43 protein-coding genes, 1 tRNA gene and 3 pseudogenes (1 of these 47 running past the window's edge) are annotated in these 57,671 nt (G+C 43.7%); 13 read left to right on the plus strand and 34 right to left on the minus strand.

Annotated elements, in window-relative coordinates; genetic code table 11:
• Nucleotides 1-417: 417 nt before the first annotated feature.
• Both AB5706_RS17805 and AB5706_RS17810 read left to right on the plus strand, forming a co-directional pair.
• Nucleotides 418-2,517: a glutamine synthetase III family protein gene (locus AB5706_RS17805; protein ID WP_148462874.1), complete on the plus strand. Its 2,100-nt coding sequence runs from the start codon at nt 418-420 to the stop codon at nt 2,515-2,517.
• A gap of 330 nt (nt 2,518-2,847) precedes the next feature.
• Nucleotides 2,848-4,575, plus strand: coding sequence for an ammonium transporter (locus AB5706_RS17810; protein WP_148462808.1), 1,728 nt, complete (start codon nt 2,848-2,850; stop codon nt 4,573-4,575).
• Between the two features lie 136 nt (nt 4,576-4,711).
• Here the strand turns inward: AB5706_RS17810 and AB5706_RS17815 are convergent, their stop codons facing one another.
• From AB5706_RS17815 to AB5706_RS23225, 3 genes and pseudogenes are all read right to left on the minus strand, one after another.
• Nucleotides 4,712-6,544: an ABC-F family ATP-binding cassette domain-containing protein gene (locus AB5706_RS17815; RefSeq protein ID WP_148462809.1), complete on the minus strand. Its 1,833-nt coding sequence runs from the start codon at nt 6,542-6,544 to the stop codon at nt 4,712-4,714.
• A 24-nt stretch (nt 6,545-6,568) separates the two neighbouring features.
• Nucleotides 6,569-7,207, minus strand: coding sequence for a trimeric intracellular cation channel family protein (locus tag AB5706_RS17820; RefSeq protein ID WP_148462810.1), 639 nt, complete (start codon nt 7,205-7,207; stop codon nt 6,569-6,571).
• Nucleotides 7,168-7,326, minus strand: a pseudogene (locus tag AB5706_RS23225) (DUF6783 domain-containing protein); the annotation flags it as partial. The gene AB5706_RS17820 and the pseudogene AB5706_RS23225, both read right to left, overlap by 40 nt.
• On the opposite strand from AB5706_RS23225, the pseudogene AB5706_RS23230 reads away from it, so the two are divergent.
• A pseudogene (locus AB5706_RS23230) lies at nt 7,258-7,440 on the plus strand (DUF6783 domain-containing protein); the annotation flags it as partial. The pseudogenes AB5706_RS23225 and AB5706_RS23230 overlap by 69 nt on opposite strands.
• A gap of 188 nt (nt 7,441-7,628) precedes the next feature.
• On the opposite strand, the gene AB5706_RS17830 reads toward AB5706_RS23230, so the two are convergent.
• The 4 genes from AB5706_RS17830 to AB5706_RS17845 form a co-directional block, all read right to left on the minus strand.
• Nucleotides 7,629-8,501 (minus strand): carbohydrate ABC transporter permease, encoded by an 873-nt coding sequence (locus AB5706_RS17830; RefSeq protein WP_226814790.1) that lies wholly within the window; start codon nt 8,499-8,501, stop codon nt 7,629-7,631.
• The gene (locus AB5706_RS17835; protein ID WP_148462811.1) at nt 8,498-9,478 is read right to left on the minus strand and encodes a carbohydrate ABC transporter permease; all 981 of its coding nucleotides are present in this window, start codon (nt 9,476-9,478) and stop codon (nt 8,498-8,500) included. The genes AB5706_RS17830 and AB5706_RS17835 overlap by 4 nt, the downstream gene beginning before the upstream one ends.
• 233 nt (nt 9,479-9,711) lie before the next feature.
• Nucleotides 9,712-11,064, minus strand: coding sequence for a hypothetical protein (locus tag AB5706_RS17840; protein ID WP_148462812.1), 1,353 nt, complete (start codon nt 11,062-11,064; stop codon nt 9,712-9,714).
• 42 nt (nt 11,065-11,106) lie between these two features.
• Complete coding sequence (locus AB5706_RS17845) at nt 11,107-12,135, minus strand: LacI family DNA-binding transcriptional regulator (RefSeq protein WP_118580086.1); 1,029 nt, start codon at nt 12,133-12,135, stop codon at nt 11,107-11,109.
• Between the two features lie 570 nt (nt 12,136-12,705).
• Here AB5706_RS17845 and AB5706_RS17850 point away from each other — a divergent pair.
• The gene (locus AB5706_RS17850; protein WP_368366235.1) at nt 12,706-15,141 is read left to right on the plus strand and encodes a GH36-type glycosyl hydrolase domain-containing protein; all 2,436 of its coding nucleotides are present in this window, start codon (nt 12,706-12,708) and stop codon (nt 15,139-15,141) included.
• Nucleotides 15,142-15,213: 72 nt separating this feature from the next.
• Here AB5706_RS17850 and AB5706_RS17855 read toward each other — a convergent pair whose 3' ends face one another.
• Both AB5706_RS17855 and AB5706_RS23235 read right to left on the minus strand, forming a co-directional pair.
• The gene (locus AB5706_RS17855; protein ID WP_173715596.1) at nt 15,214-16,551 is read right to left on the minus strand and encodes an MATE family efflux transporter; all 1,338 of its coding nucleotides are present in this window, start codon (nt 16,549-16,551) and stop codon (nt 15,214-15,216) included.
• Between the two features lie 126 nt (nt 16,552-16,677).
• Nucleotides 16,678-16,779, minus strand: a pseudogene (locus AB5706_RS23235) (DUF6783 domain-containing protein); the annotation flags it as partial.
• Between AB5706_RS23235 and AB5706_RS23240 the strand changes: the two are divergent.
• Together AB5706_RS23240 and AB5706_RS17875 are read left to right on the plus strand one after the other, a co-directional pair.
• A complete protein-coding gene (locus AB5706_RS23240) occupies nt 16,731-16,883 on the plus strand; it encodes a DUF6783 domain-containing protein (RefSeq protein ID WP_472515491.1) in 153 nt (50 codons plus the stop codon). The pseudogene AB5706_RS23235 and the gene AB5706_RS23240 sit on opposite strands and share 49 nt — an antisense overlap.
• Before the next feature lie 167 nt (nt 16,884-17,050).
• Nucleotides 17,051-17,704 carry an L-rhamnose mutarotase gene (locus AB5706_RS17875; RefSeq protein WP_118580077.1) on the plus strand — a complete coding sequence of 218 codons (654 nt, stop codon included), beginning with the start codon at nt 17,051-17,053 and terminating at the stop codon, nt 17,702-17,704.
• Nucleotides 17,705-17,742: 38 nt separating this feature from the next.
• Here the strand turns inward: AB5706_RS17875 and selA are convergent, their stop codons facing one another.
• From selA to AB5706_RS17890, 3 genes are all read right to left on the minus strand, one after another.
• Nucleotides 17,743-19,245, minus strand: coding sequence for an L-seryl-tRNA(Sec) selenium transferase (gene selA, locus AB5706_RS17880; protein ID WP_368366236.1), 1,503 nt, complete (start codon nt 19,243-19,245; stop codon nt 17,743-17,745).
• Nucleotides 19,246-19,321: 76 nt separating this feature from the next.
• A complete protein-coding gene (locus AB5706_RS17885) occupies nt 19,322-21,187 on the minus strand; it encodes an ABC-F family ATP-binding cassette domain-containing protein (RefSeq protein ID WP_368366237.1) in 1,866 nt (621 codons plus the stop codon).
• Between the two features lie 60 nt (nt 21,188-21,247).
• Entirely contained in the window at nt 21,248-22,609 is a 1,362-nt protein-coding gene (locus AB5706_RS17890; protein ID WP_173718941.1) for an MATE family efflux transporter, read from the minus strand.
• Nucleotides 22,610-22,964: 355 nt separating this feature from the next.
• Between AB5706_RS17890 and AB5706_RS17895 the strand changes: the two genes are divergently transcribed.
• Nucleotides 22,965-24,902, plus strand: a complete 1,938-nt coding sequence (locus AB5706_RS17895) for a glycoside hydrolase family 2 protein (RefSeq protein ID WP_295260285.1) — start codon at nt 22,965-22,967, stop codon at nt 24,900-24,902.
• Between the two features lie 175 nt (nt 24,903-25,077).
• Here the strand turns inward: AB5706_RS17895 and AB5706_RS17900 are convergent, their stop codons facing one another.
• A complete protein-coding gene (locus AB5706_RS17900) occupies nt 25,078-25,701 on the minus strand; it encodes a hypothetical protein (RefSeq protein ID WP_226814787.1) in 624 nt (207 codons plus the stop codon).
• A gap of 197 nt (nt 25,702-25,898) precedes the next feature.
• On the opposite strand from AB5706_RS17900, the gene AB5706_RS17905 reads away from it, so the two are divergent.
• On the plus strand, nt 25,899-26,603 hold the full coding sequence (locus AB5706_RS17905; protein WP_368366238.1) for a LytR/AlgR family response regulator transcription factor: 705 nt from the start codon (nt 25,899-25,901) through the stop codon (nt 26,601-26,603).
• Nucleotides 26,604-26,675: 72 nt separating this feature from the next.
• Here AB5706_RS17905 and AB5706_RS17910 read toward each other — a convergent pair whose 3' ends face one another.
• From AB5706_RS17910 to pta, 7 genes are all read right to left on the minus strand, one after another.
• A complete protein-coding gene (locus AB5706_RS17910; RefSeq protein ID WP_368366239.1) occupies nt 26,676-28,625 on the minus strand; it encodes a GHKL domain-containing protein in 1,950 nt (649 codons plus the stop codon).
• Nucleotides 28,603-30,684, minus strand: a complete 2,082-nt coding sequence (locus tag AB5706_RS17915) for a hypothetical protein (protein WP_368366240.1) — start codon at nt 30,682-30,684, stop codon at nt 28,603-28,605. Before AB5706_RS17915 ends, AB5706_RS17910 begins: the two co-directional genes overlap by 23 nt.
• 184 nt (nt 30,685-30,868) lie before the next feature.
• On the minus strand, nt 30,869-31,756 hold the full coding sequence (locus AB5706_RS17920; protein ID WP_195391949.1) for an alpha/beta hydrolase: 888 nt from the start codon (nt 31,754-31,756) through the stop codon (nt 30,869-30,871).
• A gap of 136 nt (nt 31,757-31,892) precedes the next feature.
• Nucleotides 31,893-32,075: a 50S ribosomal protein L32 gene (gene rpmF, locus AB5706_RS17925; protein WP_077610953.1), complete on the minus strand. Its 183-nt coding sequence runs from the start codon at nt 32,073-32,075 to the stop codon at nt 31,893-31,895.
• Nucleotides 32,076-32,080: 5 nt separating this feature from the next.
• Nucleotides 32,081-32,608, minus strand: a complete 528-nt coding sequence (locus tag AB5706_RS17930) for a YceD family protein (RefSeq protein WP_118580053.1) — start codon at nt 32,606-32,608, stop codon at nt 32,081-32,083.
• A 282-nt stretch (nt 32,609-32,890) separates the two neighbouring features.
• Nucleotides 32,891-34,081 carry an acetate/propionate family kinase gene (locus AB5706_RS17935; protein ID WP_368366241.1) on the minus strand — a complete coding sequence of 397 codons (1,191 nt, stop codon included), beginning with the start codon at nt 34,079-34,081 and terminating at the stop codon, nt 32,891-32,893.
• 127 nt (nt 34,082-34,208) lie between these two features.
• Nucleotides 34,209-35,213 carry a phosphate acetyltransferase gene (pta, locus tag AB5706_RS17940; RefSeq protein ID WP_117853900.1) on the minus strand — a complete coding sequence of 335 codons (1,005 nt, stop codon included), beginning with the start codon at nt 35,211-35,213 and terminating at the stop codon, nt 34,209-34,211.
• Nucleotides 35,214-35,378: 165 nt separating this feature from the next.
• Here pta and AB5706_RS17945 point away from each other — a divergent pair, with 165 nt between their 5' ends.
• Nucleotides 35,379-36,692, plus strand: coding sequence for a nucleotidyltransferase family protein (locus tag AB5706_RS17945; RefSeq protein ID WP_368366242.1), 1,314 nt, complete (start codon nt 35,379-35,381; stop codon nt 36,690-36,692).
• A gap of 86 nt (nt 36,693-36,778) precedes the next feature.
• Here the strand turns inward: AB5706_RS17945 and AB5706_RS17950 are convergent, their stop codons facing one another.
• From AB5706_RS17950 to ftsH, 10 genes are all read right to left on the minus strand, one after another.
• Nucleotides 36,779-37,570, minus strand: a complete 792-nt coding sequence (locus tag AB5706_RS17950; RefSeq protein ID WP_173715484.1) for an ABC transporter ATP-binding protein — start codon at nt 37,568-37,570, stop codon at nt 36,779-36,781.
• A 3-nt stretch (nt 37,571-37,573) separates the two neighbouring features.
• Nucleotides 37,574-38,506 carry an ABC transporter permease gene (locus tag AB5706_RS17955; RefSeq protein ID WP_173772400.1) on the minus strand — a complete coding sequence of 311 codons (933 nt, stop codon included), beginning with the start codon at nt 38,504-38,506 and terminating at the stop codon, nt 37,574-37,576.
• Nucleotides 38,507-38,522: 16 nt separating this feature from the next.
• Entirely contained in the window at nt 38,523-39,548 is a 1,026-nt protein-coding gene (locus AB5706_RS17960) for an ABC transporter substrate-binding protein (protein ID WP_270431495.1), read from the minus strand.
• 544 nt (nt 39,549-40,092) lie between these two features.
• Nucleotides 40,093-41,457, minus strand: coding sequence for a PFL family protein (locus tag AB5706_RS17965; protein WP_368366243.1), 1,365 nt, complete (start codon nt 41,455-41,457; stop codon nt 40,093-40,095).
• An 89-nt stretch (nt 41,458-41,546) separates the two neighbouring features.
• Nucleotides 41,547-41,819 (minus strand): ACT domain-containing protein, encoded by a 273-nt coding sequence (locus AB5706_RS17970; RefSeq protein ID WP_021925040.1) that lies wholly within the window; start codon nt 41,817-41,819, stop codon nt 41,547-41,549.
• Between the two features lie 141 nt (nt 41,820-41,960).
• Nucleotides 41,961-42,758: an MBL fold metallo-hydrolase gene (locus AB5706_RS17975; protein WP_118580030.1), complete on the minus strand. Its 798-nt coding sequence runs from the start codon at nt 42,756-42,758 to the stop codon at nt 41,961-41,963.
• Nucleotides 42,745-43,344 carry a dephospho-CoA kinase gene (gene coaE, locus AB5706_RS17980; RefSeq protein ID WP_148462829.1) on the minus strand — a complete coding sequence of 200 codons (600 nt, stop codon included), beginning with the start codon at nt 43,342-43,344 and terminating at the stop codon, nt 42,745-42,747. The genes AB5706_RS17975 and coaE overlap by 14 nt, the downstream gene beginning before the upstream one ends.
• Nucleotides 43,345-43,436: 92 nt before the next feature.
• Nucleotides 43,437-46,076, minus strand: a complete 2,640-nt coding sequence (gene polA, locus AB5706_RS17985; protein WP_173718132.1) for a DNA polymerase I — start codon at nt 46,074-46,076, stop codon at nt 43,437-43,439.
• Between the two features lie 23 nt (nt 46,077-46,099).
• A complete protein-coding gene (locus AB5706_RS17990; protein WP_118580021.1) occupies nt 46,100-46,438 on the minus strand; it encodes an anti-sigma factor family protein in 339 nt (112 codons plus the stop codon).
• Nucleotides 46,439-46,669: 231 nt separating this feature from the next.
• Nucleotides 46,670-48,529, minus strand: a complete 1,860-nt coding sequence (gene ftsH, locus AB5706_RS17995) for an ATP-dependent zinc metalloprotease FtsH (protein ID WP_173718130.1) — start codon at nt 48,527-48,529, stop codon at nt 46,670-46,672.
• Between the two features lie 148 nt (nt 48,530-48,677).
• On the opposite strand from ftsH, the gene AB5706_RS18000 reads away from it, so the two are divergent.
• Nucleotides 48,678-48,760 (plus strand) — tRNA-Leu (locus AB5706_RS18000).
• 276 nt (nt 48,761-49,036) lie between these two features.
• On the opposite strand, the gene AB5706_RS18005 is transcribed toward AB5706_RS18000, so the two are convergent.
• The 4 genes from AB5706_RS18005 to AB5706_RS18020 form a co-directional block, all read right to left on the minus strand.
• Nucleotides 49,037-50,323 carry a diaminopimelate decarboxylase gene (locus AB5706_RS18005; RefSeq protein WP_173718129.1) on the minus strand — a complete coding sequence of 429 codons (1,287 nt, stop codon included), beginning with the start codon at nt 50,321-50,323 and terminating at the stop codon, nt 49,037-49,039.
• A gap of 88 nt (nt 50,324-50,411) precedes the next feature.
• Nucleotides 50,412-51,845, minus strand: coding sequence for a pyruvate kinase (pyk, locus tag AB5706_RS18010; RefSeq protein ID WP_148462834.1), 1,434 nt, complete (start codon nt 51,843-51,845; stop codon nt 50,412-50,414).
• Between the two features lie 98 nt (nt 51,846-51,943).
• Nucleotides 51,944-52,801, minus strand: coding sequence for a rhomboid family intramembrane serine protease (locus AB5706_RS18015; RefSeq protein WP_148462835.1), 858 nt, complete (start codon nt 52,799-52,801; stop codon nt 51,944-51,946).
• Nucleotides 52,802-52,814: 13 nt separating this feature from the next.
• On the minus strand, nt 52,815-53,756 hold the full coding sequence (locus tag AB5706_RS18020; protein ID WP_148462836.1) for a magnesium transporter CorA family protein: 942 nt from the start codon (nt 53,754-53,756) through the stop codon (nt 52,815-52,817).
• 263 nt (nt 53,757-54,019) lie between these two features.
• Between AB5706_RS18020 and aroC the strand changes: the two genes are divergently transcribed.
• The 3 genes from aroC to AB5706_RS18035 form a co-directional block, all read left to right on the plus strand.
• Nucleotides 54,020-55,111: a chorismate synthase gene (gene aroC / locus AB5706_RS18025; RefSeq protein ID WP_173772441.1), complete on the plus strand. Its 1,092-nt coding sequence runs from the start codon at nt 54,020-54,022 to the stop codon at nt 55,109-55,111.
• A gap of 101 nt (nt 55,112-55,212) precedes the next feature.
• On the plus strand, nt 55,213-57,402 hold the full coding sequence (locus AB5706_RS18030; RefSeq protein WP_173772432.1) for a nitrogenase component 1: 2,190 nt from the start codon (nt 55,213-55,215) through the stop codon (nt 57,400-57,402).
• Nucleotides 57,368-57,671 carry the 5' portion of a nitrogenase component 1 gene (locus tag AB5706_RS18035; RefSeq protein WP_173772430.1) on the plus strand. It continues 1,058 nt past the right edge of the window, so only the first 304 of its 1,362 coding nucleotides appear in the window; its start codon is at nt 57,368-57,370; its stop codon lies beyond the right edge, outside the window. Before AB5706_RS18030 ends, AB5706_RS18035 begins: the two co-directional genes overlap by 35 nt.

Genomic DNA, 57,671 nt, shown 5'->3' on the forward strand with positions numbered 1-57,671 from the left:
TGCTATATTGACGCAGGATGATTTCTTCATATGCAAGGCGGAGGAAGGAGGCGTAGCGGTGGCTACGGCGACCGACGTAGGCGCAGCAGATGAAAAATCAGACAAGTCAATATGGCAGTTACTTAATATTCGATGTACTAGCTGTAAATTTGCTTAGCTCTGAACAAAAATTATAATGGAAGAAACCTATTTGTCAAGTATGCCTATCCTAATTTGAACAAGAACTTTTTTCAGCCAACCGCAAAATCTTTTTAGAATTTTTTTCAAAAAAACTATTGACATCTGGTTTTTTTTGAGTATACTACAGAACATAAAGCAAAGGCGCTTTGGAATACAGAAATGTATCCAAGGCGCCTTTTTCTTTTATCAAAAATAAGGATGAAGAAAGACATGAAAAGTGAAAGGAGCGTATCCGTTATGACACAGAATATTCCCGAAATCTATGGAAGTCTTGTTTTCAACGACAGGATTATGCGCAGTAAATTACCTAAGGACATGTACAAAGCACTGAAAAAGACCATCGAAAATGGTACTCATCTGGAGCTTGATGTTGCGAACTCCGTTGCAGTAGCCATGAAAGAATGGGCAATCGAAAATGGTGCTACTCATTATACACACTGGTTCCAGCCTATGACAAATGTAACAGCTGAGAAACACGACAGCTTCATTTCCCCAACAGGCGATGGACAGGTAATCATGGATTTCTCCGGAAAAGAACTTGTAAAGGGTGAACCGGATGCTTCCAGTTTTCCATCCGGCGGTCTTCGTGCTACTTTTGAAGCACGAGGATACACAGCATGGGATCCAACATCACCAGCCTTCATTAAAGACGGAACTCTTTACATTCCCACAGCATTCTGTTCCTACAGTGGTGAGGCACTTGACAAAAAGACTCCTCTCCTTCGCTCTATGGATACCTTAAATAAAGCAGCCGTAAACATGCTTCACGTTCTTGGAAACAAGGGAATTAAACATATTTCCACAACAGTAGGACCTGAGCAGGAATACTTCCTGGTTCCAAAGGAACTTTATAAAGAAAGAAAAGACCTTGTATTCTGCGGACGTACCTTACTTGGTGCTCCTGCTCCTAAGGGACAGGAAATGGAAGATCACTACTTTGGAACTCTGAAGCCAAAGGTTGCAGCTTACATGCATGATCTTGATGTAGAACTCTGGAAGCTTGGCATTCCTGCAAAAACAAAACATAACGAGGTTGCTCCTGCACAGCATGAGCTGGCTCCTGTATTTGATACCACAAATGTAGCCGTTGACCACAACCAGCTGACAATGGAAATCATGAAAAAGGTTGCTGACAAACATGATCTGGTTTGCCTGCTTCACGAAAAACCATTTGAGGGAATCAATGGAAGTGGTAAGCACAACAACTGGTCCATGATTACAGATGATGGCGTAAATCTTCTGGATCCTGGAAAAACACCATCCGAAAACATTCAGTTCCTGGTATTCTTAATGGCAGTTATTAAAGCAGTTGATGAATATGCTGATCTTCTTCGTATCTCCGTTGCAAGTGCCGGAAACGATCACAGACTTGGTGCCAACGAGGCTCCGCCAGCAGTTGTATCTATTTTCCTTGGTGATGAGCTTACCGAAGTTCTGAAATCTATCGAAAATGATACTTACTTTACTTCTCACGGCGCTGTACAGATGGATATCGGAGCAACTGTTCTGCCACACTTTGTAAAAGACAATACTGACAGAAACCGTACTTCACCATTTGCATTTACCGGAAACAAATTCGAGTTCCGTATGCTTGGTTCTGCTGCTTCTGTTGCAAACCCGAATATTGTATTGAATACAGCTGTTGCGGAAGCTCTTGACCAGTTTGCAAAAGAGCTTGATGGTGTAGCTCCGGAAGATATGGAACATGCAGTTCATGAACTGATTAAGAGAGCTATTAAGAAACACAAACGTGTGATCTTCAATGGCAACGGTTATACAGACGAGTGGATTGAAGAGGCTAAAAAACGTGGTCTTTACAACCTGAAATCTACCCCGGATGCTCTCCCAATGTGGATTGCCCAGAAGAATATCGACCTGTTTACAAAACACAGCATTTTTACCAGCGAAGAGCTGCACTCCCGTTATGAAATCTGGCTTGAAAACTATTCCAAGACCATCAACATCGAATCTAACACAATGGTTGAAATGGTTCAGAAAGACCTTCTTCCATCTGTTATGTCTTATATTGAAGAAATTGCAAGCACAGCAAGCCTGAAAGCATCTGTTGTTCCTGGAATCACCTGTGAGAGTGAAACTGCTCTTATCACTAAGCTTTCTGAACTTCAGGATGCTATGACAAAAGGTCTTGAGAAGCTGAAATCTGATACAGCAAAAGCAAGAGCAACTGAAGATGTTCTGGAAAATGCAAAACTGTATCAGGCCGAAGTACTTGAGGACATGGAAGAACTGAGAAAATCTGCTGATGCAGCTGAAACTCTCATTCCGGATGATCTGCTTCCATATCCTACATATGGAAAACTTCTCTTCTATATCTGATCAGATTTACAGAGGAGAATTCTAAATGACAGAAACTGTTCCTGTTTTTGGAATTTGTTTCTCACACAGGTAAATACAGGGGATATCTATTATGAAACTCTACTTCATAATTCATTATCGATTTCCTCATCCATTAATCACACGATACGGATATCCCCTGTTTTACATATTTATTTTACAACTGAATATTTCTGCAGACGCAGACAATATACCATGATCGTAAAGGCGCGAAAGGAAAAACAAGTTTGTTTTCTCTTTCGCGCTTTTTGATATTTAAAAACGTGTTTTTCGAAATATTTCGAAAAGTGCGAAAAGAGGGAGGAAATTATTATGGATTATTCAGCAGTAAACACGATCTGGGTACTTGTTGGTGCCGCGCTGGTCTTCTTTATGCAGGCCGGATTTGCTATGGTGGAGACAGGTTTCACCAGAGCAAAAAATGCAGGTAACATTATTATGAAAAACCTGATGGATTTCTGTATCGGTACTCCGGCTTTCTGGCTGGTTGGCTTTGGAATCATGTTCGGTGCAGGAAACGGCTTCTTCGGAAGAATCGGCGGTATCGCTTCAGAAGCAAATTATGGCAGTGCAATGCTTCCTGACGGAGTTCCGTTCTGGGCATTCTTGATTTTCCAGACAGTCTTCTGTGCTACTTCCGCTACAATTGTTTCCGGTGCTATGGCTGAGAGAACCAAATTCTCATCCTACTGTGTATACAGTCTTATGATCAGCCTTGTAGTATATCCGATTTCCGGTCACTGGATCTGGGGCGGCGGCTTCATCAGCCAGATGGGCTTCCATGATTTCGCAGGTTCCTGTGCAGTACATATGGTAGGTGGTGTGGCCGCCTTTATCGGTGCCATCATTCTTGGACCACGTATCGGAAAATATTCCAAAAGCGGAAAATCAAAAGCAATTCCAGGTCATAACCTGACAGTCGGTGCACTTGGTGTATTTATCCTCTGGTTCTGTTGGTTTGGTTTCAACGGTGCTTCCACTGTATCCATGGAAGGTGATGCAATTGTAAGTGCAGGAAAAATCTTCGTTACCACAAACCTTGCAGCTGCAGTTGCAACTGTAACTGTTATGATGATCACATGGATCCGTTATAAAAAACCAGATGTGTCCATGTCCCTAAACGGATCTCTTGCAGGTCTTGTTGCAATTACTGCAGGATGTGATACCGTATCTCCTGCATCCGCTGCTATTATCGGTATTGCAGCTGGTTTTGTCGTAGTATTTGGTATTGAATTTATTGATAAAGTATTAAAAGTGGATGACCCGGTTGGTGCTGTTGGTGTTCATGGTTTAAACGGTGCATTTGGTACTCTCGCAGTTGGTCTTTTCTCCGATGGAGCTGGTACAGGCTGGAAAGGTCTTCTTGTTGGCGGCGGTTTCCACGGATTTGGTGTACAGCTTGCCGGAATGCTTATCACAATTGCATGGGTTGCAGTTACAATGACAATTATTTTCCAGATTATCAAACATACTATGGGACTTCGAGTATCTGCTGAAGAGGAGATCCAGGGTCTTGATATAAAAGAACATGGTCTTGCAAGTGCTTATGACGGATTTGCTATTCGCGATGCTGTTGCTTCTGTTCCTGTTCCTATGGGAACTTCCAGAGAATTTACCGTTACTCCCAGACCTTCTGCTCCAGCTGAATTCATTCCGGAAATCCCAGCAGACGGCGTTCATAAGCTTACAAAGGTTGTTATCATTACCCGTCAGAACAAGCTGGAAGAGTTTATGCAGGCTATGAATGAAATCGGTGTAACCGGAATCACCATTACAAATGTTCTTGGCTGTGGTGTCCAGAAAGGGGCTCCGGCTTACTATCGTGGCGTTGAAATGGATATGAATCTGCTTCCGAAAGTCAAGATTGAAATTGTTGTCAGCCTTGTTCCTGTTCAGAAGGTTATCGAAACCGCCAAGAAAGTTCTTCATACCGGTCAGATCGGTGATGGAAAAGTTTTCGTATACGACATCGAAAACGTTGTCAAGATCAGAACCGGCGAGGAAGGTTACCTGGCATTGCAGGATACTCACGAAGAGTAATAAATTATTTTGACAGCTTACTATATTTTTGTTTCCCTTATTTAAAAACAGCTCCTGGAATTTTTCCGGGGGCTGTTTTTCTTATACGTTTCCGGCACATATGTCCGTCACTGCTGCTTCTTATACAAATATTTTGTTATCCATTATATTTCTGCAAAAGTTTTTCCAGTTCTTCTGAAATTTTTTTCGCATCCTCATACTTGCCTGCCTGAAGTGCAAAAGCTATTCGATTCTCCAGTTCTTTTTTCTTCTGCTCATATTCCAGGTAATCCTTATCAAAGTGATCGGCGTAAATCATCTTTCGGAATTTTCGCATACTTACCCTGCGAAGACCCTTGTCCTCTGTGAGAAGCACATAATCCATGCAGTTGGCTACGGTATAAAAATCATGGGAAACCATTAGCACTGTTCCATTGTATTTCTCTATTGCCTGCTCCAATGCCAGCTGGGAATATGTGTCCAGATGACTGGTTGGCTCATCCAGAAGCAGCAGACCTGCACCTGTTCTGGATATCTTCGCAAGCTGGAGAAGATTCTTTTCTCCACCGGACAGATCACACACCGGACTGTAGATCAGTTCTTCCTCAAAACCATAGGTTTTCAGGTAAGCTGTCACCTGATCATCGGTATCAAAGCCTGCATCCTCAAAATTCTTAAGGACAGTGGCCTTCTCATCAAATACCTCCCCATGCATCTGGGAAAGGTATGCCATCTTAACATTTTCGCCAAGACGGATTGCCGGGTTTTCTCCTTTGATAATATCACGAAGAAGGGTCGTCTTTCCAGTACCGTTTGGTCCCACAATTGCAACCTTATCCCCTGCATGAAGAGTAAAGGTAACATGTTCCATAATCTCCCGGTCAAAGGTCACATTATAGTCTTCTACACTTAACACTATCTTCTCAGCTGCATTTTCCGCATTCGTATCTCCCTGCCCGGACCTTCTTTCACTTTCCAAAGATTCTTCCGGATTTTCACCAGAAAATTCCGCATCCAATACCTCATCTGCATGAAATACAATCTCCGGCTGCTTAATATCCACAAATGGAGACTTTGTTTTTCTCGCTTCCAGACGTTCCAAAAGGGAAACTCTCGCATGCAGACTTCTACCCCTTGTAGCACTGTCAATGGCAGTAGCACTGTTTCGAAGACGCTCCACAATCTTGCGGTTACGCTCGATTTCCTCCATATCCGCCGCAGCCAGCTCCTGCTGCTCAATTTTCATCTGCAAAAGTGCAAAATTATAATCCACATAATTGCCATCAAATTCCTGCATCTCCGTATTCTCCAGATGGAGGATCTTGTTGAAGCAATGATTCAGAAGATAGCGGTTGTGGGTGATCACAAGCAATGTTCCCTTATGGGAATTGATCAGATTCCGAAGTGCATTTAAGTGCTGAAAATCCAGGAACACATCTGGCTCATCCATAATAATAAATTTCGGGCTGATCATCATCTCACGGATAGCCTGCACCAGCTTGAACTCTCCACCGCTTAAATTTGTAAGAATCTGGTCTTCATACCCAGCCAGCCCCGCTGTTTTCAGCTGCTTGCGGATATTACTTTCGTAAAAGTCACCGTCAATGGCATTAAATTCATCTAAAGTCTGCTGATATTCCTCCATCAGCTCCTCCAGATGATCTGTAGCTGCCATATCCTCGCAGATCTGGTTGATCTTATTCTGAAGCCTTACAAATTCTTCACTGATATAATCAAATACCGTAATCTCTTTTTCTTCCTCAACGGTGTAAAACTGACTGACATACCCAATCCTTCCAGGTACATCCACGATCAGCTTTCCATCGTATAAATAGTTATCCGGATGAAGTATCATGTTCACCAGTGTACTCTTACCGGTTCCATTGGTTCCGATAAAGGCACAATGCACATCATCCTCCAGGGTAAATGAAATTTTATTATATAACTCTTTATGTGGAAAAGAATAGGATAAATTCTCTGCTTTAATCATAAGTACTCCTCTAATAGCTACCTTTTATTTTAATTTCGGCAGGTTCCACCTGTAATGTGCAGCCAGATACCGCATCAAGATCACTGCTGCGGATCCAAAGATCAGGGAGAACACCACTCCAAACCAGCGGTATGTATACACACAAACAATAGCTCCTACAATGGATGCACATGCATAAATATGCTTTACGAAAATATAAGGCGGCACCTCTGCCATCATATCACGGAGCAAACCACCGCCAACACCGGTGATGGTTCCCACAAATACCAACAGGAACGTGTTGTCTGCAAACCCCTGGCGGATTCCAGTATTTACGCCAACCACAGTAAATATCCCAAGTCCTACAGAGTCCATCACCAGCATTACTTTATCATAAGCAACATTTCCCTTCAGCATCTCCCTTTTAAAATAAAGGAGAAAAAACACCAGCACTGAAGTGAGCACTGCTACAGCCGCATATACTGGCTTCTGAAAAACTCCCGGAGGAGTAATTCCCAGCGTCACATCACGAATCATACCACCGCCAACTGCAGTGATCACCCCAAGAACCGAAACTCCGAAAATATCCATCTTCTGCTCCGATCCCACCAGTGCACCGGACGCCGCAAATGCAATAGTTCCAATCATCTCCAAAATAAATGTGATTGTTTCCTGATAACCCATAAAACAACAACCTCGCCCAATTTTATCCTAGAGCGTGTTTGAAAAAGGCTTTCTGCAAGATGTGCGTCACAATTTGTGGGAGATTTTGTCCGGATGAGGGTGCCGTAGTGGGCTACGGCAACTGAATTCGGGCAAAATCTCCTACAAAGTGGGGCGTGCAGATTGCGGGAATGATTTTTTCAGATACGCTCTATGTAATTCGCAAAAAATTTGCTGCTTGTTCCAATAAATGACACCAAATCAGTATAACATATAATTCTCCGTTTGCCACCTGAAAATACCAAAATTCTTAATAAATTTCAGTGGTGCTAAATTATTTTTTCAAAAAAGCGCAGAAATACAGCCAGAAGATTTCTCCCCTGGCTGTACATGTTATTCTCTTTTAATATTTTTCTTAATCAAATGCTTTTCATACACGCCATCAACCCTTAACACCGCCAAGTGCAACACCTGCGACAATATACTTGGAAAGTACCAGGTATACAACAACCAGAGGGATAATGGTAACAAACAGTCCTACATAAACTACACCATAGTCAGTACGGAACTGGTTGGAGCTCAACAGCTGTACAAACATAGGAAGTGTTTTCTTGGAATCTGTTGTCAGCAAAATGGTAGGTGTAAACAGGTTGTTCCACTGTGCGATAAACTGGAAGATTGCCTGTGTGGCAACTGCCGGTTTCATAATCGGCAGGATAATTTTGTTAAAGGTATTCCACTCTTTTGAACCGTCGATTCTGGCTGCCTCGATCATCTCCAGAGAAAGTGTACTTTCCATATACTGTTTCATAAAGAAAACAACAGTTGGAGCTGCAATGGTAGGAATGATCAGCGGAACGTATGTATCGATCAGCTTCAGATCCAGCATGAAACGGTAGAAACCGATGATGGAAATCTGACTTGGTACCATCATAACTGCCATAATAAATGCCCATGCAAATTTTTTGAATTTGAAATCATATACATGGATACCATAAGCTGTCAGAGATGAAAAGTAAACTGACAGGAAGGTTCCAGGAATCGTAATGGTTGCAGAGTTAATGATCGCTTTCTGCAAAGTAATCTGCATACCGTTCTGCTTGATCATCAGGTTTTTCCAGTTCTCGATCAGGTGTGTGGACGGAATCAGGGAAACACCAGCCTTGATAGACTCAGAATCTCTTGTTGCGTTCATAACCAGAAGAACAAATGGCAAAAGTGCAATGATACAGAATAAAATACAAATAATGGTACGGAAGACTTTCTGATGCAACATATTCTTGCTGTAGCTGTCTGCTGTTGCGGCTTTACTCATGATCTTCCACCTGCCTTTCTACGCTGTTTCTGCTCTTTTTTCATACGTCTGTCTTCGCTGTCGCTCATAGTTGCGAACAGGATCAGACTGACAACCAACGTGATAATAAACAGTACTACGGAAACGGCTGCTGCCTTTCCAACATCGCTGTTGTACAAACGCATAATATACATGGCCATTGTGGTAGTCTTATCATCTGGCAGACCAACAAGTCCGGTCTCCGGAACGTTGAACAGTGCTGGGATATCATACATCTGAAGACCACCGATTGCGGAGGTAACCAGTGTGTACAGCATAATTGGTTTCAAAAGCGGTAAAGTGATGTAGCGGAATTTTTTCCAGCCTGTTGCACCATCAATATCAGCAGCCTCAAAAAGTCCCGGGTCAATGCCAAGAACGCCTGAAATCAGAAGCAGGGTCGTATTACCAAACCACATCCACCACAGAATTGTGGAGATCAGCCCACGACTTCCTGCTACGCTGGACATAAAATCGAAGTTCTTGCTGAGAACGCCCCAGTCCTTCAACGTCTGGGTGATTGGTCCGTACTGGGAAAATAAAGATTTAAACAGTACAGAAACGGAAGCTGCAGTGATAACACTTGGAAGGTAAACAATAACCTTCATCGCACCGGTTCCTTTCACCTTAACCTTCTCATCCGTCAGCCATACAGCCAGAAGAAGGGAAACCAGAATCTGAGGAACAAAGTTGCAGCCCCACATTACAAGGGTATTTTTCAGATAGCTGAGTACATAACCTCTCTCTCCTGCAGCCATACCAAGGATATTTACAAAATTCTGAAGTCCTGCAAACTCCATGAATTCACGTCCGTTACGTTTGTAGTAGGTTAAGGTACTATAATAGAAAGTATTGATCAGTGGCCACAGCTGGAACACCAGATAAGTGATAAAAAACGGTGCAATAAAGAAGTAGCCATACCTTCCATAATCGATCATTTTTTTCTTTTTCTTATTCATAACAGCCTCCTGTCTGAAGTTGCCTGCTTTTCCCAGGCAGAATGCCTGACACTGGCGGGAGTACCTGCCCCTTTGGGCTTCTGCGCCATCCTCCTCTGCCACTGGCAGTCATTCTGCTTTTTTATAGCAAAAGCAGCTGCTCGCTTATATAAGAATGTGCTGCTCCTTCTTTGGGGAAGAAGCAGCACACTCACTACTTACTTATGATTGACTCTGCAAACTCTTAAGCCACATTATTCTGCGCTCAGGTAAGAGAATGTATCATGGATAGATGCAGTCAAATCTGCAAGTGCAGTATCAAGGTCTTTTTCGCCTGTAGCATAAGCCTTGGTCTGAGTATCCATAAGGGAAAGGATCTGCTGGTCTTCTGCTGTTACCATAGAAGCGTCAAGTCCGTCTGCTAATGGAAGGAAGAACTCCATGAAGTTCTGTCCAGCGTCTGGATACAGATAGCCGTTTCCATCTGCGGATGTACCAGCCTCGATGATCTTGCTGACAGCTGCTGTATTGTTTACATAGTCAGAGTTCAGAGCGTTGATTGCAACCATTCCATCTTCATCACATGTGAAGAACTTCATAATCTTAGCTGCAAGCTCGGTATCTGCACAATCTGTTGTAGCTGCAAGTCCTGTGCCGCCCCAATAGCATTTTGTCTGGGTAGGAACAAGGATTGTGTTGCCTTTCCAAGCATCACTTAAGCTCCAGTATACAAACCATGGGCATCCCATATAAGCAAGTGCTGCGTTAGAATCAACGCCATCACCACTCATGTTTGCACTCCAGTCAGCGCTCCACTGATCTGTGTTGAAGGTAAGATCTTCATCATAAAGAGTCTTAGCTGTTTCCATATATGTCTTGATGTTGTCATCAATTGTAATCTTATCGTTCTCATCATAGAAGCCCTGGGTTCTGGAACCGGTCAGGCTACGTTTGATCTCATCATAACCGGAGAACAGTTTGCATTTTCCACCGGAAGCGTCATTCACTTCTTTTGCTGTAGCAACAATGGTATCCAGATCTTTGAATTTCTCAGCTAAAGCTGCCGGATCTGTTGTTCCAAGATATTTCTCAGCCAGATCTGCACGAACTGCATAGCATCCAGGAGTTGCCTGCCAGAACAGAGCTCTTACGTTTCCATCAACATCGGATCCAAGATCCAGATTGTACTGATAGCTGTTTGCATAGTCATCAGCTGTGATTCCAAGATCTGCTACATTCTGTACCCAGTCGCTGTTTACATATTTCTGAACATAGTCAACTTCCAGACCCATCATGTCAGGATATAACTCATTTGAAGGATCATCAAGTACAGGATCCAGTTTGCTCTGATAATAATCAGATCCGCCTGTGTTTACGAATACGATTCTTTCATAATCATCTGGATAAGCCTCTTTGAATGGTCCATCAAGGATCTTCTTGATATCATCGTTCCATCCCCATACTACAAAGGAATCATCTGCGGAAGCGTCACCGGTAACTTCGTTTTCCGGTGTTTCTGCATCTTCTGCCATAACCGGGACTGCACATAATGTCATTCCTGCCAGCATAGAAGCTGTTAATAATACGCTCACCATTTTTTTCTTCATGTTACTTCCTCCTTTAATTATATCTTTTAATTTTTTTAATAACTACTTGAAATTTTTTGATGGATACAAAGTTTTCACGGAAGCACCTTTAAAAAGGGTTCCATCCACTGTGTATTTCTCAATAACTGTTGTCTTCGGGTGCTCAATCAGCTCAATCAGCCTTTCTGCCGCTATCCTTCCGATTGCCGCTGTATCCTGGCAAAGGGTTGTCAGCTTGGGTTCAAGAACCTGGGCGATATTGATTCCATCGTACCCGGCTACTGAAATGTCTTCCGGTATCCGAAGTCCTCTTTCCCGTATCTCGTTTATCCCTCCCATCGCTGCATAATCGTCAGGATAGAGAATACAGGTTGGCGGATCTTTCAAATCCAAAAGTTCACCGGTTCTCTCACCTGCCAGATCAGCATCTCTGTAAAAAGACGGTTTTACATATTCATCCGGTTCTTCAATACCCAGCCTTTGCAGGGTCCGGTAAAAGCTTCCCAGACGATTCTTGGTAACCGATGTGTCATCTCCGTGAATGTAAGCGATCTTGCGGTGTCCCTTCTTATATATATAGGTAACAAGTTCTTCCATTCCCTGGATGTTGTTGGATACTACCGATATCCTTCCATCACAGATATGATCGATGGTCACCACCGGAATGTCTGAAAGGAGAAGCTCCTGAACCTCTTCTGCGGTAAAATCCACACAGGCCATTACTACTCCGTCCACGCCCCGGTATCTGCAGTGCTCCAGGTAGGTCATCCTTTTACCGGAAACATTTCCGCTTGTAAAAGTAATGTCATAGCCTTTCGCTTCTGCGGTGCTTTTGAAGCTTTCCAGTACTCTGTTGAAGTAATCATGTGTGAGACCGCTTCGGGCCTCATCCACAAATAAAACTCCCAGATTAAAGGTTCGCTTCGTCTTCAAAGCTCTTGCCGATGAGTTGGGAAGATATCCCATCTCTGAAGCCGTTCTTAATATGTAGTTTTTTGTTTCTTCTCCGATATCGGAGTAACCATTTAATGCTTTACTGACAGTGGCGACTGAGACATTACATTGTTTTGCGATTTCTTTCATGGAAACCATATGCTTGCCTCATTCTTTCCTGTTTTTCTTTCCTGTCATCTCTAAATCGTTTTCGTAAGCTTATAGTACCCCCTAGTGCACAAAAAATCAAGTGGTTTCTGGCGTTTTTTGTGCGTTTTCACGTCATTCTACCTATTGCACAATTTGGATATTTGTGTTTTTAACAATTTAATCGTGAATAAGAGCTCTTTTCGAAATGTTTTCGCGAAAAGTTTCGTGTTTTAAATCTCTGATTTGTAATATATAATAGATTTAATTATTACTGTAATTTTTATGTTGCTTTTAATCAGTCTTTCTATTATACTAAGAACAAATATATACCATTATTCTTTACTTTTATTTCTTATTGCCTTTACTTATTCGTTTTCGTGTGTTAATTATCTCACAATTCAATCCAATTGATTTTTTCGAAACTACTCATTGCATTTGCAAAACATTATTACTTATATAAGCGCAGATCACTATGCAGCTTCGAAAATTAAAATAATGCACCCTGATGTAAATCACGAATAGCAATCAACCAATTAGAAAGAATTCAGCAAGAATAAAATTTATCAAAGGAGATCCACTATGAATTTCGGACATTTTGATGACGTCAATAAAGAATATGTTATTACAACACCAGATACCCCGTTGCCATGGATCAATTACCTTGGCTCCCAGGATTTCTTCACACTGATTTCCAACACCTGCGGCGGCTACAGCTTCTATAAAGATGCAAAGCTGCTCCGTATCACTCGTTACCGCTACAATAACATCCCGGTAGATTCCAACGGAAAATACTACTATATCAAAGATGGGGATACCGTATGGAATCCAGGTGCAATGCCAACCCGCACTCCTCTTGATGTTTATGAGTGCCGCCATGGACTTGGCTACAGCCGTTTCCACAGTGAGAAAAACGGCCTGGCAGCTGATCTTCTTGCATTCGTCCCTGTTGACACAGCCTGCGAGATCAACAAACTGACTCTGCGAAACAATTCAGATAAAGTGAAAGAGATTTCGTTATTTTCATATGTAGAATTCTGCCTCTGGAATGCTGTGGACGACATGACCAACTACCAGCGAAACTTAAGCACCGGTGAAGTTGAGATCATCGGCAGCACCATTTACCATAAGACCGAATACCGCGAACGACGCAATCACTACAGCTTTTTCACTGTAAATACTCCTGTAGACGGTTTTGACACCAGCCGTGATGAGTTCTTAGGACTTGGCCGCGGCAACAATGCTCCAATCGTTGTAGAGGAAGGCAAGAGCCACAATTCTGTTGCCAGCGGATGGTATCCCATTGCCAGCCAGCAGATCAATGTTTCTCTGGCACCTGGTGAAGAAAAAGAATATGTTTTCCTTCTTGGCTATTGTGAAAACCCAAAAGACGACAAATGGGAAGCTTTAAACGTGATCAAAAAAGAGCCTGCTAAGAAGATCATGGAGAAATTCGAAACTTCCGAACAGGTAAATGAAGCTTTCGCCATCCTGAATACTTACTGGGATGATCTTCTCTCCCGCTATCATGTAGAGAGTAAGGATCCTCACGTAAACCGTATGGCAAATATCTGGAACCAGTACCAGTGTATGGTAACCTTCAACATGTCCCGTTCCGCTTCTTACTATGAATCCGGAACCGGCCGTGGAATGGGCTTCCGTGATTCCTGCCAGGATCTTCTTGGATTTGTACATCTGATCCCGGAGCGTGCAAGAGAACGAATCCTTGACATTGCTGCAACCCAGTTCGAAGATGGAAGTGCTTATCATCAGTACCAGCCGCTTACCAAGCAGGGCAACCTGGATATCGGAAGCGGATTTAACGATGATCCGCTGTGGCTGATTGCCGCTGTGGCCGCTTACTTAAAGGAAACTGGAGATTATTCCATTCTGGATGAAATGGTTGCTTTTGACTGCCATATGGAAAAAGCAGCTCCTCTTTTTGAGCATCTCCGCCGTTCCTTCGAATACAGCCGCACCCATCTTGGACCACACAAGCTTCCTCTCATCGGACGTGCTGACTGGAACGACTGTCTGAACCTGAACTGCTTTTCCAATGAGCCTGGTGAATCCTTCCAGACCACAGGACCATCTGAGGGACCAGTTGCAGAATCTGTATTTATTGCAGGTATGTATGTAAAATATGGAAATGAGTTTGCAGAGATCTGCAGACGTGTTGGAAAAGAGGAGGACGCTGCTATCGCGCAGAAAGCTGTTGAAGAAATGTACCAGGCAGTCCTTGACGCTGGCTGGGATGGAGAATGGTTCCTTCGTGCTTATGACGCCACCTCTCAGAAGGTTGGTTCCCACGAATGCGAAGAGGGACAGATTTTCATTGAACCGCAGGGCTTCTGTATCATTGCTGGCATTGGCGTGAAAGAAGGTCTGGCAAAAAAAGCTCTTGATTCTGTAAAAGAGCGCCTGGATACCAAATATGGTATTATGCTTCACCAGCCGGCTTACACCAGATATTACCTGAACCTTGGTGAAATTTCTTCCTACCCGCCAGGATACAAAGAAAATGCCGGAATCTTCTGCCATAACAATCCATGGATTTCCATTGCCGAAACTGTTATCGGAAGAGGAAACCGTGCTTTTGAAATTTATAAAAAGACCTGCCCGTCTTATATTGAAAACATTAGCGAAATCCATCGTACAGAACCTTATGTTTATTCCCAGATGATCGCAGGACGTGACGCAGCCCGCCACGGTGAGGCAAAGAACAGCTGGCTTACCGGAACAGCCGCATGGACTTTCGTGAACCTCTCCCAGGCAATCCTGGGTGTGCAGCCATCCTATGACGGCCTTTCCATTGATCCGTGTATTCCGGAGGGCTTCGGTGACTTCACCCTCACCCGCCGCTTCCGCGGTGCCACCTATTACTTCGACGTTAAGAATCCGAATAATGTGGAAAAGGGTGTAGCTTACCTGGAGGTTGATGGCAGACATGTGGATGGAAATGTGGTACCTGTTGAGGATGGAAAGACAGAGTATCATGTGACAGTGCATATGGAATAAAAATAAATATTACTAATTTTAGCAAGAGCCCCCGGAACCGAAATTCCGAGGGCTCTTGTCTTCCTATCTGTTTTATTTCTCGTAAAGCGGATGAATTTCTTTCTTATACGCATATCGTATAAACACAAAGCAGATCACTCCTGAGAACACCTCTGCAATGGGAAAGGACCACCAGCAGGCTCCAAGACCACCAGCTTTTGACAGGATAAATGCAGCTGGAAGCAGCACTACCAGCTGACGCAGCACAGACACCGCAAGGCTTAAAAAACCATGTCCCAGTGCCTGAAACACAGAAGATGCAACCACAGAAAATCCTGCGATCAGAAAGCTGAGACTGATGGTACGAAGTGCCGGGATACCGATTGCCATCATGTCGTCAGAGGCGCTGAAAATTCCCAGAAGGCTTCCCGGAAACAGCTGAAATACAGCGAAACCAGCAAGCATAATACATACTCCGTAAATAATACTCAGCTTAATTGCTTTCGTAATACGTTTCGGTTTTCTGGCACCATAGTTGTAAGCAACAATGGGAACCATTCCATTATTCAGTCCAAACACTGGCATAAAAATAAAGCTCTGCAGCTTGAAATACACGCCAAATACCGCCGTTGCAGTAGAAGTAAAGCCCATCAGGATCTTATTCATTCCGAATGTCATAACAGAACCAACAGACGCCATAATAATAGATGGGAAGCCTACACTGTAAATGCTGCGGATCACATCACCGGAAATCTTATATTTCACAAGAGAAATATGAAGCTCTTTATTCAGCTTCATATTCACGATCACACCTGCAATTGCTGCAATGATCTGTCCGGTAACAGTGGCAAGGGCTGCTCCTGTTACTTCCATTCTTGGAAATCCAAATAAACCAAAAATCATGATTGGATCCAGAATAATATTGATAATAGCGCCAAGAAGCTGTGTTGCCATGGAATAAACCGTCTTCCCTGTAGACTGCAGAAGCTTCTCGCAGGTCAGCTGGATAAACAGGCCGAAGGACATAATTCCGATCACTCTGACATAATCCACACCATATTCCATGATCTGTGGATCCGTAGTCTGCACCCTGAAAAAAGCAGGTGCAAAAAATCCACAAACAATTGCAAATCCAATAAAGCTGAAAATTGCAAGATAAATACCGTTATTTGCAGCACTGTTGGCATACTCCTGCTTTTTCTCCCCAAGAGAGCGCGACACCAGCGCATTGATACCAACACCAGTACCGGTTCCCACTGCAATCATCAGGTTCTGCACCGGAAACGCAAGTGAAACTGCAGTAAGTGCACTCTCACTTAATTTCGCCACAAACATACTGTCCACAATATTATAAAGTGCCTGGACAAGCATGGAAATCATCATCGGTACAGACATGGTGAGCAGAAGCTTTGCCACTGGCATCACACCCATTTTATTTTCCTGAACTTTTACTTCTTTTTCCAAAAACAATCCCCTCTCTTCTGTAATTAAACCTTTTCGTTTACGGTTCACTCCGTGACCAGTAACCCTTTTTGTTCTGTCGCCTTCTTTTTTAGAGCGTGTTTGAAAAAGATTTTCTGCAAGATATGCATCACAATTTGTAGGAAATTTTGTCCAGATGGGACGTCGCAACGGGCTACGCAGACCAAATTCAGGCAAAATATACTGCAAAGCAAGGCATGCAGATTGCGGGAATGATTTTTCAAACCTGCTCCAGGCCAGTCCTCTTATTGTATATAAGTACATGCCGAATGTCAATATAAGGGTGGATTTATCTGAGAAATTATGCTATCCTTATTACTGTTTACTGGTAACGTTCCGTGAGCAGTAAATCTGTCCTTTTTTCGATTGATATTTATCCAACAGGATTCAAAACTGAAACACCAGATATACACAATATCTTATTTTTATAAAACGGAGGATTTTTCTTATGGAAAGACACAGCTTTGCTATGGAAATCAAAAAAGGGAAAAAAAATGAATACCGCCAGATATTAGGAGAGATCTGGCCAGATCTGACTGCATTTCTGGATCAGGAAAAGGTACATAATTTCAGCATCTGGAACTGTGATTCCCTGATTTTCGGATATTACGAAACAGACGAAAATAACGAATTTTCAGAAGAGAAAAAAGCCAGCATCCAGGCTCTCACTTCCAGAATTGACCACACCTTCACCTGGATCTCCACCCCTGGCGAAAACATGCGTCTGATGTACCACAATTTCGGTGTTGTCCGCGAAAACAAAGAGCTGATCCGCCACAGAATGTTCATGACCAGACTGAAACCTGATTGCGAGGAAGAATATAAGGCAAGACATGACGGACTGGTTGCCGCGAGAGAGGGCAGAATTGACCCGGGTCCTGACAGCAACTTCAGCATCTGGAGCGCAGGCGGATATATTTTCGGCTACGACGAGATCGACACCACTATGGAGACTGAAGAAACACCGGAAGCCCATGAAGCTACCGTTGCCTGGGAAACCCGTCAACTTGGCATCATGGACTGGATCACCAATGACTGCGACTGGCTCACAGGAACAGTCCACTCTGCAAGTGTAAGACTAGCATGGCATATAGGGAAATAAAATCATAATATGCCAAAACCCTCAATGATTTTCAAAGATCATTGAGGGTTTTTCTTGTACAGATCATATTTCAATTCTTTTCTGAGAATCTCCAATTCTTCGCCAGTCCTTATGGTTCTCATTTCCAGATAGACCCAGTCGTCTACAATATGACCAATAACCGGAGTATCCAGTTTCCGTAAGCGATCACTGATTTCCTGAGCGGAAAATCCACTTCCATTCAGGCTTCTTATCTGCAATGCAGCTCCAGGCAGTGTTTTTCCAGGTGTAGTACCACCGCCAACAGGATTTCGTGTAGAGGTTACTGCAAGTTCATATTCAGAATCATCGGCCAACAGTTCACTCATAAGCCATAATGCATTCCGCTTAAGTTTTTCTGCACTTCGACTCATCATATCATAAACCGGAATCTCTTTCTCCAGCTGACCTTCATCCAGATAAATACTTACCGTCTTATCCAGCGCCGCAGCTGTAAACTTATCGATCCGCAGCGCCCGCATGAGAGGATGCCGGGAAATCTTTTCGATCAAATCTTTACGTCCTGCCAATATTCCCGCCTGTGGCCCGCCCAGAAGTTTATCGCCACTGAAAGATACAATATCTGCGCCTTTCTTCAAAAGCTCCTGTACGGTCTTTTCAGGCTCGATTCCATAAAAGGCAATATCCACAAGGCTTCCGCTTCCAAGATCCACCAGAAGGGGAATTCCGCGGTTATGTGCTGTTTCTGCAAGTTCCGCAAGCTCTGCTTCATGGGTAAAACCGGTAATCTGATAGTTGCTGGTATGCACTTTCAGAAAAGCAGCTGTATTCTCTGTCACTGCATTTTCGTAATCCTCCAGATAAGTCCGGTTGGTAGTCCCCACTTCCACAAGCATCGTTCCACTCTGGCTGCATACATCCGGAATCCGGAACTTCCCTCCAATCTCCACAAGTTCTCCTCTGGAAACCACGGTTTCTCCTCCAGATGCCAGCGCCGTCAGCATGATCAACACTGCTGCCGCGTTATTATTCACTGCAATGGCAGCCTCAGCCCCAGTCAGTTTACAGAGATTTTCAGCAAAATGATCATATCTGCTTCCTCTCTTCCCATTTTCCAGATTCATTTCCAGATTAGTATATCCGGTCATCAAAGGTATAAGCTCAGACACAAGTCTGTCCCCAAGGGGCGCTCTTCCCAGATTTGTGTGAAGGATCACACCGGTAGCATTGATCACCCGCTGCATCTGCCTCTGGCTTCTGCACGCAAGCAGTCTCTTCATTTCCTGCAAAACATACTCTGTATAATCTAATGTTGTCTCAGACAAAACCTTCCGATCAGACAGCTTTACTGGTAAGCCATCCTTCTGGTCTGATAGTCCAGATATATCCAGGAACACAGCTGGCTTTTCTTCCGCCAAAATCTGCTGACGCATGGCATCCCGCAGCTGCTCTTCCACCTTTCTGGCAGCTTCCAGTACTGCACGATACCCATACTGTTCCGTCAGTTCTTTCGTCAGTTCCATTCCCATAAGCCTGTCAATTTTGGGTAGTCTGCGAAACAATTCCTTTCTCCTGTTCAGAAAGCTTTCCTCTTCTTTTTCTTTATGGACTTTCGAAACATGCAGCTTCCTGTCACCTTTATCCATTATTTTTCTGTGCCTCAATCTGCTCCGCCAGATCATTCAGATACACCCAGCGATCCATTTTCTCTTCCAGCTGCTTCTCCGCCGCCTCTTTATCTGCCATAATCTCACGAAGCTTCACGGAATTGGTGGCATTTGCCATCATATCATTCTCCAGCCTGGCAATTTTCTTTTCAAGTCTGGCTATATCCTCATCAATAACAGCATATTCCCGTTCTTCTTTATAAGTAAATTTCAGTTTTTCAGACTTCTGTCCCTGCTTCCAGTCTTTTCTGGTAGGTTTTTTCCCTTCATCCTCTGTACTGTTATTTCCGGAAGCTGCTTTATCCGACAAACTGCTGCCGGTCCCGGCACCAATTTCACTGCTTCCAGTCCCATATTTCCGCGCTTTCGCCTCCGCATAATCTGTATAACCACCCTCATACTGGGTCAGTTTTCCATTCCCTTCAAAGGCAAAAATGCGGTCCACCACGTCATCCAGGAAATAACGGTCGTGGGATACCGTAATCACAATTCCCGAAAATGTAGAAAGATAATCTTCGAGAATTGTCAGTGTCGGAATGTCCAGATCATTACTTGGCTCATCCAGAAGAAGTACATTTGGCGCCTCCATCAGTACCTTCAGGAGATACAGACGTCTCTTCTCTCCTCCTGACAGCTTGGCTACCGGTGTATACTGCATTGCAGAATCAAAAAGAAAACGCTCCAGCATCATAGAGGCACTGATCTTTCCATCACGGGTAGGAATAAACTCTGCCACATCACGGATATAATCAATCACACGCTGGTTTCCATCCATGTCCGGTACCTCCTGGGCGAAGTAACCGATCTTGATCGTCTCCCCGATCTCCACAGTACCAGAATCCGGTTCCACCATTCCGTCAATAATACGGATCAAGGTGGATTTTCCGCATCCATTTGGCCCGATAATTCCAAGTCTCTGGTTTCTCAGCACAATATAGTCAAAATCCTCCAGGATCACCTTATCGCCATAGCTTTTGGAAATATGATGAAGCTCTACTGTCTTTTTCCCCATTCTGGTCTCTACAGAGTCCATCTGCACATCCGTCTCCTGAACAGGCGCCTTGCCATTTTTTAACGCTTCCAAACGCTCCAGACGGGCGCGCTGCTTGGTGCTTCTTGCACGGCAGCCACGCTTCGCCCATTCCAGCTCCATACGGAGAATGCTCTGTCTCTTTCTCTCAGAAGCCAGCTCCATCTCTTCTCTTTGTGCTTTTAATTCCAGAAATCCTGAATAATTGGCATCATAGGAATATACTTTTCCATGACTGATTTCCAGAATTTTATTGGTAACTTTGTCAAGGAAATAACGGTCATGCGTAACCATGATCACAACGCCTTTAAACCGGTTCAGATAATCCTCCAGCCAGGTTACCATCTCGTTATCCAGATGGTTGGTAGGCTCATCCAGAATCAGCACATCAGAAGGGTTTACCAGAGTTCTGGCCAGAGCTACACGCTTCTTCTGTCCACCAGAAAGCTGCTCCACAGGGACATCATGTTCTGTAATCCCCAGCTTATTCAAAATATTTCTGGCCTCACTTTCCGTGCTCCAGTCCTTCTGCCATTTCCCATCAGCCACATAGTCCTGTACAATGGCACCCTTTGGAAAATCTGGCATCTGAGGCAGATAGGTGATACGAAGGCCATTCTGGGAAATCACCTGTCCCTCATCTGTCTCCTCTTCCCCTGCAATGATTTTCAGCAGAGTACTTTTTCCAGTTCCATTGATTCCAATGATTCCGATTTTATCCCCATCATGGATTCCATAGGAAATATCATCAAAAATCTTTTTATCTCCAAAAATCTTGCTTACATGTTCAATGTTCAGTACATTCATAAAAACCATAACTCCTTTTTCACCATCCACTGGCATTTATTTCAGTATTTTCCGCCTCTGTCAGTTTCTTTTTTTCTCAAAACCATGGATCCAGTCTGATTTCAGATAAAAAATCAAAAACAGAATGGAGCTTAATGACCAGGTCAGTGGATAAGCCCAGAATACAGTCTGGATCACCGGATGCAGCTTCACAGCGATGGTTATATAAGTCACACGGATCACGCACCAGCAGCCCAGCATAACAAACATGGGCACCGTAGCTCTTCCCGCTCCACGCATAAGTCCTGCAATGCAATGGGAAAAGGCAAGCAGAAAATAGAACAGAGTAATGATATGTGCTTCTTTCACTCCGAAAGCAATCACTTTCGGATCATTGTTAAAAGCGGCAATAAATACCGGGCTTGCAAAATACACAATAATTCCCACGATCTCTGCCATCGAAATACTGCAGAGGATACCAATACGGGCTCCTTTTTTTGCCCTGTCATATTTCTTTGCGCCCAGATTCTGACTGATAAATGTGGTCAGTCCCATAGAAAAACAGGTAATAGGCAGAAAACCAAATCCCTCAACCTTGGAATATGCCCCGCATCCAGCAACAGCCAGCTTGCCGAAGCTGTTGATATTAGACTGCACTACCACGTTTGCAATGGCGATCACGGAATTCTGGATGCCAGCAGGAAGACCGTTGGATACGATCTGTTTCAGCATATAGGAGTCCAGGCGAACATCCCTAAGGGAAACCGTATACTCCTCCGGGCTTTTTTTCATCAGACGGTACAGACACAAAAATGCGCTCATAAACTGGGAAATGATAGTGGCAAGAGCTGCGCCCTCCACACCCATTCCAAATCCACCTACAAAAACCATGTCCAGAGCCACATTCAAAAGTGATGAAAAAATCAGGTAATACAATGGATGGCGGCTGTCTCCCACTGCCTGCATAATGCCTACAAAATTGTTATAAAGAACCAGCCCCAGGGATCCCATGGCATATACCTGGAAATACAGGGTGGATTTCGGCAAAATATCTGCTGGTGTTTTCATAAGGATCAGAATCTTTGGTGCAAGCACAACACCGCCAGCTGTAAGAAGTATACCGCACAGAATACCAAAAGCCACCGTGGTATGAATCGCCCTGTGAAGCTCCTTCTTCTGCCTTGCGCCAAAATATCTCGCTATGATAACGCCTGCTCCCATAGCAAGACCCTGAAAAAATCCTACCAGCAGAAATGTAAGACTGCCGGATGAACTTACCGCAGCCAGTGCATCACTTCCCAGAAAGTTTCCCACGATCAGAGAATCTGCTGTATTGTACAGCTGCTGGAACAGGTTTCCCAGAAAAAGCGGGAACGCAAATCCCATCAGTTTCTTCCAGATAGACCCCTCTGTCAGCAGATTTTTGTTTTGTGAATTATTCATCTTTTCCCCTCCATCAATCCTTTTTATCGTAACATACCACACCTGCTTTTTCAATCGTAAGTTGCGATATGCTGTCCACTCCACCCCCTGCAAGCGTGTTTCTCTTCACTCCATTCATGGCAACACGTTTCGCGTTACACAAAACTCATGCATCCGCAAGATTTCACGCTCAGATTCTCGTTTTTTCTGTGAACTTTGTTCGCAAAAACACCTCGCGGAACATTACCAGTGAACAGTAATGTTGCGGAACGGGTTTTCACAAATCCAATTGCAAACGTCCATATTTCGTGTATAATAAGACATATCATTATAATTATTTTTTCATACTTTTCGTAAATTTAAGGAGGACATATATTTGAAAAATCTGGAAACCATTTGGAGCAAAGCGGCTGCCCGGGGACAGACTCTGAAAGAATATCCTCGTCCAGGTATGGTACGCCGTCACTGGATCAATCTGAACGGGATGTGGGACTACCTGATCACTGACAGCCGTATTCTTCCATGGCAATTTTACGAAAGCGAATATTTCCCCTTTGACGGACAGATTTTGGTGCCCTTTTCACCTGAAGCGCCTCTTTCCCAGGTAAAGCGCCAGCTTTTGCCAGATGAAACCTTATGGTATTCCCGTACCATCCAGTTGCCAGAGAACTGCCTGGATACAGAAAGTCAGCGGCTTCTTCTGCATTTTGGAGCTGTAGATCAGATCTGCAGCGTGTACATTAACGGAAAGTTCGTCAGCTATCACAAGGGCGGCTACCTTCCATTTACCACAGATATTACAGACTTTATCACAGAAGATCTCACAGTCTCTATCCTCATAAGTGTCCACGACTTCAGTGACACCTCCTATCATGCCAGAGGCAAACAGCAGCTGAAACGCGGCGGTATGTTCTATACTGCCCAGAGCGGGATATGGCAGACTGTATGGATGGAGATCGTACCGAACGAATACATAAGAGATGTGCGTGTTACCCCGGATTGGGACAATGGTCTGGTCCGGATGCGCATCCGCGTATCCTCCCCATCCTTGACTGAAAATGCATCTCCTGCCCATATAAGTCACACGGCAGCGGATCAGACAGATTCTCAGGAAACCATTTTGGCTTTTTCACCTGACAGGCAGAATTCATCCAATGTGATCTGTAAGGTTTACCCACCTGTTTTTCTCGAAGCAGACGGACTTAACGATACATTATGCCAGGATGAAATAACTGCCGCCGCAATCCGTCCCGGAAAAGGAGCCACCCTCTCCATCCCGGAAAATATGCAGAAGTCCTGGACTCCCAAAGAGCCGTGGCTTTACCCCTATTCCCTGGAATATGGCAAAGACCGGGTTCTTGGATATTTCGCACTCCGCAAATGTGACGTACAGATAGCTGACGATGGCTATCCACGCTTTTTCCTGAACGATCAGCCATATTTTCAGAGCGGCGTGCTGGATCAGGGCTACTGGCCAGACGGGCTTTATACAGCACCTTCCGACGAAGCTTTCATCTACGATATTCGTGCAATGAAAGATCTTGGCTTTAACATGCTCCGCAAGCATGGCAAAATCGAAGCAGACCGCTGGTATTTCCACTGTGACCGCATGGGAATGCTGGTATGGCAGGATATGCCTAACGGCGGTTCTTCCTACCATCACTGGTTTGTCACCTATCTGGCCACATTATTAAACTGGATGCGCATTCCAGTAAAAGACCTCCACGCCCGCCTGCTCTCCCGCACAGATGAATTCGGCCGTCAGGAATACATTGACGATATCCGGGATATGGTCAGGACACTGTATAATCATCCTTCCATTGTCACATGGGTACCTTTCAACGAAGGATGGGGACAATTTTCCACCAAAAAAGTCACAGATTTTATTCACCGTCTGGATCCTTCCCGCCTGGTAGATTCTGCCAGTGGATGGTTTGATCAGGGCTGTGGTGATATTAACAGTCTCCATTATTATTTTCTTGGACTTCCAGTACCAGAATCAGACCGCGTACTTGCTTTATCTGAATTTGGAGGTTACTCTCTTCGCCTGCAAGAGCACAGTGCCTGTAAAAATATTTACGGATATAAGAAATTTACCACCAGCGAGGCGCTTACCGACGGCTTCTCCAGGTTGATGGAAAACACTATCGTACCTTCTGTAAAAAAAGGATACTCTGCAACTGTTTTCACGCAGCTTTCTGATATTGAAGAAGAAACCAACGGACTGATCACTTACGATCGTAAAAAGATTAAAATGAATCCGTTGATTGTACAGAAATGGAATACGAAGCTGAAGAAATCTTTACACAACTAACTGTTAAACGCATATTTATCTGATGAAACAAAAAAACAGAAGCCATGCAGTCTTTTTCCATATACTGCATAGCTTCTGTTTTGTTTTCTTAAGCGCCAGCTTCAGAATTTATTTCCAGCTGACATTTACGTTTCGCATTTAAATTAGTTATTACTGCTGATTCCATTTACAGCAATTAGTTTGCTGCTTCCTCGTCAGCTGCCGCATCGGTCTCAGCCTCTGCATCTTCCACATTGTCTTCTGTCTTGATCAGAGAAACGAAAAGTGTCTCAGCGATAGGCTGAACATCATCAGATTTCGGTCCGATCTGAACATTGTACATCATTCCCTCAGCATCCTCCAGGAAAGCGATTCCGTATGTACTTTCAGTCTCGAAGGAAACTGCATAGAGTCCGTTAATGCAAACCTTCTCAACATCTTCATACTCTGTAGCCAGCTCATCAGCCATGGAATACAGATCATACTCTGTTCCAACATCTGTAGCGGTCACTACCATGTTCACGCCTTCTTCAGAATCCGGATCCTGTGCCTGGAACATAACACCGTCTGCAGCATCTTCATCTGAAATTTCCAGAACATCCCAGTTGCTTGGTACATAGAGATCGAAGCCTGGCTCAAAAGATAACCATGTTCCTTCATATGCAGCTTCATCAAGCATGTCCATTGTTAATTCTGTAATCTCATCATCTGCAGCCTCAGTATCTTCTGCTGCATCTGCCTCTGCCCACACAGGAGCAGAAAATCCGGTTACCATTGCTGCGGCACATAACATAGCCATAACTTTTTTCCAGTTTTTCATTTTTCTACCTCACTTTTATCATATTTTGTGATATTATATAGAGGACCTTAAAAGCTTACAATACTTTCTAACGCCTCATCACCTTGAGATTACTATATCCGATTTATTTAAAAAAAACAATATACATGGGATGAAATGACACTTTCAGTGATATTTTGATTTACTGCAGGTTTTCATTCTTTTGGAGGATTTCAGCATTGAACATTGCAATAATTGATGATGTGCAGCAGGATCTTGATGCACTTGCAGAAGCTACCCGGGAACATTATGACCAAAGACAGATATCTATCCAATTACATACCTTCTCTTCACTTGAAGACTTCTGGAACAGCTATTCTCCCGGCAGTTATGACCTGATTTTTCTTGATATCTACATAAAGCAGGCCAATGGTATGGACTTGGCCGCCCAGCTTCGGGAAAAAGGCGACTCCTGCGCTCTTATTTTTGTTACCAGCAGCGATGCTTTTGCGGTTGCCAGTTACGACGTGCAGGCAGCTTATTATCTTCTGAAGCCTCTTGATACAAACAAGCTCACAAAGGTATTGGACTCCATTCAGATCAAGCGTGTACAGGATACACGATATATAGAGGTGATCTGCGATCGTACCCTTCTGCGTGTTCCTGTAAAAACCATTTTATATGCAGACACCTTTCACAATGCTGTCCAGCTTCACACAGACGCAGGAGTTCTGCGCACATACCTGACTTTCCAGAAATTCGAGGAACTGATTCACGATCTCCCCTGTTTTCTCTCCTGCTACTGCGGCTGTCTTGTGAATATGGACCGCATTCACAAAACCCTGGAGGAGGGCTTTCTTCTGGACAACCAGGAAACCGTCCAGATCCGTAAACGGGGAGCTAACGCAATCAAGAAGGAATATCTGAATTATCTTTTCTCATAATACAAAAGTCTGCACAACTGGTTGCGCAGACTTTTTATGTGGAAGAAAGACCCGGCAAAATTTCTCAGCCTGTCAGCCGGCTTTGTCCGAAAGCCGTAAATCCATATCTTCCAGTGGAATAAACACATTCGCCCGGAATATACCGTTTCTGGCAGAAAAGTCGGCATATCCACCATATTTCTCTGCTGTTTTGGAAACAGAAGCAATTCCAATTCCCTGCCCGCTGTGACTTGTGGAATAAAAAGCTGCCCCATTTCTCTGCACTTCTCCTGCATAGGTGTTTTCAATATTGATCAGAAGTTTTCCCATTTTTACTTTGCAGATGCAATTTACATAAGCCTCATCCGCGTTCTCTTCTTTTTGCACTGCTCTCACCGCATTTTCCATCAGATTACCAAAAATCCTGCAGATATCCAGATCAGAAATTTTCATTTTCTCTGGAACCTCTACTGAATATCTGTACTTTATACCTTTTTGCTCCAGCTGTGACGCATAGTAATGTAAGATTGCATCCACAGACATGTTCTTGCAATAGCATACTGGTGTCTGCATTTTTTCGGTGCTCTCCTGTGCAAACTGATGAAAATACGCTTTCAGTTCTTCATAATGTTCCTGTTCCAGCAGAATGGAAGCAGTACGGATATACTGTCTGAAGTCATGTCTTGTACGGCTTGCCTCTTCCAGTGCATCAGTTAACTTCTCATAATGCTCCTTTTGCATAAGCAGACGCAATTCCATCTGTCTGGACTGTTCTTCATAGATCAGCCGCATCCGATAGCCTTCTGTCAGTTCTCTCCAGAGAAACATTCCAAATATACCTGTCAAAATGATGCCGCCCCATTCCGGAAACCAGCCGCCAATAATCGGATCATACAAAGACCATATGCGGTCTGCTGCCAGAGATACTGCGTAAATTACGGTTCCTGCAAGAAGAGAAATGCCCTGCATCCCTTCCGTATAGAAAAACGCAGTTAAAACAAGGCATACAGCGGTAAACCATTTCAGCACCTCTGTTGCCGCTGAAATACCATAAGAAAGAGCTGCGGTCTCCATTCCCCCTGCAAAAATCCCTGCAAGTGTAACCCCAAGACCTGCCACAGCTGTAGCAAGAACCCCCCATACCATCCACTTATACTTTTGCCCGGTGATCTCATATTCCAGCAAAAGCATTGCCGGAAAAGCGAGAAAATAGAACAGCATTTCAACAGAGAACCAGGGCTGTACTCTTAGCGCCAGGTATGTATGCAAAAGGGGATAGCAGGTATACCCGAGCACACAAAGGCATACTCCTGCAAAAAGTACATTTGCCCTGCATCTGGTTTTAAAAAATGCCCATACGGAAAACGCCAGAACCAGAATGATCAAGGTAAATACAGAGGAATTGATAAACACCGAAATTCCCCTTATGGTGTTTATTTTTAAAGGATTTCCAAAAACAGGTACACTCTGGATTCCCGGCGAAGCAGAGCTTTTATCTGTCACTGCAATCAGAATTTCTAATGAAATATTGGCCTTGAAGGTAAGCATTCTGTTCTGAGTCCGTTCCACATAATGTTCCGGGTCCGGATTTCCCATCTGTCCGACCAGAACACCATCCACATACAAACTATATGCTGAAAAAATTTCCGGCAGATACAAACCATATGTATGCTGCTCAGCGGGAAGCATGATTTTTAACCGATATGTACCACTTCCATACGGACTTCTCCCACTGTTTCCAAGTTCCATTCCACCATATTCCCCAATAGAAATATAACGAAAATAATATTTATCCAGATCATCCTCCGGCGTAAGAAGTGCATCCGGATAATATTCCCATTCTCTGGACAAATAATAGACAGGAAAGCTCTCATAGGAGCCATCTGCATACAAAAGTCCGTGTATGGCTTTTTCCTCTCTTGTCATATATTTGTTATTTGAACAATACAACACGTAAAAAAACATAAAGGATAGAATCATGGTTATGATTACAGTTCCCCACAGCAGCTTCCTTCCTTTTTTATTTGCTTTGTTCTCCTTCACCCCGTTCCCCCTTTCGGAGCTTTTTGCCGCGTCTCATTGGTATATTCCATAACAATATTAACAAAATTACAATTATTATAACAATTGAAGCCGTTTTTTTATGTTGACTGTTAAGATTCTCATCTGAATTCGCTTTCTGGTTTTTGACATCTTCCGAAAGAAGTTCCTCAACCTGTTCTGACAGCTTTTCTTCCCCTGAGTCCGCCGCATTTTCCAGACTGTCTCCTTCCGGATCATCCTCTTCTGTGTTTCCACCATTCTCTGTCTGATTTTGTGGTTGCTCTTCCACTGTATAATCTCCGGTTTTATCAATGGGAATCACCTCAGCGTTCTGTGCATCATTTACCGAACCTGTATAGGAGTTACCTTCTTCGTCTGTCAGCATAGTCTGAGAGTCACGGTTCGCATACGGAATCTCCACGGTAGCTCCTGGAATATCTGTAACAGCTTCTCCGTTTTTGGAAATTTTTACAGAAACATCACTTCCCACCCAGGAAATGTCTGTCTCAATCTGATCCTCCGCTTTTATATTCCAGTCTTTTACCACTTCCACAGGAACCCTTACCAGCACTCCGTCTCCTTCAAAAGGAATCAGCTTTACACCATTCTTCATAAGATCCAGCAGCCTGTTTCCTACAAGGATGGCGGAAGTATCCGTTACCCGCTCCGTTTCATTGTCAATATCCGGAAGCTCTTTGCCATCCCTGTCTGCATAGTTGCGCTTGTACCAGTGCTCATTAGAAATCAGCTCCCCACCATACACAAAAGTATATACCCCGGTACTTCCACCTGGATAGGTTACGTAAATTCCATATTCCCAGCCAGCTTTAAGAACACTTTTTTTCAGATACAGACCCTTTCTGTCAAAATAGAAATTACTTTTGCTTATTTCTTTATCTCCCTTATTTTCCTGCAGATATACCTGCAGATTGTCCAGCTGTTCATCTGTAAAACGGTCTAATATCATAGGAAAAAACAGAGTATCCACGCCAACCACACAGCACGTCTGTACTTCCGGCTGATCCGGGCGCTGAACGGTAATATAAGCAGACGCCCCCGGAACAGTAAGCTCCTGATCCACCGTGCAGCCTTCTGGAGCTGCAAAAGTTCCCGTCACTTTATAAACGCCAGGAGCATTCACATCAACCTGACTGAAATCCCATACCGAAGGCATGATAACAGCCGGATGGGCCGCAGTATCCTCATATTCTTCACAGGTGCTCCCAAAAATATAAAAAGTCTCCTCCAGCTCGGTCCGTACTTCTGCCAGACTCTGCCCCGCCCGCACCGCATATACCATACAGCGCTGCAGGCTCTTTTCGTCAATCTCCTCGCAGGAACGGATAACAGTATCTTTTGATACTGTCCCGCCAATTGTTCCAGGCTGATAACTGAGTATCTCCAGACTTCCATCTGACTGATAGCGGTATTTAAGATTTCTTGTTTTCCCTTCATTATAAACAACTGTCAGTGTATATATATTTTCAGCTATCATACTCTGGCAGGAAAGATACATCCCATCGGTATCCGCAAATCCATATCCTTCCTCGCTTACATTTACCCAGTCCTCTCCTTCTTTTTGAAGCCATATTTCCATCATATCTGGATTCTGCTCTGTGATCCATGGAAAATAGTAAATACCTGCTGAAATCATTCGGGAATACACCTGAATCTCCGGCTGTCCCGGATTCTGTACAGAAATCCATGCTGTCCATTCCGGAAGACCGACATTGCTTGTATATCCTTCCGGAAGTCTCACTGTCCCTGTAATCTTATAGGCTCCCACAGTCTGAATATCAATTCCGGAATAGTCCCAGATTGCATCCAGATAAAGCTCTTCTCCATCTTCTGTATATGCAATGCAGCTCATGCCATCATAAATTTCCTGCAGTTTCTGCAGGCTTCCGCCTTTCAAAACTGCTCCGGCAGGTATGTAGAAAATTCTGGAAAAATCCCTTATTACATTTTCTGCTGCCCTTACTTCCTGCACGCTTTTCCAGGCAAATATGCAAAGCAAAAAGAAAAAAACACTTATCAGACCTTTTAACCTTTTTTTCATTGATTTTCTCCCTTGTCCCAAGCATATAAGATTTCATCATATAATACAAGAAACCTGTGGCGAACCGCAGGTTTCCGTGAAAAATGGGTGTTACTGTTTACTTTATCACAACAACAAGAGCGTGTTTGAAACAGGCTCTAACTTTGCATTGTACCGTAATATGTTTTACATGAATGTCTTACTATCAGAAACAAAACTCCCTGAAAAAATCACATTCTGCATCATTGCACTGGGCAGCATCAATTGTTTTTACATCGCAGTGGAACACGTGACCAAGTTTATTAATCTTATCTCCAAACACACGATATACAAAGGGCACATTGTTCTCCATCAGTTTCTGGACTAATGCAGGTGCCTGTGCTTTCTGATGATCTGCCACGGAAGTCATGCAAAATACAGGAGGATAAACATCTGTAATGCCGTTCAGCACATCAATGCTCTCCAGTTCTTCCTCTGTACCGCCTTCCGGAAGAAGTTCCTTCATGATCAGTGTCGTCATATTGTCTGACCCTTCCCTTTGGATCCTGTACACACCGCAATTTAAAGCAATTGCAGTAAGGGCAAACCCCTCTGGTACAGCAAAATCATATTTGGCAGCATATGCCGGATTCGTGCAGATTGCTGCATAAAGTCCCAGAAGATGAGCTCCTGCAGAATCTCCTACTGCAAAAATACGTTCTGTATCAAAATGGAATCTTCCTGCACGCTTCATCACCCACTTGCATACCAGATTCACATCCTCTAACTGTGCTGGAAATTTGCTCTCAGGAGCCAGACGATATGTAAAGTTTACAACTGCAAATCCTCGCTGCGCAAGACTCATACAATAGTACTGGTATCTTTCTTTATCTCCATACATCCAGGCTCCTCCATGAACGCTGATAATGACCGGAAGGTCTTCTCCCTGTGCCTGCTTCGGTCTGTATACATCCAGCCTCTGCATCTCCCTGTCATCATGTCCATATACAATATTATCCCAACGTTCGATATCTTCCGGGGTATTCATAAGAGCATCGCGCTCATCATCTGCCTTTTTAAATTCTGATCTGATCTTATCGCTTAATTCAGACATTGTAGTTCCTCCAGGTAATGTATTTTTCTGTGAATATTATAAATGAATTATATAGAAAAAACAACAGGAAAGAATCCTGCTTGCTGCATAAAAAAAGAACACCTAATCAACTCAGGTGTTCTTTAAAGATTCGCTATTAGTCTTCAACTTTAACGATCTCTTTTTTGTTATAGCTTCCGCAAGCCTTGCAAACTCTGTGTGGCATCATAAGTGCGCCGCATTTGCTGCATTTTACAAGGTTCGGAGCGCTCATTTTCCAGTTTGCTCTTCTCTTATCGCGTCTTGCTTTGGAAGATTTATTCTTTGGGCAGATGGACATTTCGGTTACACCTCCTTAAATTTACTGAATATATCACTGATAGCTGCCATACGGGGATCCTTAGGCTCCTCGGCACATCCGCAGGGACCATCATTCAGGTTCTTCCCGCATCTGCTGCAAATCCCTTTGCAGTCTTCTTTACATAAGACTTTCAAAGGCCAGCTCATCAGTACCTCAAGATAGACCAAACGGTCCACATCCAGGTCATAGCCGGTGAGATAGCTGCTCTCATCCAGATCATTCACACGTTCTTCATCCGTAAGCTTCATGTCGAGTTTCCTCTTGAATTCAAAAGGAATCCTGGTCCTAACCTCTTCCAGACATCTGTCACATGGAATTCCAACAGTCACAAGACCGCTTCCCTCCAGTTCCAGAACTCTGTCGCCGGTATTCGTAATCGTAAGCTCTACAGGTTCCTTAGCCAGTACTGGAAAGGTTCCCTGCTGGAAGGTGATGGTATCCATCTCAAAAGCAACACTGTAGTGCTGGCTCTTACCCTCGCTGGATGAAATGTCTGATAAATGTATCTGCATAATCGTCTCCCTATTCACACTTAATCAATTATACATACCCTGTCATTATTTGTCAACTTGAATTTTCCCTTATATACAATAATTTTTCAAAAAAATTACAAAAGCTGGCGAAATTTCAGGTGGAATATTAAATCAATTTCCTGTTGCATATAAAATCCTGCCAGAGTGTATGATTCTCTGACAGGATTTATGCATTTCTATAAAGTAATGCAGTATTACCGCAAAGCAGCCTGCCTCTCAGCAACTGACTTTGCCATGTACTGCTGATCACACTGCAGCTAATTATTTTACAAGTGCTACCGTATCACGGCAGATTGCAAGCTCCTCGTTAGTCGGGATAACTGCAACCTTTACCTTGGAGTCAGCACCGGAAATAACAACTTCCTCGCCCATAGCCTCATTAGCCTTAGCATCAATTGTAACACCAAGGAATCCAAGATAAGAGCAGACTTTCTCACGAATCATGCCAACATTCTCACCGATACCAGCTGTAAACACGATTGCATCAACACCGTTCATAGCAGCTACATATCCACCTACATATTTCGCAATGCCATAGCAGAGAACTTCGATTGCATTCTTAGCATCCTCGTTGCCCTCAGCGGCTGCGGCTCTAAGGTCACGCATATCACTGGAAACACCGGACATACCCTGAAGACCGGATTTCTTATTGAGAACATTCATAACACCTGCAAGATCCAGGTTCTCTTTCTTTGCAATGTACTCAACGATAGCCGGATCAATGCTTCCGGAACGTGTACCCATTACAACACCTTCAAGAGGAGTAAGACCCATTGTAGTATCTACGCATTTGCCATTCTGTACAGCACTGATGGAAGAACCGTTTCCAAGGTGGCAAACGATAACCTTGGAGTTATCTTTGTCAAGGCCAAGGAACTCAACAGCACGTTTGGATACGAAGCTGTGGGAGGTTCCGTGGAAGCCGTATCTTCTTACTTTGTAGTTCTTGTAGTACTCGATCGGAAGTCCGTACAAATATGCTTTTGCAGGCATTGTCTGATGGAATGCGGTATCAAATACACCTACCTGAGGTACGTTTGGCATAAGCTCGGAGCATACGCGGATACCGATCAGGTTTGCCGGGTTGTGAAGCGGTGCAAGATCGTTGCACTCTTCTACTGCTTTGATCATCTCATCTGTGATGATAGCGGAAGAAGCGAATCTCTCGCCGCCGTGTACGATACGGTGACCAATTGCATTAACCTCTGCAAGGCTCTTGATCGCGCCTGTTTTCTCATTTGTAAGAGCTTCCAGAACCATCTGGATGGCTTCTTTATGAGTCGGCATGGAAGCCTCTGTGATCTCTTTGTCATTTCCGGCTTTCTGGTATACCAGTCTTCCGTCAATTCCGATTCTCTCGCAAAGTCCTTTTGCAAGAACAGCTTCTGTGTCGGAATCGATCAACTGGTATTTTAAAGAAGAACTACCGCAGTTAATTACCAATACATTCATTTTTTTACTCTCCTGTTTACATGATTATGTATTACCTGACACCAGATATTTTATTCCTCTGGTATCTCTTCAAGGGCATGTGCCCTCAATCACAATACGATTCAGCCCTTTTCAGACTAATTCCAAATTAGTCCTGAGCCTGGCACTGTACGGATGTGATAGCTACAACACCAACGATATCGTCAGCGGAGCATCCACGGGACAGGTCATTTACAGGTTTTGCGATACCCTGGGTGATAGGTCCGTAAGCTTCTGCTTTTGCAAGACGCTGAGCCAGCTTGTATCCGATGTTTCCTGCATCAAGGTCTGGGAAGATCAGGACGTTAGCCTTACCTGCAACCGGGCTTCCTGGAGCTTTGGAAGCACCTACGCTTGGAACGATAGCTGCATCAAGCTGGAACTCTCCGTCAAGTGCAAGGTCTGGATTCTGCTCTTTCGCGATCTTGGTAGCCTCAACAACTTTATCAACATCTGCATGTTTCGCACTTCCCTTAGTAGAATGGGAAAGCATAGCTACTACAGGCTCTTCCTGTACAAGAAGCTTGAATGACTCAGCAGAAGAAGCTGCGATTGCTGCAAGTTCTTCTGGATTCGGGTTCTGGTTCAGACCGGAATCACCGAATACGAATGCACCGTTAGCGCCGTACTCGCAATCCGGAACGATGATCAGGAAGAATGCGGAAACAAGCTTGGTACCTGGTTTTGTCTTCAGGATCTGAAGGCATGGTCTTAAGGTATCAGCTGTAGAGTGGCAAGCTCCGGAAACCATACCGTCTGCATCGCCCATCTTAACCATCATAACACCATAATACAGATACTGGTTCAGAAGGATCTCCTTAGCCTGCTCTGGTGTCATGCCTTTTTTCTGTCTTAACTCTACTAATTTGTCAATATATCCCTGAGTCTTCTCAGATGTTGCAGGATCTACGATCTGTGCACCGGAAATGTCGAAGCCGCCTTCAGCTGCGCTCTTCTTAACTGCTTCCTCATTACCAACAAGTACAAGCTTAGCAATTCCCTCTTTTAAAATTTTGTCTGCTGCTTCAAGAGTTCTCATGTCCTCTGTCTCTGGCAGTACGATTGTCTTAATGCTGGATTTTGCTCTTTCTTTGATTACATCAATAAATCCCATGATTAAATGGCTCCTTTCATTTGTTACAGTAATCCTCTGGGAACTGGCATAAGTATCCATTCCCCATTCAGTAACTTAACCTCATTATACGCCACCCCGCCTTGTATTTCAAGCTTTTCAATGTTAGAATATGGAAGAACAACGTATTTTTTGAGGTGCAATTTTATGAAAACAGCCGGAATTATTGCAGAATATAATCCATTCCATACAGGACATGAATATCAGATAAACTATATAAAAGAAAAACTAAGGACAGACTATATAGTTATCGCCATGAGTGGTGATTTCGTACAAAGAGGAACCCCTGCTCTTTTTTCAAAATATGTACGTGCAGAAATGGCTCTTCAAAGCGGCGCAGACCTGGTTCTGGAGCTGCCGGTTTCCATTTCTTCTGCCAGTGCAGAGTTATTTGCCAGAGGAGGCGTACAGCTTCTGGATGGACTTGGGGTTACAGATATACTTTGTTTCGGAAGTGAATGCGGTGATACGGATGCGCTTATGGAGCTGGCCAAAATCCTGGCAGAGGAGCCGGAAGCTTTTCAGGACGCCCTTCGCCGGAATCTGAAAGACGGAATGACTTTTCCAAAGGCCAGAAGCATGGCTCTCTCTGCAGTTTTTCCCGAAGCAGAAAAATACCAGCAATTGCTCTCTTCCCCCAATAATATTCTGGGAATTGAATACTGTAAAGCTATTCTACGGGAAAACAGCTCTATTTCACCGGTTTCCATTAAACGGAAAGGAAATGATTATCACGAAAATACTCTGTCTGAAAATCACTTTCCTTCTGCTTCTGCTATTCGAAATGCCATTTTGAATTTCAATGCTCCACCCATAGGGAACTCGTCCAATACCGAGCATTCCCACTGCTTTTTATCTGAATCACCAGAAACCTCAATACAGACTTTTGCGTTTCTTGCTGATATGGCAAAAAAATTTTTACCAGCAAATTCCCTGGAACTATTTTTACAGGCAATTTCCGGAAATCGTTTTCTTCTGGAAAACGATCTGGACACGCTTTACCGTTACTGTCTTCTTCAGGAAACAGAAGAAAGCCTGTGCACATACCTGGACATGTCCCATGCTCTTGCCAGAAGGATTCTCTCCTGCCGGGATCAGTATGAAACCTTTTCCCAGTTTGCCAACCTTCTGAAAACCAAGGAGATCACACAAACCAGGATCCAGAGAGCACTGCTTCACATGCTTCTTCATATTCAGAGTGTGCCCGCGCAGATTCCCTATGCCCGGGTTCTGGGATTTCGAAAAAACAATTCTGCGCTTCTGGGCAAAATAAAAAAATGTGGCAGCATTCCTCTGCTTACCAAACTGCCGGATGCTGCCGCAGTGCTTGAAAACGCACCACAAGCTATGGATTTACTAAACGAAACAACTTTCGCATCCAATCTTTACGAAAGCATTCTGGCACAAAAAAACAGTACTTCTTATGTTCATGAATACAGACAACAAATTATTATTGTATAATATTCTCAACTGCATAAAGAGCCCCGGCTACTGCAATTCCGTACAATAGCCAGGGCTCACTTTTATCCATTTCGTCTTACTCAATCTTACTCATTAGAAAGAAGAATGCGGTCATTATCCAGCTTCTTTCCTGCTCCAACTTTAAACTTGTCAAGCAGCCCTTCCACAGTAAGACCTTTTTTCTCCTCTTCCTTGATATCCAGAACAATATCACCGGAATCCATCATCAGAATACGATTTCCAAGTTCCAGTGCAGACTGCATATTGTGGGTGATCATCAGACAGGTCAGATGATGTTCTTCCACGATCCTGCTGGTCAGGTTCAGCACCTTCTCGGCTGTTCCCGGATCAAGAGCTGCTGTATGCTCATCCAGAAGAAGCAGTTTCGGTGGATTCATAGTTGCCATCAAAAGAGTAAGTGCCTGTCTCTGACCGCCTGAAAGAAGTCCCACCGGATGGTTCATGCGGTCTTCAAGGCCAATATCCAGAAGTGCAAGCTGTTCACGAAAACGCTGTTTATCACTTTTGGAAATACGGGAAAGCCAGCCTCCCTGACCTGCAGCAAGCGCAAGGTTCTCCAGAATCGTCATTCCAGGAGCAGTTCCCCGCATCGGATCCTGATACAGTCTTCCAATATTTTTTGCTCTGGCATGCTGTGGCAGAAATGTAATATCCTCTCCATCCAGAACAATAGATCCGGAATCTGTGAGAAAATCCCCACAGATGGCATTGAACATAGTAGATTTACCAGCTCCGTTGGAACCGATAATTGTTGCAAAATCGCCTTTTTCAAGATGCAGAGACAAATCTCTGATTGCCACTTTTTCATTTACTGTTCCCGGATTAAAGGTTTTGGAAATATGTGAAAGCTTTAACATGGATCAGATTCCTCCCTTCTTGTGCGTCATTCTTCTTTTCAGCTGCGGCCACTGTCGTTTCAGATAAGGGCCGGAAATTGCCAGAATAACAATCACAGAAGATACCAGTTTCAGCATAAACGCCGGCATATTAAATCTTAAAGCCACCGTATAAACCAGTCGGAAAACAAAAGAACCCAATACCATTCCCACAGCTCTTACAAAAATTCCGCCTTTTCCAAGAATTGTTCCTCCGATCAGAAGGGATGCAAGCGCAATGGTAACCATTCCCTGACCAATGTTAATGTCCACAGATTTCTGGGACTGGGAAAGAAGGCATCCGGACAGTGCTGTAAAAGAGTTTGCAATACAAAGTCCGATAATCGTTGTAAATACCGGGTTGATAGACGACGACTTCACCATATCTGCATTATTTCCTGTAGCACGGATTGCAAGGCCAAGTCGTGTCTTTAAAAATACCACCAGAAAAGCAACCACTGCTGCTACTGCGATCAGCGCAACAATTATATCTGTTCTTCCCTTCAGAGGGGTATCTTCCAGAACATCCTTCATCATGGAAAACACCGTATCTGTACGGTTCATGTTGATCAGGGAAGAGCCTCCCATCACTGCTATGTTAATCGAATACAATCCTGTATTCACAATAATTCCCGCAAGCAGACTGTCTACTCCCATTTTTGTCTGCAAAAATCCGGTTACAAAACCAGAACAGATTCCGGCAAGCATTGCTGCTAGTATTGATAAAAAAGGATGTCCGCTGACCGCCACAGCGGCTCCTACAGCGGCTCCTAATGTAAAGCAGCCGTCTGTAGAAAGGTCGCAGACATTCAACATGGAATAACTTAAAAACAATGCAAGGACAGTCAGGGAACAGATCAGTCCAAGTTTCAGGGCAGTTTCTCCTAAGGAGAGTGCAGTAGCCAGTGTCACAATCATTTCCTCCGGTTAATCGTTAATTTGTTTCCAGTTCGTTAAAGCTCTCTGCTGTAACGATCTCATTTACCTGTGTGCAGAGCGGCTCCATAGCAGCTTTGACAGTTTCAAAATCAAGGCCGAGAGCTTCGCATGTTTCTGTGTTTACAGTAGCAGTACCATTGTCAAAGGTTTCTACAGGAGTGGTTGCCGGATCAGCACCATTCAGAAGAATATCGGCAACCATATCTGCTGTTTTTGCTCCAAGATTTGCGTAATCAACACCATACCCTGCGAAAGCGCCATTTAACGCAAAGGAATCAGCTCCAGTGTAATGCGGAATTCCTGCATCAATAAATTTCTCATAAATGGAAAGCTCTGCTGTCATAATGGTATTATCAGTTGGGGTAAACACTGCGTCAACACCATCTGCAACCAGTGCATCTGCTGCAAGCTGAACTTCATCTGTAGTGGTTCCGGTACGCTCAACATATTCGATTCCGTTCTCATCCATATAAGCTTTTGCTGCCTCGATGGCTGCTGTAGAGGAATCCTGTCCGATATCATATAAAAGTCCGATCTTCTTGGTATCCGGATTAACAGCTTCGATCAGTTTCATAATGGAAGCGGTATCCAGATAATCGCTTGTTCCGGTAAGGTTTGCGCCAGGTGCCTCCAGGGATTCTACAAGACCTGCACCAACCGGATCCGATACTGCGGAGAATACAACCGGCGTGTCGGTTCCTTCTGTGCTTGCCTGCATACGCATAGCTACCGGTGTTGCAACGCCAACCATAAGATCTACACCGTCTGCCTGGAAATCAGAAATAATCTGCTCCATAACATTGGCATCTGCATTACAGTTGTCATAGGAAATATCGAAGTTTACACCCTTCTCATCGCCGATTTCTTTCAGGCGGCTTTCCAGATTGTCTACGATCTGGTTCAGAGATGCGTCATCTACATAATTGCAGATACCGATCTTGTAGTCCTCTGCAAGAACAGGTGTTGCCATCATCATAGTTGCCATTGTTGCTGCTGCGATTGCGATCATTCTTTTTTTCATAGTGTTTTTCCTCTCTCTCTTAAAATTGGCGGGAGCGTGTTTAAAAAGGCTTTCCGCATAATATGTGTCACACTTTACGGAAATGATTTTCAAACAGGCTCCAGAAGATAACTAAGCCGATCTTCTGCATCTTGTCTGCGAGAAAGAATGAGTGGTAAAATGGATATCAAAAAACCGTCTTCAAAAAACAACATTCCCTGTTGCTCTTTGAGACGGTAATAAAATCTTATTATCGCGGTGCCACTCAAATTGACAAATCGTCCACTTTCTCATGTACAAACATACACTCCTGATTGGTAACGGGTTCGGTTCCCGTCGGCGCCTACTCTCCTGAAATATAATTTCGGGCCGCCCTCGAAAGTCCATTCCATCAGCCGCTTCATACGAAGATCACACCATCCTCCGCTCTCTGGTAAGTCATTATTCAATCTATTCATAATGACTAAATGTCACATCTGATTTACTACTCTTTCTCATCGGTTTAACTGGTTTATACTTTAGCACAGTGATGTAAGAATGTCAAGTGCAAATTCATCCAGTAACCTTAATTTTTAAAGCTATGGATCGGAGCCGGAATTCTTCCGCCTCTTGCCACAAACGCATCACAGGAGAAATTGTTTACCGGCATGATTGGTGCATAGCCAAGAAGACCACCGAATTCTACTGTCTCTCCTACTCCTTTTCCGATAACAGGGATCAGACGGACTGCTGTTGTCTTCTGGTTCACCATTCCAATTGCTGCTTCATCTGCAATAATGCCGGAAATGGTGGATGCCTTCGTATCACCTGGTACTGCGATCATATCAAGTCCCACAGAGCATACGCAGGTCATAGCCTCTAATTTCTCAATGGTAAGGGCACCTGCTGTTACCGCATCGATCATTCCCTGATCCTCGCTGACCGGAATAAATGCACCACTCAAGCCTCCAACTGCTGTGGAAGCCATCACACCACCTTTTTTTACCTGGTCATTTAACAGGGCAAGAGCTGCTGTAGTTCCAGGTGCACCGGCTCTTTCAAGACCGATTTCTTCCAGGATCTCAGCCACACTGTCACCGATTGCAGGAGTAGGCGCAAGGGAAAGATCCACAATTCCAAATGGAACGCCAAGCATCTTGGAAGCCTCCCTGGCAACCAGCTGACCTACACGGGTTACCTTAAATGCAGTTCGTTTGATCATCTCACAGAGAGTTTCGAAATCCTCTCCTCTTACTTTCTCCAGAGCGGTTTTTACAACACCTGGACCACTGACGCCAACATTAATAATACTGTCAGCTTCTGTAACGCCGTGGAAAGCACCTGCCATAAACGGATTGTCATCCGGCGCATTGCAGAATACTACCAGCTTGGCACAGCCAAGGGAATCCTGTTCTTTGGTTGCCTGAGCTGTTTCCAGAATAATCTCTCCCATAAGCTTCACAGCATCCATATTGATTCCAGTCTTTGTGGAACCAACGTTCGCAGAACTGCATACCCGCTCTGTACTGGCAAGTGCCTGCGGAATAGAACGGATCAGAAGCTCCTCTGCCGGTGTCATTCCCTTACTTACAAGAGCTGTATATCCACCGATAAAGTTCACTCCCACCTGCTTGGCAGCTTTGTCCAGAGTCCTGGCAATTGTTACAAAATCATCTGTAGTCTTGCATGCAGCACCCCCTACCAGACCGATTGGTGTAACAGAAATTCGTTTGTTTACGATCGGGATTCCGTACTGTGCTGAAATTTTCTCACCGGTTGCCACCAGATCTTTGGCATATGTGGTAATTTTGTTATAAATTTTTTCGTTTAATTTCGCAAGATCGCTGTCAATACAATCCAGCAGGCTGATTCCAAGAGTAATGGTACGTACATCCAGATTCTCCTGCTCGATCATTTTATTGGTCTCATTTACCTCAAATATATTAATCATAGCATTCGTATTCCTTTCTATGGATATATCACCTACAGGCGACATTTTTGTGAAATGAATGTCCAATAGACGTGGACGGGACTTTCATTTCAAATTCGATGCATTACGTTGAAAATATCCTCATGCTGGCAATGGATCACTACGCCGATCTCATCCCCGAGAGCAGCCAGTTCCTTGGAAAGAGTTGCAATTTCCTTGTCTGAAGCGCTGGTATCTGCAACCATCATCATGTTAAAATATCCCTGTACAATCGTCTGGGAGATATCCAGAATGTTAACCTGATTCTGGGCAAGATAAGTACATACCTTTGCAATAATACCAACGGTGTCATTTCCTACTACTGTGATAATTGTTTTTTTCATGATACTCCTCCTGTATTTGGGTCTGCAGCCCATTTTGACTGTCCCAGGGAAAATACAGCTTTAAGTTTTCCCTGATCTGTATATAAAAACTGAACCTGTATTTCAAATATAGTTTTGTTTCTTTACTGTAAATTATCTCCTCTACAATACAACCACATCTGAAATACTGTCCCGTTTCGCAACCTGAATCTGAAAATCTTTTGATCTATATGGATTATCTCCAAGAGTTACCTCTGAGCACACAGTCTCATAGGCAAGAGCCTCATAGTTGTTTTCTTTGCTTAAATGTCCAAGAAAAACAGCTTTCATGTCATCATGCAAAAGCCTGCAAAGCAGCTTTCCCGCATTTTCATTGGAAAGATGTCCCCTGTCGCCTAAGATACGCTGTTTCAGATAATAGGGATAACTTCCCACCTGAAGCATACGGATATCATGATTTGCCTCCAGCAAAAGAGCATCCAGATTTTGTAAATTATCTACTATGTAATCGTTATATTTTCCAAGATCTGTGGCGATTCCAACTGCCTTGTCTTCACACTCAACCCGGTATCCTACCGGCTGTGCCGCGTCATGTGGAATGGAAAAAGGATGAATGGTCAGATCCCTGATATGAAAATCCTGATCCTCCACAATCTCATGAAAAGTGTCTTCCGGAAGATTCTTCATATTCTTCATTCTACTGATTGCATCTGCAGTTCCACCTGTAGTATAAACCGGAATGTGGTATCTGCGTGCCATCACCCCCAGACCGCTGATATGATCAGAATGCTCATGAGTGACCAGAATCGCGTCAATGTCCCTGCCAGTAAGCTCCAGCTGGTTCAGTCCCTGCTCGATCCTTTTGCCGCTTATTCCTGTATCAACAAGAACATGGGTCTCTTCTGATCCCACATAAATACAGTTTCCGCTGCTTCCACTGGCAATGCTACAAAGTCTCATTTCTTCTTACTCCTTCATCTATCTGCTTCCAGGTTTTTTCCACATTTCCGTTATTTTCTACAACGAAATCTGTATGGGCTCGAAAATAATCTTCGCTGGCCTGATTTCCGATAATTCCAAGAGATTTTTCCCTTGTATAGCCTCGGTTTTTCATCAGGCGCTGAATGCGGATTTCCTCATCTGTATGAATATACCATACTTCATCACAAAACTCCTGGTAATGTTCTTCCAGAAAAAGTGCAGCTTCCACAATGCATAGCTTCCGTCCCTTATTCTTCTGTTCCTCCAGGCTTTTCAGGATATATCTTTTTACAGCCGGATGAATTATTCCATTTAGGCGGCTCAAAAAATCCGGTTGCTCAAATACTACATCGGAAACCCTCTTCCGGTCAATAGTTTTATCGTTTTTTATCACATCTTTCCCAAACAGATCAATCACTGGCTGATAACATTCCTGTCCCGGAGCCATCACAATATGTCCCACTTCGTCAGCCTGTATAACAAAAGCATTATATTTTTTCTCAAGATAAGCAAGCACCGTACTTTTTCCGGCACCAACTCCTCCTGTAATACCAATTGTCTTCATTTGTCCTATTCCTTACTGCTTCGATTTCACCTGGTAATTATGAGGTGCAAACTATTTTCTTCCTCAATCCTATTCCAGACATAGCTCTGATTCTACTTTGCCTCGTACCAGTTATTCCCCTGATGCATATCTACTTCCAGCTCCACTGCCAGATTGGCTGCACCCTTCATTTCCTCTTCCAGAATTCTTGATACCTGAGGGATTTCATCTTTCCAAGTCTCGATCAGCAATTCATCGTGGACCTGAAGCACCAGTCTGGATCTCAGTTTCTCATCCAAAAGACGTTTATACACACGATTCATGGCAATTTTGATAATATCTGCGGCAGTTCCCTGAATTGGCGAGTTCATGGCAACACGCTCGCCAAAGGATCTCTGCATAAAATTGCTGGATTTCAGTTCCGGAACCGGTCTTCTTCTGCCAAACATAGTGGAAACATAGCCTTTTTCTTTTCCCTGCTCCACAAGTCCATCCAGAAATCCCTTTATGCTTGGATAGGTCTCAAAATATTTCTGGATATAAGCGGCAGCCTCTTTTCTTGTAATACTAAGATCCTGGCTAAGACCAAAAGAGCTGATGCCATATACAATGCCAAAGTTTACCGCCTTGGCATTTCGTCTTTGCAGAGGAGTGACCTCCTCAAGCGGAATATGAAAGACCTGAGACGCTGTCAGTCGATGAATATCTTCCGCCTCCCTGTAAGCCTTGATCAGCTTTTCATCCCCGGACATGTGAGCCAGAACACGCAGCTCAATCTGTGAGTAATCAGCATCCAGGAATACAAATCCAGCTTCCGGTACAAATACTTTGCGGATCAGTCTTCCAAGCTCCATTCGGACTGGAATATTCTGAAGGTTTGGCTCTGTACTGCTGATTCTGCCAGTGGCAGTTATGGTCTGGTTAAAAGTGGAATGGATTCTTCCATCCTTCTCGATTACGGCTCCAAGACCGTCTGCATAAGTGGATTTCAGCTTTGTAAGCTGACGATATTCCAAAATATCATTTACGATTGGATTCTCTGATGCCAGTTTCTCTAATATATCTGCGGATGTGGAGTAGCCGGTCTTCGTTTTCTTTCCTCCCGGAATAGCCATTTTTTCAAAAAGGATCACACCAAGCTGTTTCGGAGAATTGATATTAAATTCTTCTCCTGCCTGCTGCCAGATCAGCTTTTCCAGTTCATGAATGCGGACAGTCAGCTTTTCACCATAATTTTTCAATTCTTCTCCTTTTACTTCGATTCCCCATTTTTCCATGGAATCTAACGTAAATACAAGAGGAAGTTCAATCTCTGTGTATACCTTCCACATACCTGTTTCCTGAAGCTTCGCTTTCAAGGGGGCTCTGGTGGCAAAAGCGGTATACGCCATATAGCATGCCAGATGTTCCAGTTCCGGCATATCCTCCTCCCAGGCCTTTTTCAGGGATATTTTTCCCAGAAGCTCTTCTTTTCCCGGAAGGAGCTTCCCATCCAGATAATCTTTTGCAAGCTCTTCATAAGTATAAGTACTTTTCAAAGGATTCAGAAGATAAGCTGCAATGCCACAGTCAAATACGTTTGCATCGGGTGTTAGATCAGCACGCTTGAGCATGGTTTTTACGTCCATGGAACAAACTGTGGTAGACTTCCCCAGCCTGCCGATCTTATCACTTAAATAAGCTGCTGTTACCATTCCCTCCACAGGAACATAATACATTTCATCTTCCCCTAATGCCAGACCAGCTCCATAGACACCTTCTTTATCCCAGAGAAGCGCTATTCCCACAGCTTCTGCCTGTCCCGCTTTTTCAAAAAGTGCCTCACAGCCCTCCAGATCATTGCAGATGAAAAAATCCTGTTCTATTGTATTTTCATTCACTTCAGCCGGATCAAATTTCATCAGAAAATTCCGGAAATCCAATTTTCTGCATAGCTCGTAGGCTTCCTTTGTAAAAATATTTCCTAACTGGAATTTCTCCTGTTCAAATTCTATGGGGCTGTTTGTACAAATAGTTGCAAGCTCCTTACTCAGCTGGGCCATCTGGTAATTTTCCCTCAAAGATTCTCTGGCCCGCTTTTGTGAAATCTCTTCCACATGGGAAAAAGCATTTTCTATGGAGCCATATTCTGCAAGCAGCCTGGTGGCTGTCTTCTCTCCGACACCTGGAATTCCAGGAATATTGTCGGCAGCATCACCCATAAGAGCCTTTAATTCTATAACCTGGGCAGGAGTAACCAGATACCGCTCCTGCACCTGGTCTTCCTTATAGTCTTCTATAACAGTCTGCCCTTTTGCAGTCCTTGGCAGACGGATCATGGTTTTCTTAGTCGCCAGCTGTAAAAGATCACGGTCACCGGAAAGAATGATTACATCCATACCTTTTTCTTCACCTTTTTTCGCCAGCGTACCAAGAATATCGTCTGCTTCAAAGCCTGCAAGGGAAACTGTGGCGATTTCCATCTTTTCAAGCATCTCTTTCAAGAGCGGAATCTGTTCCTTTAGTTCCTGAGGCATGGGCTTACGTGTACCTTTGTATTCTGGGTATTTCGCATGGCGAAAAGTCGGCTCACTTCTGTCAAATGCCACTGCCAGATATTCCGGTTTCTCTTCTCCCAGCACTTTAAACAGGATATTTAAAAAGCCATAGACAGCACCTGTATGCAGACCTTCTGAATTAGTCAGATCCGGAAGTCCGTAAAATGCCCTGTTTAAAATACTGTGACCATCTATCAGTAAAATTTTCTCACACATATAAGCCTCCTGTACCGTGTTTCCTATAATACCTGCATAATAATATAAATCAAAAATCCACCCAGTCCAGCAATCAACGCACAGAATCCCATTCCACTCAGCGCGCGGCGGAATCTCATCTTCAGTATATAATGCTTGGATTTACGAATATCTTCTTCCAGAAGCTCCCGAAGATCCAATGAGGAATCTCTGCTCTCCTCATCCAGCTGCTGCATGGCAGCATGAACAATAAAATAAGTTTCCAGCTCGTCGTAACAGGACGGACAATTTTCCACATGTTCCAGAAAATCCTCCAGTTCATCTACAGATAAATCATGCTCAATGTATCGGTTTACCATACTCTCTGCTGTCTGACAATTCATGGAAACACTCCTCCCTTTTGCAGCCCATATTTGTTATTATATCCGAATCTTCCCCAAAACACAAGAGACAGCAGATGTTTGACCGGATACTCTTTAAGCAGACAAGGGAAATAACCAAAATCTGTTTAAAGGGCATCTGATCTTTTTCTGCTGTCCCTTATTTTATATATCCGGCAATGCGGTTCTTTTTATTGCCGCAAAGTCCGGTCAAATATTACAAAAATGCTCTTTTTACTCTGCACTGGCTGTAAGAGACTTCGGCGGATCATTTAAAATCTTCATAAATTCCTCGCCTGTGATTGTTTCATGCTCATACAGATATTTTGCAAGTTCATGAAGCTTCTCAATATTATCCTCAAGAATCTTATAGGCCTTCTCATGCTGTCTTCGTACCAGCTCTACTACCTTTTTGTCCAGAAGCGTCTGTGTCTCAAAGGAGCAGCTAAGACTTGAATCACCACCCAGATACTGATTGCTCATACTTTCCATCGCAACCATATCGAACTCATCGCTCATGCCATAGCGTGAAATCATGCCTCTGGCAATCTTGGTAGCCTGCTCGATATCATTCGACGCGCCAGTTGTAACACTGTGGAAAATCAGTTCTTCAGCAGCACGGCCCCCAGTAAATGTAGCAATCTTATTCTCCAGTTCTTCCTTTGACATCAGGAAGTGCTCCTGCTCATCCACCTGCATGGTGTATCCAAGAGCGCCTGAGGTACGGGGAATAATGGTAATCTTATGAACCGGAGCAGAATCCGTCTGTTTCGCCGCCACAAGTGCATGTCCCACCTCATGATAGGATACGATCAGCTTCTCCTTATTGGAAAGCACCCGGTTTTTCTTCTGGTAACCAGCGATAACAACCTCTATACTCTCCTCAAAATCAGCTTGCGTAGCAAACTTCCTGCCATCACGGACAGCACGAAGAGCCGCCTCATTTACAATATTGGCAAGCTCTGCACCGGAAGCGCCGGCTGCTGCCTTGGCAATTTCATCGAAACGGACACTGTCTGCGATTTTGATCTTTCTGGCATGGACTTTCAGGATTTCCTCACGTCCTTTCAGATCCGGAAGTTCTACCGGAATACGTCTGTCAAAACGCCCCGGACGCAGGAGGGCCGGATCCAGGGAATCTGGACGGTTGGTAGCAGCCAGGATTACAACTCCCTTGGAGCCGTCAAATCCATCCATCTCTGTAAGCAGCTGGTTTAATGTCTGCTCACGTTCATCGTTTCCACCTGTGAAGCTTCCGCTGTCACGTTTCTTACCAATGGTATCAATCTCATCAATAAATACAATACAAGGTGCCTTCTCATTTGCCTGCTTAAACAGATCACGAACCTTGGCAGCACCCATGCCCACAAACATTTCCACAAATTCTGAACCGGAAATAGAGAAAAACGGTACTTCTGCTTCTCCTGCAACTGCCTTGGCAAGCAATGTCTTACCTGTACCTGGAGGGCCTACAAGAAGGGCGCCTTTGGGCATGGATGCTCCAATCTCCGTGTATTTCTGCGGATTATGAAGATAATCTACAATTTCCGTAAGAAGCTCTTTCGCCTCGTCCTCACCTGCCACATCTGTAAATTTAATTCCTGTAGAAGACTTCACATATACTTTGGCATTGCTTTTTCCAAAGGACATTGCTCCGCCAGGACCACCGCCCATAGAGCTCATCATCTTCTTACTCAGCCATCTTCCAAGGAAAACAAAGATTACGATTGGGATCACATATCCGATCACCAGACTGAGTAAGATGGACTGCTTCTGAGGCTCCACTGCTTCCATACTGGTTCCGGCTTCATAAAGGCGGCTTACAAGGTCCGGATCATCCATGCGTACAGTCTTGCACACCACGTCCTCGCCGTTCTTTCTCACTATATAATAGATATAATCGTCCTGCACCTCTGCCTTAGATACATTTCCACGCTCTACATTGCTGAGGAATGTACTGTAGTCGGTTTTCTCTACAGAGCGTTCCTGCATGGCTGGAATGGCAAATATGTTCAGGAAAAGGATCACCACAACCGCTATCAGTGCAAAAATGTACAATGGCCGGTTCTCTGGTTTTTTATGGTCAATATTCATTGGCATTTCCTCCATTTTCTGTCAACTGTTAAATACTTTAGCATTTCCATGTATGAATATCAATATTCTGCCTCGAAAATTTATAAACTTTTCATAATTTCATCTTTACTTTATTTTTATAATGTGCTATTATATCAATTGTTCAACCGCCGGCATGTCGGAATGGCAGACGAGGCAGACTCAAAATCTGTTGTAGGCAACTACGTGTGGGTTCAAGTCCCACTGCCGGCATTTTTAACACTTCATAAGTTATATAAATCCCGTCAAGTCCTTGATTTTGCGGGATTTTTTGTTGCTCAGAATTTCAAAAAATGTCAAGGATTGTCAAAAATCTGCCCCGCATTTACCTCGCGGGTTCATACTTTTGACCATCTATCCCAAACTGTTCCGAAGAAATTCTTTCTATATAGCAAAAGAGGATCCGCCAGCAACTCAGCGGTTCCTCTTTTCATTTACACAGTCTGCAAGCCAAACGCATCAAACTGTTTTTATTTTACTCATAAGTAATTACGCCCGGTCTTCATCCTCCAGCATTTTCTCAAAAATCGGGAAGCAGTCGAAAGTTGCAAAGTAATCTCTTGGGGTCTCGGCGCGACGGATCATATCGAAGCTTCCATCTTCGTGAAGAAGGATCTCCGCAGATTTCAATTTACCATTGTAATTATATCCCATGGAAAAACCATGTGCGCCAGTATCATGAATCACCAGATAATCTCCCATATCAATCTTCGGAAGATAACGGTCAATTGCAAACTTATCATTATTCTCGCAAAGAGATCCTGTGATATCATACAGGTGATCGCAAACCTGATCCTCTTTTCCAAGAACAGTAATATGATGATAAGCACCGTACATAGCCGGCCGCATAAGGTTTACTGCACAGGAGTCCACACCGATATACTCTTTGTGAGTGTGCTTCTCATGAATCGCTTTTGTTACCAGGCAGCCATAAGGTCCCATCATGAATCGTCCAAGCTCTGTATAAATAGCTACATCTCCCATTCCTTCCGGAACCAGAACTTCTTCATATACCTTGCGTACACCTTCTCCAATTGCACGAATATCGTTTGGAGTCTGCTCCGGGCGATAAGGAATACCAATACCACCGGAAAGATTGATGAATTTAATATGCGCCCCAGTCTCCTTCTGAAGCTTCACAGCAAGTTCAAACATAACCTTCGCAAGCATCGGGTAGTAATCGTTCGTCACTGTATTGCTGGCAAGAAATGCATGAATTCCAAACTCCCTGGCGCCCTTACTCTTCAGGATACGAAATGCATCAAAAATCTGCTCCGTAGTCATGCCATATTTTGCATCCCCAGGATTATCCATAATATCATTGCTGATCTTGAACACTCCACCAGGATTATAACGGCAGCTAATGATCTCCGGAATCTTTCCAACAGCTTTCTCTACACTCTCAATATGAGTGATGTCATCAAGATTGATAATTCCACCGATCTCATCTGCATATTTAAACTCTTTATCCGGAGTGTCATTAGAGGAAAACATAATGTCTCCCTTCTTGCATCCGATAGCTTTGGAAAGCATCAGTTCTGTCATGGATGAGCAGTCACATCCGCAGCCATATTCCTGCAGAATCTTGATCAGAAACGGGTTCGGGGTTGCCTTTACTGCAAAAAACTCCTTAAAGCCCTTGTTCCATGCAAAAGCTTCCTTTAAAGCCTGTGCATTTTCCCGGATGCCCTTCTCATCATAAAGATGAAATGGGGTGGGATATTTTTCGGCAATTTCCTGTACCTTCTCCAGTGTTACAAAAGGTGTCTTTTTCATAATAGTTTCTCCTCGTTTGTAAAATACAGCACTCGCTGCGCTTAAAAAGTAATTTTTCTATTGCAACAAATCAGATCATGTGACAGCTTTATTTGGCTTCAATCACATGCAGCATATTTGTTACAGCACCTTCCCGGGTCATATTGGTAGCAGGATCTCCAACCGTAAATACGATCAGGTCTCCTTTCTTTGCAAGCCGCTTTCTGCGGACAACGCTCATGGCCTGGGAAATAATGTGCTCTGTAGAATCCTTCTCGTATCCTTTCAGCGGTGTAACGCCCCATACAAGCTGAAGTCTATGCAGAATCGTATCATTGGGAGTGACAGCATAAATAGGAGCTTCCGGCCGGAAATTGGAAATCAGTCTGGCTGTTCTTCCTCCAAAGGTAGGAGTCACAATGGCCTTGGCCTTCAGATCTCTTGCAGTCTGCACTGCAGCCAGTCCCACAGCACTGGACACTCTGCTCTCACCACACATATTGCGGTTATGGGTATAATCCTCATAATTCAGGTGAGGCTCTGTGGTCTGTGCAATCTCCACCATCATCTTCAGTGCTTCCAGCGGATATTTACCAGCTGCAGTTTCACCGGAAAGCATGATCGCATCTGTACCGTCGTAAATAGCATTGGCAACGTCTGCCACCTCAGCTCTTGTAGGACGTGGATTACGGATCATGGAATCCAGCATCTGGGTAGCAGTAATAACCGGAACATAGTTCTCATTGCACTTGCGGATGATCATTTTCTGGATATAAGGAACCTCACTTGGAGGAATCTCCACGCCAAGATCGCCTCTGGCAACCATAATACCATCTGCGGCCTTGATGATCTCATCAATATTTTCAACACCTTCGGCATTCTCGATTTTGGCAATGATTCCAATATCATGTCCGCCATTTTCATCTAAAAGCTGACGGATTTCTTTAATCGCTTTTGCGTCACGTACAAAAGAAGCTGCAATATAATCAAACTCCTGTGTAATTCCAAACAGAATATCCTCTTTGTCCTGCTCTGTAATTCCCGGAAGCTTCACTTTCACATAAGGGACGTTGATTCCTTTGCGCTCTCCAAGCTCGCCGCCGTTTAAGACACGACAGACAATATCCCCATTCTTAATATTCTCAATCTCCAGTTCGATCAGACCATCATCAATCAGGATTTTACCGCCTTTTTTCACATCTTTGTAAAGATTTTCATATGTGATGGCGACTCTGGTCTCATCTCCCTCTATATCACCGGTAGTAAGTGTAAATTCGCTTCCAGCCTCCAATGTAATCTTCTTATGATCCTTAAGAAGCTTGGTACGGATCTCCGGTCCCTTTGTATCAAGAAGCAGGGCAACCGGAATATTCAGTTCTTCCCGTAGGTTTTTGACCATGTCTACTCTTCCCCTGTGTTCTTCATGAGAACCATGGGAAAAATTAAAACGTGCAATATCCATTCCGGCACGCATCATAGCTCTTAAAGTATTTTTCTTACTGGATGCTGGTCCCATAGTACAGATAATTTTTGTTCTCTTCATAAGCAGTCTTTCCCTCTGTCTTTTCAGTCATTTGCTGGCTGCTGCCCACATCGTTCACAGCAGCCATGCAATGTTACCGGTTAACAATTACATTAATTTCATTTCACATGTGTATGTGTAAAAAGATGGTCCTGGCAATACTCATAATTTCCATTGCATCTGGAACAAAAACGAAATTCCAGATTAGGATCATCAAGCTCAGTACGTCCGCAAATCGCGCATTTGTGCTTGGTCACACTGCCGCTGCCTGATTTCATACGTCCCTGGGGTTCCATTGCTCTGCGGAATTCATTTCTTCTGTGGACCTCCTTCGGGTTATACCGGCTGAAATCCTTTGTTCCAAAGTAAAAAATAATGAAATTCAACAGAGAAGCCACAATCGGGATCACCAAATACCATGCACCTGCCATAATGTACTGAATCATTTCATATACAACGATCACCACATAAAAAATTGCCATCCACTTCATCTTCACCGGAATGATAAACATAAGCAGAACCTGCATATCCGGATAACACATTGCATATGCAAGGAATGTGGACAGACTGATATAGTAAGTAGAAAATACGTTTCCTACCAGAACATTTCCTCCGAGAAGGAAATACAGAATGAACGCTCCCAAAATTGTAAATATCACGCCCGAAAGAATATACAACGTATATTTAAAAGTTCCAATCGTCCGCTCCAGAGAAGTTCCAATTGGATAATAAAAGAACAGAACTGCAATTGCAAACCATAATACTCCGGAAGTGCTCGGTGGATACAGTACCCAGGTCACTAGTCTCCATACCTGTCCCCGCAGAATATACGCTGGTTCCAGGCTCAGCCAGTTCAGTATGCCTGGATTCACGATCATCAGTGCATAACCGATCACATAGCATACAATCATGTAAATTGTGAGATTGGGAATACCAAATCTTCCAAATTTTCGTTCCAGCTTATCAATAAATTTCATGTAATCCTCCTATTCAGAAAAATTTCTTCTTGGACAGAATCACAGCTGCCACAATACTCACCAGTATGGACAGCAATATCACCACTAAAAATCCCCATTTGTCAGCAGAAAACGGCATTCCCGAAGGGCTCAGGTTCATTCCATATGCACTGAACACAATAGTGGGAATACTCATTACAATCGTGATAACGGACAAAACCTTCATAACCACATTCAGGTTATTGGAAATAACCGAGGCAAAAGTCCCCATCATGCTGCTTAAGATACCGCTGTATATATTGGCCATCTCGATTGCCTGTTTATTCTCAATGATAACATCTTCCAGAAGATCCGTATCCTCCGGGTACTGCTTAATGCTCTCTACCTTCAGAAGCTTCTCCAGTACTACCTCGTTCGACCGAAGAGATGTAGTAAAATAAACCAGGGATTTCTCCAGTTCCAACAGTTCCATTAGTTCCTGATTACGGGTGGACATGTGGAGCTTCTCCTCCACCTGTTCACTTTTCTTATCTATAATACGCAGATAATGCAGGTACATAGTGGCATTGCGGTACAGGATCTGCAAAATGAATCTGGTTTTCATATAGGTAAAGAAATTACGTACTCTTCCCTCCATAAACCGGGTAAGCACCTGGGTATCCTCCAGACATACGGTAAAAATCATCTTCTTGGTAACAATAATACCAAGAGGGATAGTGCCATACCAGTCCTTGTCATTGCGTTCCTCGATCATAGGAACATCTACCAGGATCAGTGTATAATTATCTTCCACTTCAATACGAGAACGCTCTTCCTCATCCAGAGGAGCGCGAAGATCATCTACTTCGATTCCGAATCTTTCGGACATCTCAAAGATCTCAGTTGCAGTGGGATTGGTCATTGCAATCCAACAATCCTCCTGTGGCTCCTGAATCTCATGGATCGCACCCTCTATTGTCTTAAAAATCCTTACCACAAGCTGCACTCCTTCCAATCTCTTGCTTCTGTATAAAAACCAGCTGTCCCACTTTTCTGTCAGACAGGGCTCCTATCCTCAAAAATACACGCTTAATTATAATTTCTACAGGAAATTTTGTCAATTCTAATAGATTCGGTTTACAAATTTTTTGCATTTCGCTATAATGTCTTTAACATCACATTCATACTTTAATTCGGCACAGCAGTTTTCCCTCCACAACTGGCGATTGCTGCAGTCCGAAGAAGAAAGGATTTATGCCTATGAGTCAGTCAACATTTGGAAAAAAATTTACGGTAACTACCTGGGGAGAGTCCCACGGCAAGGCACTGGGCACCGTTGTAGATGGCGTTCCGGCAGGACTTTTCCTTACGGAGGCAGATATACAGGCTTATCTGGACAGAAGGAAGCCTGGCCAAAGCCGTTACACCACTGCCCGAAATGAAGGAGATGAAGTCGAAATCCTTTCCGGAGTCTTTGAGGGACAGACCACTGGCACCCCCATTTCCATGATCGTGCGGAACAAAGACCAACGTTCCCGGGATTACGGAAATATCGCGCAGACCTATCGTCCTGGACATGCAGATTTTGGGTTTGACAGTAAATATGGTTTTCGCGACTACAGAGGCGGTGGACGTTCCTCTGGACGTGAGACCATCGGCCGAGTTGCCGCAGGAGCCATTGCAGCCAGGATTCTGAAAGAACTTGGTATTACCCTGCAGGCCTACACCAGTTCCATCGGACCAGTCTCCTGCCACAGCTACCACCCTGAAATAATACCGGAAAACTCTTTCTATATGCCAGATATGGTTGCCGCAGAAAAAGCAGCCAAGTATCTGGAGAAATGCATGAAAGAGGAGGACAGTGCAGGCGGTGTTGTCGAGTGCCGTATAAGCGGCGTTCCTGCTGGCATTGGAGATCCTGTATTTGGAAAACTAGATGCAGCTTTTGCCCAGGCACTGATGTCTATTGGCGCCGTAAAAGCAGTGGAAATCGGCGATGGTGTAAAGGTTTCCACCATGAAGGGTTCCGAAAACAATGATGGCTTCCACATGGAAAATGGCAGAATTGTAAAGACCACCAACCACTCTGGAGGCATTTTAGGCGGAATCAGTGACGGCGGTGAAATTCTCCTCCGCGCCCACATCAAACCAACCCCATCCATTGCACAGCCTCAGCAGACTGTTACCACTACCGGCGAGAACACCTCCATCGAAATCAAAGGCCGCCATGATCCGGTAATCGTCCCCCGTGCCGTTGTAGTAGTAGAATCCATGGCCGCCATCACACTGGTAGATGCTATGTTTTCTAATATGAGCGCACGGATGGATTATGTGAAGGATTTTTATCTGTAGATTACGAAAAAAACGTCGTTAAAAATTTTTCCAGCAAGTAATAACAGTCTCCAATGCCATTATCAAAGGTAATTTGGAATTTCATAATGAGGAGGACCAATATGCAAATTGCAGTTTATGGAAAGGGAGGGATTGGGAAATCCACAATAAGTGCGAATCTGACCGCAGCCTTAGCAGTCTGCAACAGTAAAGTACTTCAAATAGGATGTGATCCCAAGCACGACTCAACCCGTCTTCTACACCATGGGCAAAAAATCACAACTATCCTCGATTATCTTCTAAACACTCCTGAAGATGAACAAAACCTGGCAGATGTATTAATACCAGGTTTTCTTGACACTGGTTGCATAGAAGCAGGCGGTCCCAGACCAGGAATGGGCTGTGCAGGCCGGGGAATTCTGACTGCATTTGATTTTTTAAACAAATACCACGCCATAGAAAAATATGACCAGGTCATATATGATGTATTAGGAGATGTTGTCTGTGGCGGTTTTGCGGTTCCTGTCCGCAAACAATATGCCGATGCAGTAGTTCTTGTAACAAGTGGGGAATCTATGTCTATTTATGCTGCAAATAACATTCTGTGCGGAATAAAGAATCTTAATCCCCAGGGCAGACAGATTGCCGGGATCATCTATAACAGCCGCGGAGTCGGTGATGATCGCAAATATGTAGAAGACTTTACCAATGCTGTCAATCTTCCAATTCTTGCAGAAATTCCCAGAAGTAATCTTTTTACCCAGGCAGAAAAAGAAGCAATGACTCTGGTTGAAAAATCCCCCAAAAGTGCCGAAGCTAATATTTTTCTGGAGCTTGCACAAAAATTACAAACGCAGCCTGTTCTTTATGCCGCTGCCCCTTTATCTGAAGAGCAGATGGAGCTTTTTATGCGTGGGGAAAGACTATCCCACACTACCACTACAATTTCCAAACATACATCTGCTCCCGTGATTACTGCTGTTCCCGCACAACCTTCTGCCACGAAAAAGAGAGCTTTATCTGATCCTTTTAGCAGAGTTCCGCTATATGGCTGTGCTTATCGTGGTGCTATCGATCTGGCGGTTCATATCAAAGATGCCGCAATTCTCGGACATGCTCCCAAAAGCTGCACCTGGTATGCCATTAACGGTTTTACCAGCTACGGACGAAGAGGATTGTATGAACGCGGAATCCTTTACCCGGCCTTTGTTCCAAGACAGTTTGAGAATACTGATATCACCATAAACGAAGCCGTATACGGTGGTGTAGAACAGACACGGCGTAAAGCTTTTCAAATGGTGAAACGCGGAATCCGCAATATTATCACTGTCACTTCCTGTATTCCAGGCATGAGTGGCGATGACCTGGTTCCACTTCAAAAAGAATTAAAAAGTCTTGGTGTCGATATGTATATTATTCATACTGACGGAATCGAAGCCGGTGACTATAACGAAGGAATGGCACTTTGCTACAAAACGCTTGCTCTTCAAGCTGTTGATCCGAACGTAAAGCCAGAACCTGATTGCATCAATCTTGTCTATGAACATACAATTTCTTCTCAGACAGATCGTACTTTTATGAATCTGCAGGAAATATTTAAAAGAATAGGAATCCGAATCAACTGTCGCTTTATCTGCGCAGAATCAATGGAGAACATCCATAATTTTTTAAAAGCGCCTTATTCGATCATGGCACGCTATGATAAACTAGGACATGAACTGCAAAAAATATTTGAAGAAAAATATGGTTGCCGTTTTCTTTGCAACGAGCTTCCCAGGGGATTTTCCCAAACAGCCTCCTGGCTTCGCAAAATAGGAAAACTTTATGGAAAAGAAAAAGAAACAGAACAGGTAATTTTAGAAAACCGCATTCAATACACCCAAACTATTAACAACCTCAAACTTTTGTATAAAGGGAAAAAAGTGATTTTATTCTTAAAGAACAATAGCATTGATTGGATTCTTGAATTGGCTCATGATCTGGATTTGGATGTATTGGATTCTATCCTTATCGGAAGTAAAGAAGACAGCGTTGCAGATTGGAAGCATCAATTCTCAGCGGACTGGGAAAATGCACAAAATACATTATTTACTTCTATTGCAAAACAAAAGCCAGATCTTATTATCCTGAATGATTTTATGGGACAGACTTTCATACTTGATGAAATCTGCACCGTAAATCTTGCACGGGATATCAGCACAGGTTTCTTTACTGGAACAGATTGTGCTGCAAAATGGATCCGTTTATTTGAAAACACTTTGGAAGGACGATGGAAAAATGACAAATCATTATTTGAGAAACGCTGTCCCTGATCACATTGCGGGTGTTATCTCTGCATGCGAAGGGATCCAAAACAACCTGGTTCTCCTAAATGGTCCTATTGGCTGTAAAACCTACTATACCTTTAGTGGTGTTGATTCTTTGATTCGAAGATCCAATCTATGGACTCTTGGTGATGAGCTTCGACTGGAAGATGCTATGGATGACCGGTTGCTTCGCAGCCAGTTTTGCATCGGCAGTCCTCGCATACCAGCTACCAATCTCCGCTATTCTGATTACATTTTCGGGACCGCCGAACAAC

Origin of the sequence: Ruminococcus sp. RTP21484sp1_RTP21277st1_D2_RTP21277_210401, assembly GCF_040924225.1 — a bacterium.
Taxonomy (GTDB): Bacteria; Bacillota; Clostridia; order Lachnospirales; family Lachnospiraceae; genus Blautia_A; species Blautia_A faecis.

What these genes read in the sequence shown, in the direction of transcription:
- AB5706_RS17885 (WP_368366237.1), bottom strand. Translation starts at nt 21,187, where the DNA reads ATGAATGTACTGAACATTGAACATGTAAGCAAGATTTTTGGAGATAAA.
- pta (WP_117853900.1), bottom strand. Translation starts at nt 35,213, where the DNA reads ATGGGATTTATTGATGTAATCAAAGAAAGAGCAAAATCCAGCATTAAG.
- AB5706_RS17915 (WP_368366240.1), bottom strand. Translation starts at nt 30,684, where the DNA reads ATGAAAAAAAGGTTAAAAGGTCTGATAAGTGTTTTTTTCTTTTTGCTT.
- AB5706_RS17950 (WP_173715484.1), bottom strand. Translation starts at nt 37,570, where the DNA reads ATGTTAAAGCTTTCACATATTTCCAAAACCTTTAATCCGGGAACAGTA.
- AB5706_RS17840 (WP_148462812.1), bottom strand. Translation starts at nt 11,064, where the DNA reads ATGAAGAAAAAAATGGTGAGCGTATTATTAACAGCTTCTATGCTGGCA.
- AB5706_RS17805 (WP_148462874.1), top strand. Translation starts at nt 418, where the DNA reads ATGACACAGAATATTCCCGAAATCTATGGAAGTCTTGTTTTCAACGAC.
- AB5706_RS17820 (WP_148462810.1), bottom strand. Translation starts at nt 7,207, where the DNA reads ATGGGTTATCAGGAAACAATCACATTTATTTTGGAGATGATTGGAACT.
- AB5706_RS18030 (WP_173772432.1), top strand. Translation starts at nt 55,213, where the DNA reads ATGCAAATTGCAGTTTATGGAAAGGGAGGGATTGGGAAATCCACAATA.
- AB5706_RS17920 (WP_195391949.1), bottom strand. Translation starts at nt 31,756, where the DNA reads ATGTCTGAATTAAGCGATAAGATCAGATCAGAATTTAAAAAGGCAGAT.
- AB5706_RS17835 (WP_148462811.1), bottom strand. Translation starts at nt 9,478, where the DNA reads ATGAATAAGAAAAAGAAAAAAATGATCGATTATGGAAGGTATGGCTAC.
- AB5706_RS17975 (WP_118580030.1), bottom strand. Translation starts at nt 42,758, where the DNA reads ATGAGACTTTGTAGCATTGCCAGTGGAAGCAGCGGAAACTGTATTTAT.
- aroC (WP_173772441.1), top strand. Translation starts at nt 54,020, where the DNA reads ATGAGTCAGTCAACATTTGGAAAAAAATTTACGGTAACTACCTGGGGA.
- AB5706_RS17930 (WP_118580053.1), bottom strand. Translation starts at nt 32,608, where the DNA reads ATGCAGATACATTTATCAGACATTTCATCCAGCGAGGGTAAGAGCCAG.
- AB5706_RS18015 (WP_148462835.1), bottom strand. Translation starts at nt 52,801, where the DNA reads ATGAAATTTATTGATAAGCTGGAACGAAAATTTGGAAGATTTGGTATT.
- AB5706_RS17900 (WP_226814787.1), bottom strand. Translation starts at nt 25,701, where the DNA reads ATGAAAAACTGGAAAAAAGTTATGGCTATGTTATGTGCCGCAGCAATG.
- rpmF (WP_077610953.1), bottom strand. Translation starts at nt 32,075, where the DNA reads ATGTCCATCTGCCCAAAGAATAAATCTTCCAAAGCAAGACGCGATAAG.
- AB5706_RS17815 (WP_148462809.1), bottom strand. Translation starts at nt 6,544, where the DNA reads ATGATTAAAGCAGAGAATTTATCCTATTCTTTTCCACATAAAGAGTTA.
- AB5706_RS17965 (WP_368366243.1), bottom strand. Translation starts at nt 41,457, where the DNA reads ATGATTAATATATTTGAGGTAAATGAGACCAATAAAATGATCGAGCAG.
- AB5706_RS17850 (WP_368366235.1), top strand. Translation starts at nt 12,706, where the DNA reads ATGAATTTCGGACATTTTGATGACGTCAATAAAGAATATGTTATTACA.
- AB5706_RS17875 (WP_118580077.1), top strand. Translation starts at nt 17,051, where the DNA reads ATGGAAAGACACAGCTTTGCTATGGAAATCAAAAAAGGGAAAAAAAAT.
- AB5706_RS17890 (WP_173718941.1), bottom strand. Translation starts at nt 22,609, where the DNA reads ATGAATAATTCACAAAACAAAAATCTGCTGACAGAGGGGTCTATCTGG.
- AB5706_RS17955 (WP_173772400.1), bottom strand. Translation starts at nt 38,506, where the DNA reads ATGATTGTGACACTGGCTACTGCACTCTCCTTAGGAGAAACTGCCCTG.
- coaE (WP_148462829.1), bottom strand. Translation starts at nt 43,344, where the DNA reads ATGAAGACAATTGGTATTACAGGAGGAGTTGGTGCCGGAAAAAGTACG.
- ftsH (WP_173718130.1), bottom strand. Translation starts at nt 48,529, where the DNA reads ATGAATATTGACCATAAAAAACCAGAGAACCGGCCATTGTACATTTTT.
- AB5706_RS17970 (WP_021925040.1), bottom strand. Translation starts at nt 41,819, where the DNA reads ATGAAAAAAACAATTATCACAGTAGTAGGAAATGACACCGTTGGTATT.
- pyk (WP_148462834.1), bottom strand. Translation starts at nt 51,845, where the DNA reads ATGAAGAGAACAAAAATTATCTGTACTATGGGACCAGCATCCAGTAAG.
- AB5706_RS17960 (WP_270431495.1), bottom strand. Translation starts at nt 39,548, where the DNA reads ATGAAAAAAAGAATGATCGCAATCGCAGCAGCAACAATGGCAACTATG.
- AB5706_RS17830 (WP_226814790.1), bottom strand. Translation starts at nt 8,501, where the DNA reads ATGAGTAAAGCCGCAACAGCAGACAGCTACAGCAAGAATATGTTGCAT.
- AB5706_RS17935 (WP_368366241.1), bottom strand. Translation starts at nt 34,081, where the DNA reads ATGAATGTATTGGTAATTAACTGCGGTAGTTCTTCTTTAAAATACCAG.
- AB5706_RS18005 (WP_173718129.1), bottom strand. Translation starts at nt 50,323, where the DNA reads ATGAAAAAGACACCTTTTGTAACACTGGAGAAGGTACAGGAAATTGCC.
- AB5706_RS17945 (WP_368366242.1), top strand. Translation starts at nt 35,379, where the DNA reads ATGAAAACAGCCGGAATTATTGCAGAATATAATCCATTCCATACAGGA.
- AB5706_RS17810 (WP_148462808.1), top strand. Translation starts at nt 2,848, where the DNA reads ATGGATTATTCAGCAGTAAACACGATCTGGGTACTTGTTGGTGCCGCG.
- polA (WP_173718132.1), bottom strand. Translation starts at nt 46,076, where the DNA reads ATGTGTGAGAAAATTTTACTGATAGATGGTCACAGTATTTTAAACAGG.
- AB5706_RS17990 (WP_118580021.1), bottom strand. Translation starts at nt 46,438, where the DNA reads ATGAATTGTCAGACAGCAGAGAGTATGGTAAACCGATACATTGAGCAT.
- AB5706_RS17855 (WP_173715596.1), bottom strand. Translation starts at nt 16,551, where the DNA reads ATGGGTGTGATGCCAGTGGCAAAGCTTCTGCTCACCATGTCTGTACCG.
- AB5706_RS17845 (WP_118580086.1), bottom strand. Translation starts at nt 12,135, where the DNA reads ATGGTTTCCATGAAAGAAATCGCAAAACAATGTAATGTCTCAGTCGCC.